A 57,671-nucleotide genomic window follows, 5' to 3' on the forward strand; every position below is an offset into this window, starting at 1 on the left:
AACTGACGGATTTTGAGGCCTTGAAGGCAGCAGGTGCGATCGGGTTTACGGATGACGGCGTTGGTGTGCAGAACGCACAGATGATGAAAGATGCCATGAACCAAGCAAAAGAGCTGGGCATGCCGGTCATTGCACATTGCGAGGATGACTCGCTGGTCAAAGGGGCTTGCGTGACTGAAGGCAAGTTCGCTCAGAAGCACGGCCTGAAAGGAATACCCAACGAGTCGGAAGCAATCCATGTCGGACGGGACATACTGCTGACAGAAGCCACCGGCGTACATTACCATGTATGCCATGTGAGCACAGAGCAGTCCGTACGCTTGATCCGCCAGGCAAAAGCGATTGGCATCTCGGTAACGGCCGAGGTATGTCCGCACCATCTGGTTCTCTCTGACGAGGATATTCCCGGCCTGGATGCCAACTGGAAGATGAACCCGCCGCTGCGCACCCCGCGTGATGTGGAGGCTTGTATAGAAGGTCTGCTGGATGGAACGCTCGATATGATCGTAACGGATCATGCGCCGCACAGCGCGGAAGAGAAAGCGAAAGGCATGGAGCTTGCACCATTCGGTATCGTGGGATTCGAAACAGCATTCCCGCTGCTGTATACCCAGTTCGTTGTCACAGGAAAATGGGATCTTAGCTTGCTGGTGAAGCGGATGACAAGCGATCCGGCAAGAGTATTCGGTCTTGAATCTGGCGTGCTGGAAGCCGGTAAAGCCGCGGACCTGACGATGATTGATCTCGAAGCCGAGAAAGAAGTGAACCCGGAAGAGTTCGCAACGAAAGGCCGCAACACGCCGTTTACTGGCTGGAAGCTGAAAGGCTGGCCCGTGATGACTTGGGTGGATGGCGAAGTGAAATGGTCTGAAAAGAGCGGGTTCTAAGTAACACTTAGGCAATTGACTAATAAAATAAATTACACATAGATGACAGGAGTGATCGGGATGCAGGCAAGATTGTTACTGGAGGACGGAACGCTGTTCAGCGGAAAATCCTTCGGCGCGGATGCTGAAATGACCGGAGAGGTTGTTTTCAATACAGGGATTACAGGATATCAAGAGGTGCTGAGCGACCCGTCTTACTGTGGACAGATCGTGACCATGACGTACCCTTTGATCGGGAACTACGGCATCACGCGGGATGACTTTGAATCCATTCGACCATTTGTCCACGGATTCGTTGTTCGTCGTCATGAGCCTGTTCCTAGCAACTGGCGTGCAGAGTACAGTGTTGACAGTTTATTAAAGGAATACGGTATCCCAGGGATCAGCGAGATTGATACGCGGATGCTGACCCGAATTATTCGTCACTACGGTACGATGAAAGGGATTCTGACCACTTCAAACAAACCGGTGGAAGAGCTCAAGGAAATGCTCGGCGATACGACGATCGCTGAACTCCGCAACCAGGTGGCAAAAACCTCTACGCCGCAAATGTTTACAAGTCCGGGCTCCAAGGAGCGGATCGTTCTGGTTGACTTCGGTGCAAAAAGCGGAATTCTGCGCGAACTGACTTCCCGCGGCTGCGATGTGATGGTGGTTCCGCATGACACGACGGCTGATGAAATCCGCAGACTTCACCCGGACGGCATTCAGTTGTCCAACGGCCCTGGGGACCCGAAAGACGTTCCGTACGCGGTCGACATGGTTAAAGAACTGCTTGGCGAATATCCGATCTTCGGCATCTGCCTTGGCCACCAATTGTTTGCGCTGGCTGCGGGCGCCGATACCGAGAAGCTGAAATTCGGCCACCGCGGCGGGAACCATCCGGTAAAAGAGCTTGCCAGCGGACGCTGCTACATCACTTCCCAAAATCATGGATATACCGTAAACGAAGAATCCATCAAAGGGACGGATCTGGAAGTTACGCATATTAACAATAACGATAAAACGATCGAAGGCTTGAAACACTCGAAATTCCCGGCCTTCTCCGTGCAATATCATCCTGAAGCTGCACCTGGTCCGCACGACAGCAGCTATCTGTTCGATCAATTCCTTGAGATGATAAGAGACCACAAACAGAATGAAATCCGGAAACCGCGCCAGGCGGTTCTGGCCGCAGCCGTGAAAGGAGCTCATTAATATGCCTAAAAATGATACATTGAAAAAAATTCTCGTCATCGGCTCCGGTCCGATTGTCATCGGGCAAGCAGCGGAATTCGACTACGCTGGAACACAGGCTTGCCAAGCATTAAAAGAAGAAGGTATCGAGGTTGTGCTGATCAACAGCAACCCGGCGACCATCATGACCGACACAAACATGGCGGATAAAGTATATATCGAGCCGATTACGCTCGACTTTGTTACACAGATCATCCGTCAAGAGCGTCCGGACGGTTTGCTCCCGACGCTTGGAGGGCAAACGGGCCTGAACATGGCAGTTGAGCTTGCACGCGCCGGTATTCTGGAGCAGGAGAATGTGAAGCTGCTCGGAACGCAGCTGGAGTCCATCGAGAAAGCCGAAGACCGCGATCTGTTCCGTGATCTGATGCGCGAACTCGATCAGCCCGTACCGGAAAGCACCATCGTAACGACTCTGGAAGAAGCGCTTGATTTCGCGAATGAGATCGGTTATCCGGTGATCGTGCGTCCGGCATACACGCTCGGAGGCACCGGCGGCGGTATTTGCGCAACCGAAGAGGAACTGCGCGAAACGGTGAGCTCCGGACTTCGCTACAGCCCGATCACACAATGTTTGATCGAGAAGAGCATCGCGGGAATGAAAGAAGTCGAGTATGAGGTTATGCGCGACGCAAACGATAACTGCATCGTGGTATGTAACATGGAGAACTTTGATCCGGTCGGCGTTCATACCGGCGACAGCATCGTCGTGGCGCCAAGCCAAACGCTGTCCGATCGCGAGTATCAAATGCTCAGATCGGCATCGCTGAAAATCATCCGTGCCCTGAACATCGAGGGCGGATGTAACGTGCAATTCGCGCTGGATCCAAACAGCTATCAATATTATGTCATCGAGGTAAACCCTCGCGTCAGCCGCTCTTCTGCCCTTGCTTCCAAGGCAACGGGTTACCCGATCGCGAAGATGGCAGCAAAAATCGCGATGGGTTACACCTTGGACGAGATCGTCAACCCGGTAACGGGACAGACCTATGCTTGCTTTGAGCCTACGCTGGACTATATCGTCAGCAAAATTCCACGCTGGCCATTCGACAAGTTCATCCATGCTAACCGGAAGCTGGGAACTCAGATGAAGGCCACCGGCGAGGTGATGGCGATTGGCCGTACTTTCGAAGAGTCGATCCATAAAGCGGTTCGCTCTCTGGAGATCGGCGTGCACCGACTCTACTTGAAAGGCGCGAACGAGCTGAGTGATGAAGTGCTCCAGCAGCGTCTGATTAAAGCCGACGATGAGCGGATGTTCTTGATCGCGGAAGCATTCCGCCGGGGGTATGGACTTCAGCAGATTCAGGACCTGACGAAGATCGACTGGTGGTTCCTGGACAAAATCGAACGCCTGATTAAGTATGAAGATCACATTCGCAGCGAAGCGGCACTGACATACGAAACGCTGTACGAAGCGAAGCGACTCGGTTTTACGGATCGCGCTATAGCTGAGCTGCGCGCGGAAGGCAATGCCAGCACGCACACAACCGAGGAGTCGATCGGATTCCTGCGTCGCGAGCATGGATTGCGCCCGGTTTACAAAATGGTCGATACTTGCGCGGCGGAGTTTGAAGCAACGACACCGTACTACTACTCGACGTACGAAACCGAGAATGAAGTGATCGAATCCGCCAAGGAGAAGGTCATCGTACTGGGCTCCGGACCGATCCGGATCGGTCAGGGGATCGAGTTCGACTACTCCACGGTGCACGCTGTATGGGCGATCCAGAAGGCGGGATACGAAGCAGTTATCATTAACAACAACCCGGAGACCGTCTCCACTGACTTTAATACGTCGGACCGACTCTACTTCGAGCCGCTTTTCCTCGAAGATGTCATGAACGTCATTGAGCAGGAGAAACCGATCGGTGTCATCGTACAGTTTGGCGGGCAGACAGCTATTAACCTCGCTGAGCCGCTGAGCAAGGCGGGCGTGAAGATTCTGGGTACCAGCTTGGAAAGCATTGACGAAGCCGAGGACCGTAAAAAATTCGAAGCGCTTCTGTCCAGACTGGAGATTGCTCAACCGAAAGGAAAAACGGTAACTTCGGTTGATGATGCTGTAGAAACCGCGCAATCGCTGGGATATCCTGTTTTGGTAAGACCATCTTATGTACTCGGTGGACGCGCCATGGAGATTGTATACTCCGACAGCGAGCTGCTGAGTTACATGAAAGAGGCGGTTAAGATCAACCCGGATCATCCGGTTCTGATCGACCGTTACATGATGGGTAAAGAAGTGGAAGTAGACGCGATCTGCGATGGCGAGACGGTGCTGATACCAGGCATCATGGAGCATGTAGAACGCGCAGGCGTTCACTCCGGCGACTCGATTGCGGTATATCCTCCTCAGTACTTGTCCCAGGATCTGAAGGACAAGATTGCGGAAATTACGATCAAGATTGCCAAAGAGCTGAATACACGCGGACTTGTTAACATCCAGTTCGTTATCTATAAAAATGAAGTGTACGTAATCGAAGTAAATCCGCGTTCTTCCCGGACGGTTCCGTTCCTGAGCAAGGTTACAGGCATCCCGATGGCCAACCTGGCAACACAGGCGATCATGGGCGGCAAGCTGAAGGAGCTTGGATACGAGGAAGGCATGTGGCCGGAAAGCGAACATGTATCGGTTAAAGTACCGGTGTTCTCCTTTGCTAAACTTCGCCGCGTTGAGCCTACCCTTGGACCGGAAATGAAGTCTACCGGTGAGGTTATGGGCCGAGACGTGAAGTATGCCAAAGCGCTGTACAAAGGTTTGATCGGTGCAGGCATGAAAATTCCTTCAACAGGAGCGATCATCGCTACCATCGCAGATAAAGATAAAGCCGAAGCTGCAGCACTGCTGAAAGGCTTCCATAAGCTTGGCTATAAAATCATCGCAACAGGCGGCACGGCAGCAGCATTGAAGGAAGCGGGCCTTGATGTGACCACCATTCATAAGCTGTCCGAGGGAACGCCGAACATTCTGGATATGATCCGCACAGGTGAAGCCAACTTCGTCTTTAACACATTGACCAAAGGTAAAACGCCGCAGCGTGACGGATTCCGAATTCGCCGTGAAGCGGTTGAAAACGGTGTGGTATGTATGACCTCGCTCGATACGGTTCGTGAGCTTCTGACGATGCTGGAGACTATCAACTTCTCCTCTGAAGCAATGCCGGTTGTTTAATCGAGAAGGAGGGGTATAGATGAGCGCCAGCTACAATGAAATGGCGGGCCGCCTGATGGTGGCCCTGGATTACCCGGATGCCCAGCGCGCAAAGGCATTGGTGCAGCAGCTGGAGGGCATTCCGTGTTATATGAAGGTCGGCATGCAGCTGTTCTACGCAGCCGGTCCGGATTTTGTCAAGGAATTGAAAGCAAAAGGTTATTCCGTATTTTTGGATGTGAAGATGCATGATATTCCGAACACGGTAAAAGGCGGGGCGAACAGCGTAACGCGGCTGGGTGTGGACATGTTTAATGTCCATGCCGGCGGCGGGGCTCTCATGATGCAGGCGGCAAAAGCCGGGGCGGAGGCCGCAGTGGCGGACACCCCGGGTCTTGCCATGCCTACCATCATTGCGGTAACCCAGTTGACTAGTACGAGTCAGGATGTCATGAATAACGAAATCGGTATCCCGGGTTTGGTAGAAGATGCGGTCGTACGATATGCGAAGCTGGCTCAGCAAGCGGGGCTGCATGGCGTCGTCGCTTCATCGCTTGAAGTGGAAGCCATAACATCCGCATGCGGACAAGCGTTTAAGACCGTTATACCTGGTATTCGTCCGGCCGGTGCGGATATCGGAGACCAGGCACGGGTTCTTACACCAGGGGAAGCCATCCGCAAGGGCAGTCATTATCTGGTTGTCGGCCGCCCGATTACGGAATCCCCGAACCCGAGACAAGCAGCAGAACAGATTATTGAGGAGATGATTCAAGCATGAGTACACTCGCGAATATTCCACATCAGATCGCATCTTATTTGCTGAAGATTGAGGCCGTTTCCCTTAGGCCCCATCAGCCGTTTACATGGACGTCGGGAATTAAGTCCCCGATCTACTGTGATAATCGCTTGACGATGTCTTTTCCCGAGATTCGCGACTACATTGCTGAATCGTTCGCAGCCGTCATCCGGGAGCAATATCCGGAGGCCGAGGCCATTGCCGGTACGGCCACAGCCGGGATTCCGCATGCGGCCTTTGTATCCCAGAAGATGAATCTGCCAATGTCTTATATTCGGGACAAAGCAAAGGGGCATGGCAAGGAAAACCTGATCGAAGGCTTGATCAAGCCCGGTCAAAAGGTGGTTGTGATCGAGGATCTGATCTCCACGGGCGGCAGCTCGCTAAAAGCGGCGCAAGCGGTCAAGGATGCAGGAGCGGAGCCGCTGGCGGTATTGGCTATTTTCAGCTACCAGCTGGATAAAGCAGTGCAAGCCTTCGCCGAAGCTGGGATTCCGCTGCAGAGCTTGTCCAACTACGGAGCGCTGATTGAAGTTGCGCTATCCGAGAATCGGATTCAGGAACAGGATGTGGAGCTTCTTCAATCCTGGAGATCGAATCCTGCTTCCTTTGGTGTGTAAACAACGTATACAAGCTAGGATAATCCGGCTGTCGCCTTTGTGAGTTATCGCAGAGCGGCAGCTTTTTTATATTCCAAAGCCAAAGATAATCCCCGGAGGATGCCGGGTTGACAGCGGATGGCTGGATCGTTACATTAGGACTGTACGCGGCTGCAGGCAGCTATCGGTGTCCTTATGCTTATATAGAAGGGATTTAGTCTAACAGATGAATGCAAAGAAAGAAGCAGTGCTTGAAGCCGGGAAGCGGTTGTTCATGGAGCAGGGGATTTTGCAGACGAGCATGGAGCAGATTGCCGAAGCGGTCCCCGTTTCCAAAATGACGATTTATAACTACTATCAGAGCAAAGAGGGCTTATTGGACCATGTGGTGGACCGGATGGTCGAGGAGCTCATGGCGCTATACCGTGATATTATGGATCAGGCAAAAGATCCGCTTGAGGCGTTAAAGGTCTTTTACAGGGATCAGGACAAATTTTCGGCGTTGGTATCCCAGAAATTTGTGTCGGATCTGGCCAAATTCCCGGAGCAGATGGACAAGCTGCTTCAATTCAACCAGAAATTCGTTGTTCCGGAATTCGAAATGCTGATCTTTAAAGGCCAGCAGCTTGGACAGATACGGAAAGATATCTCTCCCCAGGTACTGGTCGCATTCCTGACTTTCATCAAGGAATTTACGGCACGGACCGAATGGTACCATGGTTTGGGAAGCTTGAACGCGGTCAGTGAACAGCTGATGACGATTCTATATCACGGAATTATCCAGCAGGAAGATCCGACTAATCTAATATGAGTATAAGAACATTCCAGAGGTGATTTCGATCCGGGAATGTTTTTTTTTATTATGGCTTTAGCCAGTTGAGTGCGTGAAACGCGCGAAACAAAAAACCACCCGCTATGCGGGTGGAGGGATTGAGGGTTTGACCACTGAGACCATTCCAATAAAATTGAGATGTTCAGGCTCAAAGAAAGGAATGTTCTCAAATGGCAACCAAGAGCTACAGCCTAGCTCACACAAAGTGGATGTGCAAATACCACATTGTATTTACCCCGAAGTATAGACGGAAAGAGATCTATAATCAAGTAAGAAGAGACTTAATAGAAATTTTCAAACGCTTATGTAAGTACAAAGGAGTAGAAATTATAGAAGGCCACATGATGCCCGATCATGTCCATATGTTGGTGGCTATCCCGCCGAAAATTTCAGTCTCATCATTCATGGGATATCTAAAGGGGAAAAGTTCGTTAATGATCTTCGAGAAGCATGCACAACTAAAATATAAATACGGGAATCGAAAATTTTGGGCAGAAGGATATTATGTGAGTACAGTAGGTTTGAATGAAGCAACAGTAGCGAAGTACATTCGTGAACAAGAGGCACATGATCAAGCCATGGATAAGTTGAGTGTAAAAGAGTACGAAGATCCATTCAACAGCAACAGGGGCAAAAAGAAATAAACCAGTTTAACTGGTAAGTGAAAGTGACAAATAACAATGAGCCTGAACAGAGTTATGGTCAGGCTAGCGTCTTTAGGCGCAGTTTGGCAACAAGGGGTTATACCCCAAGAGCAAACCACCCGTTGGACGGGTGGTCATGATTATTTTATTGATGAATCGTTTGAAGATCGGCTGATTTGGGTATATGTTCCTATAAATTTAGGGCCACGACTTGGTAGAGGGGAAGGAGACGTCTCACCTATAATAGTAATGATAACCTCAGATTTAAACACAAAATAGGCGGGACTGACCGTAAGGAGGAGAGATCTTTGGAAGTTTCATCCAGGATCAAACTGACCGGCAAACAATTCTTTGTACTAACCGGCATCGTCGGTGCGCGGGCTGTCATTGGGTTAGAGGACCCTTTTCGCGGAACGCTGGCCGAGGAGATGCCTGTAGAGGTGGCCAAGATTGAGCAGGAGCTGCAGGAGAAAGGATTGATCGATACGGCGGGTAACGAGCCGGTTCTTGTGCAGGAACTGCTGGAATACATAGAAGTATGCAGCCGGACCCTGTTAACGATACATATGAGGGTGTCCGGTTCCGACGAAGCGCAGAAGGAGTGTTTCATTTATTACAGTTCAAGTCTGGTTGTAAAGGCTGATATTGAAAGCGGTCCTGACGGAGCGAGAGTCTATGTGCTAGAAGCGCTGGGAACCCCTTCGGAGGCTTGGCTTAAAATCATCAGTCACCTGCAGCTGGAGGATAAGAAGAACCGGGATACAGCTCCATTGGCTATGCCTAAAGGCTGGTTCCAGCAATGGATGAGTGCCGAGCAAGGGGAGCAGGAGCCACGGAAGTATTTGCTTGCACAAGGCTACCCGGAATCGGTCGTTTCCGCCTTGGCCGAAAGCGTCAGCCATCCAGAGAGATATGCAACCTTCACAGCGTACTATTGCCCGGATCTGAACTGTAGAATACAGGGAATCGAACTGTTGAGAGGACAGCATTCCAACTGGCTGATTCGCAATGAAGGCGAAGAGGATCAAATTTGGGGCGCAACGGTAACGGAAATTATTCGGGAGCTTGGCGCGGTCATTGAGCGCATTAAGTGAGAAAGGGCTGCATCATGATCCTGTACTTTCAAGTTATACCTTCTCGATCAACGATATGGAGGATTAGTTATGACTAAAATACGTGTGGTACCTGACATGCTGAACCAGCAAGGAGCAGCGGTATCTGATATTGCACGAGAAGTTCAGCAGCTTCAGGAGCGCATGCAGCAGCGTATCCAGAGCATATCCTGGGAGACGCGTCATCGTGCCCAGGTCGAACAGCGCCTGGCCCAATGCAGGGCCGCTTGCCAGTCGGTGGTTAGCCGTCTGGAGCAAAATCGAGGGCAACTGGTGAAAAAGGCGGGTGATTTTTCGCAGACGGATCAATCGCTCGGCAGCAATCTCAACTTCGGCAAGCAATCGGTTGCCCAGGTTAGTCCGCATCTGCTGCTTCAGGCGAGTCTGGCACAGAACGGGAACAAGAACACGCACCCGCCCGTGACGGCAGCGGGGGTTGAATTCAATGCGCTTGCGCCTTTCGGCGGAACGGCGGATCAATGGAAGAGTAATCCGCTAGCGGCCGCAGGGGTATTGTTCGGAACGGCAACGGCATCGGGTACGATGTACAAATACTGGGATATGTACCGGAACGGCTTTGGCGTGTGGCTTGAGAAAGACAAGCGCGGCAATATGAGAGCCAATGTGACGAACGGGATGCTGGCTAATATCCGCAAAAAATCCTATGCCGAATACAACTGGCGGAATCACCCCCGAATCCCGAAATACGTCCTACCCGGCGCGGCTGTTAAAGACTCGCTAAGCTGGAAGGGCGGTAAACTTGGTTATGCAGGCATCGCCATGCAAACGGTGGGAAATCTGGTGACGAATATCAACGAGAACAAGAGCGGGGCAAAGATAGCCGGAGATGCTGTAGTTGATGTGGGTGTCGGTGTGGGTACCGTCGTGGCATCCGCTGCGGCTGGCGCTAAGGCAGGCGCGCTGATTGGGACAGCAGTGGGCGGTCCGATTGGCACCCTTGCGGGTGCGGCCATCGGTTTCGGCGTATCGGTGGGTGCTTCCTATGTTATGGACGGCATCAAGTTTACGGATTTTGACGGGGACGGGAAGAAAGATACCGTAACCGAAGGATTGAAAATGGGGGCGGAGAAGATAGGTTCAACGATTGCCGGATGGTTCAAATAAAGGGAGTGTCATGGATGAGCGCAAAGATTTCAGAGGAAGAACAGTTTCATTTCCGGCTGATCCCCGCCGAGCAGATACGGGGCGGCATCGTTTGTTTTTTATTCATTATGCTGATCCCTGCGCTGGTCACGCTGGCAGCGCCGATGATGTCGGTATATATGTATGTGGCTGCGGCGGTGTGGGTGGTTATGCTGCTATGGGGAATTGGCCTGAGTGCAAATCCGTACCGGTCTGAAGTCGGTTTTGTGCTGTATTTGGGAATATACGGACTGGCTCTGGCGGTCACTTGTCAGATCGCTATCCTCAAAATGATGTATGACATGGCCGGAGTTGAATCGATTCTGTATGGGCTTAGTTCGGCAGCGGTGATGCTTCTGCTTCTCCTTGTGTTTTATGTGCTGCATTTTAGAGCGCTGCAGCAAGGCACCTACCAGTCTATGGAGCGCAATGGCAGCGTCGGTAAAGCGGCCTTACTGTTTGCGGCTATAGGTTATACGGCTTATTACGTCGTGGTGGCGGTAACCGGCGATCTCGGCGGATTTGTAATGGGCATGGCGGCTTTTTCCGTGTTGTTGATTCTCGGTCTGTACATGGCCGTAGTTTTCATTCAGCGGTATATGTTCATCCAGAACAACATGGATAAGCTAAAAGCTCATTATCCCGTATTGGGATTGCCGAAGGAGCAGCGGAACGCCGCGTTTCTGAATAAAATGAATCAGGGCCGTACGCCTGCGGCACCGCACCGGAAGAGCAAGAAAAGGAGAGGGTAGTTATGACGCAGCAGCTGCTGCCAAACGGATCGATTGTCATTTTGAAAGAAGGCGAGAAGAAGCTCGTGATCTATGGTCGAAAGCAAATTCTGGCGCTTGATCAGCCGCAAATGTTCGACTATTTAGCTTGTCCATATCCGGAAGGTTATGTCAGCCCGGAGTTTGCCTACGTCTTTAATCATGAGGATATCCAGGAGATTATATTTACCGGTTACCAGGACGAAGAGGAAGAACAGTTTCAGATCGTACTGGCTGAGACGAAGCCTACATAACAAACGAGAAGATATCTATAAAGGGAGGAGTGAGGTAGATCCATGTCAGGACGCATAGAGGTATCCCCCGAGGAGCTGCGCCGCGCTGCGGCAGACATTCGAAGCGGGAGTGACTACGGCGGAGAATTGGTCGCCCGATTGTCCCAGGTCATTGAAACGTTGAATGCCGAATGGGAGGGCGTTTCCCAGCAGCGGTTTCGTACGGAGGCCGAGGAGACAAAGGCGCAGCTGATGAATTTCATCCAGATGATGAATTCGATGGAGCAGGAGCTTATGAGCATTGCCGCCCGGTTTGCGGAGGCTGACGGCCAATAGGCGCGGTTTACCTAAGGTGACAATCAATCGTATCCGTATCACGATGTGGTAAGGGTATGGCTGATTGTTTTTTTATCGGGAGATCGTGAAGAAGTTTATTGATCTGTGTTTTTTTTGTGGAAGAATGGACATAATATGACAGCATTACATTATCATTCGGGTAAGGAGTCGCATAGGATGAATTGGGTATATTACGGAAAGCTGTATACAAGCAAATTTCAGGCAGGGTGCTTTGCGAAACGTTTGGAGCAGGATGGCTGGCTGTTCGGGTATCATGATCCGCGGATGGTGGAGGTTTACCGTTCCAAAAAGGGCCGTTATGGCGTGCGGTTTATGCCTTGAGGAAATTCCATTAAAACAGTACTTGACTTGATGTAGGGTTATGGTGTATATTTATTCTTGTCGCTGTTTGATACAGCATTGACGCGGGGTGGAGCAGTTCGGTAGCTCGTCGGGCTCATAACCCGAAGGCCGCAGGTTCAAATCCTGCCCCCGCAACCAATTTTTAAACGATGTATGTATGACGTCCTTATGTTTATGTGTACATGTATGTTCAGGGCCCTTAGCTCAGTTGGTTAGAGCGGTCGGCTCATAACCGACTGGTCGGGGGTTCGAGTCCCTCAGGGCCCACTTTATCGAAAACCCTTGCGATGCAAGGGTTTTTTGCTGTTTATAGGGCTGTTTAGTTGCATGAAAAACTATGGTGAAGAAGGAGAGTTTCTATAAATCTGGGCGCCCGATTGAATTCAAGACTTGCGCTAGGACTAAAGAACAAGCGCCAATTATCAGCAAGATAAGAACCATGATAATAACAAACTTCTTTCCGTTCATCATTTTCACCTCGGAAGGATTATACCAAATATTCAACACCCAATGGAACAAGATCCAGGACTACTACACCCTTATTTCTACAGACGAGTGCAAGATACAGCAAGCAGGAGATTTTTCTCTCCAATTTATCGGACAACTGATTTTATTAGTAGCTGACATGCTGTTCCTCCTCTTATTCGTTTGTCTTGACTAATCAAATTACTTTACTATATGGTCGAGATAATTTTGAATTCAACGATTTGCCTCCGGGAGATTGATGATTCGGCCAAGCGAGATTTGTAATCGGGGGCGACTTACGGTACATTTTAATGGAGTCGTAGGGGAACAGACTTATTTATACGGCTGCTGCTGGTTGGATGCAGCTCATTTTAGCATATAGGATGGGGGATGAAGGTGTCAGAGTGGGTATTAAATCAATCCTGGGGACTTCCGGTGTTGCTCGCCTTCTTGGTGATCGTATTTGTATTTGAATCAAGGAAGGCTTTCAAGGCATATAAAGAAAAAAGACGGTTTGAATTGGGATGGTCTCTATTGTTTGCCCTGGTGGCTTTATTGGCGATGATTGTCCTGGTGGCCTATTAAAAATACATAATCAAAAACAGGACCCCGCCAGAAGCTACCGGCGGGGTCTTGTTCAATGATTAGCTGTAAACGGTCAGGAAGTCGTTACCTTTCGTCACCGTTCATTCATGACGGCCTCTGTAGCGGTCCAGGCTCTGCCTGCACGCATGGCCAGGAAGAAGCAGAGGATGAGAACGATGGACGCGGAGATATAAGGAAAGTTGATGTCCAAATCAAACAGATATCCTGCAACCAGCGGCCCCGCAATATTTCCCAGACTGGTGTACGCCGAGTTCAGGCCGGCCACGTAGCCTTGCTGATCCTTCGCCAGCTTAGACATTTGCGTTCCGATAGCGGGACGCAAGATGTCGATCGACAGGAATACCAAGAAGGTTACAAGGAATATGAGCCAGTATTTATGCACGAACAGGGTTAACAGGATACAGATTCCCGCGGTAAGCAAACTGAGCGTAATGACTCGTTTCTCACCGAAGCGGTTCAGGATCCAACCGAATATCGTTGCTTGGACGACGGCACCCGCAATCGACCCAAACGTGATGATCATGGCAATATCTTTAGGGGTGAACCCGAATTTATGATCCACAAACAGGCCGAACACCGTTTCATAATTGGCAAGCCCGAACGAGAGCACAAATACAATGATCAAACTTAGGAAGTACGGTTCCTTGAAAGATCGCACCAGCTGAACGGCCAGGCTCTCCTTCTTCCGTCCCAGCACGGTAGGTGCTTCCTGCTTGGCGGATGATTCCGGTAGCAGCAGCAGCGTTACCAGCGCGGCAATACCTCCCGCAACGGCCGCGGCGTAGAAAGGCACGCGAATGCCAAACTCGGCGATAAATCCTCCGATACCCGGTCCGATGATGAAGCCTGTCGTAATCGCAGCATTAATGAACCCCATGCCTCTGGCGCGTTCCTCATTCGAGGTCACGTCAGCCGTGTAGGCCATAACAGCGGGCATAATGAGTGCAGCGCCGATACCGCCCAGCATTCTTGAGGCAAACAGGAGCGGCGGTGTGCTGGCAGCTCCGAACAACCATTCCGATACGGCGAACACCATCATGCCGGAGATTATGATTTTTTTACGACCCATGGTGTCTGACAATCTTCCCGCAAGTGGGGAGAATAACAGCTGTGTTAATGAAAAAGCGGCAACGAGCATACCGACCGTGCTGCCGCTGATATGCAGTTCCGTCATATAGGTTGGCATAATAGGTATGACAAGCCCGATCCCGGTGAAGACTAGAAATATATTGAACATGAGGAGCAGAATGGCTCCATTGTTTCGCATGAGTAATGACATGATGATTCCTCCAAAAATAAAAGACGATTTAATAAAGACATATGATGAAATGATTGTAATTCGGTTACTTATATACTGAACGTTCGGTTTGTGATAGTGCATGAAAAAAAGTATTTATTTTTCATGATTTCTTCTCAATGCCATGCAGAAATACTTTGATGGCGGCATGATAAAGGGCAAGCGCATTTTCAACCTTCGTTATACGCGACATCTGGCTTAAGCCAACAATGAGGCTCTCAAAGATAACGGACAGCTGCTCCACATTATGATTCTCAAACTCCCCGCGATCCATCCCTTGCTGCAGCACTTTCTGATTGAATTCCAAATGGCTCCTAATAATCTGGACGACTCTTTGTTCTACTTCTTCGCTAACATCACCATTGCTGTTTATAAATTCATCAAGCGCCTTAGAGAAGGGGTGGTTCAGATCATCAAACACCAATTGATCGGCTATTCCATACAGCTTGTCAACGGTGGTGGTGTAATGCTGCTCTTTGCTGTTCCATTTCTGTTCCCACTCGAGGTCCCATTCCTCAACCAGATACAGAAACAGCCCTTCCTTGCTCTTGAAATGATAATAGATATTCCCTTTGCTGCTGCCTGTGGCTTCAACGATTTCCTCTATTGACGTTGATTTGTAACCCTTCTGCATAAAAAGAGCCTTGGCGGCTTCCGCTATTCGTCGCTTGGTATCTTCGGTTTGTTGTTGTTTTTTATTCACGCATGCACCCCCTTATAGCCTTGAAAGCTATTCGAAATTTATATACTGAACGTTCGTTCTGTATCTTATCAAATGGAATTGATATATTCAAGAGGAAATTAGACTCTGTGTTTTTCCGATCCAACCGCTTCGAAAAAATAACCGTTACCATCAGAAGGCAGCGGTTATTCTAGAACGTTGTAGGTCATCCATTCCCTTAATGGTTTACTTCAATGAACTTACGCGTTTTCTCGTGATAGGAGAGCAGCTCCGAAACGGTCACAAACTCGTAGCCTCTCTTTTGCAGCTCCGGTAAAATCACTTTGAGAGCCTCTACCGTCTGTGTACTGCTTGGCACAAAGTCGTGCATAAGTACGATGTCTCCATTATGGGCATTATCCAGCACTTTTTTAACGATCCGGTTAACGCCGGGCTTTCGCCAGTCGAGCGTATCTTGATGCCATGACCATAATACGGTCAGCATACCGAAATCCTTGCTCGTGCGGACAATTGCTTCATTATAGCTGCCTCCCGGTGGACGAAACAGGACGGTTCGAATGCCGGTTGCCTGAAAGATCGCATCTTGCGTCTGGTTTAACTCGTTTGTTAACTTGCTGACATTAATATTGTGAAAAGGAGGATGGGAGTAAGAGTGATTGCCGATTTCATGGCCTTCCTGCAGCTCCCGCGCTACGATCTCGGGGTGCTTCTCCACCCGGCTGCCAACAACGAAGAAGGTGGCTTTTGCGTCATATTGCTTTAGCAGATCCAGAATTTGAACGGTGTTCTGCGCGTCCGGACCATCGTCAAAGGTAAGAGCAATTACTTTATTGTGAGTGGGGACTTCCCATACTATCTCGCCTCGTTCCTCATAATAACCCCTGCCCTTGGAAGCGGATGGCGCATGGCTGGCGTTGACAACATGTTGATGGCAAAGGGAGATGGAGAGAGCGATCCATATGACGGTTGAGAGTTTTTTCATGGTGAGCGGTATCCTTTTCTCTGTTGTTCTAGTCTTCGCAAATGACAGTGCAAGCATATTTATCATTTGGTGATTACGGTAAAATTATTCTTTACGGAAAGCGGAAGGATTCGAACGGATGGGTTAGCGCGGAGGCTTGAAGCTATCGAGCATGAGGCTTTGGATAGGGTGATGCGAAAAATTATGAGTTTCATATATTGACATCATATGGTTGGACATGGTATTATCAATTTTGTCGCTAAGACGAAATGTGCACACCTAGATATCGGAATGAGATCGCAAAATATTGCGAATTCCACGCGTACCTTCGGTTATGTAAGTGAACGTGAACGACGCTAGGAACATGCGCGGATAAATATGCCGGGGTGGCGGAATTGGCAGACGCACAGGACTTAAAATCCTGCGGTAGGTGACTACCGTACGGGTTCGACCCCCGTCCTCGGCATTATAACAGCGTCTGGTAAGATGCAAAATAAGTCGGCCCCCGTATGGGTGCCGGCTTATTTTTTAAATCGACACAAGGTCAACTCATGATGCGTGTTGTTATTTGATTCAAATTGAACGGAAGATGTTGGTGTTCCGATTATAGAAATCGCATTCTTTTATGATTCCATGCTGGCCTGTGTGAGGAGGAGAGAGGAGACATGCGGATGTTTAACAATGATTGGGACCTTATTCTGCAGGGAGAAATGGATAAGCCTTATTTTCAAGCGTTGATGGAACGGGTGGACGAGGAATACCGGCGCTGCACGGTGTATCCCCCCAAGGAAGATATATTTCGGGCTCTTCAGCAAACATCGTACCAATCGACGAAAGTCGTTATTTTGGGACAAGACCCTTATCACGGTCGAAGACAGGCGCAGGGGCTGAGCTTTTCCGTCTCGCCCGGGGTTGCGATTCCTCCGTCTTTACGAAATATACATAAGGAGCTTGCTTCGGATCTGGGAATCTCGATTCCCAATCACGGTTCCTTGCAATCGTGGGCGGATCAAGGGGTGCTGCTGCTTAACGCCGTGCTTACGGTTCGCGAAGGCGAGCCGAACTCACACAAAGGGATCGGGTGGGAGAAATTCACCGATACGGTCATTACGAAACTGAATGAACGCGATCAGCCGATGGTTTTTATATTATGGGGAAGTTACGCACAGAAGAAAGGCTCCTTCATAGACCGAAGCCGGCATAAGGTGCTTGAGTCCAGTCATCCGAGTCCGTTTGCAGCGCATAAAGGATTCTTCGGTAGTCGTCCATTTTCAGCATCTAATGCTTTTTTAATGCAAAAGGGTATGGATCCGGTGAATTGGGACATTCCGAACACGCCGGGCGATGGAGATGAATAATCCGCGAGAGGTGACCTTCATGAAACATTGGATTGGTCGTCATGTTGTCATTCAGCGTTTAGACGGGGCAAAAAGCACGGTTGAAGGTGTGTTGAAAGGATGGGACCCCGTTCAGGAAAAAGTGATTCTTGGCCCGGGTGAGCTTGTTATACCGTTTCGTGCCATTCATAGAATTATGCCGAGAAACGCATACCCGGCCTTGAACTCCATCGGTTATGTCGTGAACCATACCATTCAATTCGATAATGCCGTCTATTTCGGATCTTCCGTCATGATATGGAGGGGCAACCGACTGGTGTCATCACAGGCCATCCTGACTTCTCACGATGAGGATACCGTTACCCTGTCAAATGGCATGATATTGCGCAAGGACGAGCATTATTTTGTGGTTCGATCCTTGCGCGGCAATGCGTGATTCTTTAAATAAAGGATGTCCCCAGCAGCCATCGTGAAGTTGGCGGGGACGTCCTTTTTTGTGCAAATGGAAATGTATGTCTCCAGTAAGGCGAGTTCATGATGCGTCTTCTACTTTTTCGGCAAGGAACAGTTCGTAAATCCGTACCACGATAATTTTGATGATCATGTAAGCCGGAATGGCGAGCAGGATGCCCAGCAGCCCGAAGAAATCGCCGCCTACAAGGATGAGGGCAATCGTGGTCAACGGGTGAATATCAAGCTGTTTCCCGTAGATGACCGGTGTCAGAATATTATCTTGGATCTGCTGTGCGATGACAATAACGACAACGGACCATATCGCAATGGAAGGAGATTCGATAAATCCGATAATGACGGCGGGAATGGTCGCCAGCAGCGCTCCGATATACGGGATGAAATTCAAGAAGAAGGAAATGACCGTCAAGAGCAAAGAATAGGGAAGCCCGATGATCAGAAATCCGATATAAATCATCATGCTAAGTATAAGATTCAGGATCACTTTGCCGATAATAAAATTGCTGAGTGCCGTATCGATCTCACCCAGCACCTCCTGGCCATCGCGGCGGTATCGTCTTGGCAGGACACTGAGCAGCCTGGGCGGAAGCTTGCCGCCTTCCTTCAGCATGTAGTACAGAATGATCGGAATCGTAGCAATAATAACGACAACGCTCGATACAACGGTAATCAGGTTGTTGATGGAGTTGCTGATCCAGGTAATGATCCGATTCATATACTCCGTCAGTGAGGTGGACAGCTCGGATTCCGTTGGTATATAGCGTGACCAGAATCGATTCTGCTGCAGCTGGTCAATCTGTTCCTGCACGCCCTCTACCAAAAAGGGGGTATTGCTGATAAAATTTTCGATTTGTTCGCGCAGTGTCGGCCACACCACAATGCCGAAGATGGCGCAGAGACCGGCAAACACGAAATACAGCATCAGGACGCCAATGGATCGTTTGATTTTCCGCCGCTCCAGGTAGTCTACGATCGGCCTGAGCAGATAATAGAAGAAGCCGGCCATCGCGACGGGAACGATCAGCATATTGAACATGGAGACGATTGGCCGGAACAAAAAGCTGATTTCGGAACCGAGATAAATGATCAAGAGCAGTGCGATTATGCCAAAGCATGTCCTGAAATATTTGCTCTGCATCATGGGCAAATCCCTCCATACAACGATTAGTAAATACATAGGTACTATGTAACATTTGTATTTAACCAATTTGGAGGGATTTGAAATCACCAGTTTATGTTATCAGTTTCGTATGGTGACCCGGGTATGGATGGGCACGAGGGAAGCCAGCTCCGTCACATCCTCGTTGTACATCCGAATACATCCAAGGGAAACGGAGCGTCCGATGGATGAAGGGTCGTTCGTTCCATGGATGCCGTAATGGGGTTTGGACAACCCTAACCAATAGGCTCCGAACGGTCCCCCGGGATTTGGCTGCTTGTTTATGATGGTGTAATTGCCTGGCGGCGTCTGTGTAGCCATTTTGCCGATGGCAACCGGGAACGTACGTACCACGAGGTGCCATCCAGCAGGTGCAGCTGATAATCGGATAAATCGACAATAATGCGGTATTGGGGCATTGTAAACCCTCTCCTTCCTGATTCATGCTATGAACCAGGGGGAATACCGGCCCCTAAATTGATCTAAAATAGGCAAATTACACCTTCATAACTTGGTAGAAATTTCATCCAATGGTGACGGTCTGCCGATGTTATATTTAATATGTTACGCAGTAACAACGTTTGCATCAGGAAGGGGAAACCGATGTCTCCTGCTAGGTTTTATCAAAAATATATCAAAAATAATATGTTTACCAAGATGCTGCTGTTAATCTCCCTGATTGCGGTGGTTACCATTGTCACCTTATCTTTTCTTATGTATTATTTCTTGTTTCAATCGGCCGTTCGCAGTGAACTGGACATTCAGCGAAGCGCGGTTGAGCGGGTGGAACGGCATGTGAATCAAAAATATGTGAATGCGCAGTCCTATGTGAATGAGCTGTATCGCAACACCTCTCTAGGCATTGACACTTCCTATTTTCTCATGAACTCGTTTAATGAGTACATGGCGAAGCGAATGAACCGGATTGCGGGCGGAGGGCAGTCCAATTCAGATAGCGTGGTCGCTTACTTTAAGCAGAGGCTGGACGATGATCCGGATATCGAGAATATTATGCTGTACAGTGCCGAGAAGCAGTATGTGTATGTTTACAAGCAGGGCAGCATGACAAGGCTCTACCAGGCGAATGCGACGCATTCTTACATCCCCGACGTGATGGCCCTCGAAAGCCAGAGTGTCACATTGCCGAATCTATGGGTGCGTAAGCTGGCCGGAGACGTGACATTACCGTTATTCTCGATCCGGAGCCCGATTAATGATATGACCACCTACAAGAATCTGGGGCAGCTGGTTATTTTATATCGAACGGAAGCACTGGATGCCGTCCTGAACAGTGGCGAAGATCCATTGAAGGGATCCGTAATGGTTTTATCCGGCGACGGCCGCGTAATGTTTGATTCCTCAGGCAAATATTACGGCGAGAAATATCCGTATGCCGACCGGCTGCTGAATTCCAAGGAAACCGTGAACCTCGATGAAGAATCGTATATTACAACGGCAGCGCACAATCAGGCAGGTTATACGGTGGTTGGCATTACGCCTAAACGTGAGATCGCTGAATCTTTCCATGGCGTGCAGAGCACCATCATGATTGCTGCCCTGCTGTGCATCGTGATTGCTGTGTCCATTCCTTCGCTGATGATCGTGAATTACTCCAAGCGGACAGATAACATTATCCGTTTTATGCGTAAGGTTGAGAAGGGAGAGTTCGTGGCGCGGATGCAGGATACCAAGGATGATCAGCTGGGGCAAATTGCGGGCAGCTTTAATGAAATGCTGGACGAGCTTTCCCGGTATATCGACAAGGTGTACAAGGCGGAAATTAACCAGAAGAACGCGGAGCTGTCTGCATTGCAAGCCAGAATTAATCCGCATTTTCTTTATAATACGCTCGAAGTGATTCGAATGAGAGCTCTCTCGCAAGGGGCGCAGGATGTTGGCGATATGATCTACAGCTTATCGATGCTGTTCAAGAATATCGTTCAGCACAAGTCCCACTATACGCTGAAGGATGAGCTGGAGGCGTGTAGGCTCTATCTGGAACTGTTTCGCATTCGCTATAAGGACAAGTATATTTACAAAATGCACTGTGAGGAACAAATCAAGCATGTGCCGATGATGAAAATGTCACTGCAGCCACTGATTGAGAATTACATCGTTCATGGGCTGCGCAGCGACCAGGATGATAACTGGCTGACGATAAACGCGGCGCAGCAGGATGGGGATGTCGTGATCGAGATTAAGGATAACGGGAAAGGGATCGAGCCGGAGCAGCTAGAGGAGATCAAATCCCGGCTGGAGATGGCCGAGTCGAGTGAAGAATCGTTTGGTCTGCGGAGTGTGAATGAGCGGTTAAAGCTGACGTTTGGAAGTTCGTACGGAATGGACATCCAGAGTGAGCCGGGTAACGGTACGACGGTGACAGTCAAATTTCCGGTGGCAGAAGGGAAGCTGAATAACGATGTATAAAGTGTTTATCGTGGACGATGAGCCGTTCATTATAGAGGGATTATATGACGTCGTGGATTGGTCGAAGTATGGCATCGAGGTGGTCGGTCATGCGGAGAATGGGCGCAAGGCGCTGGAGAAGATGGCGGTCATTCCTGTTGATATTCTCATTACGGATATATCGATGCCTGTCATGACGGGACTTGAATTGATTGAAGGCGCACGTAAATTAAACCGTAATCTGAAGGTGATCATCCTGAGCGGTTTCGACGATTTTGCCTATTTGAAGGAAGGCATGCGTCTGGGGATCGAGAATTACTTGCTCAAGCCAATCAATCTGAAGGAACTGGAAGAAACGATTGCCAGCACAACGGATAAAATGAACAAATCCAGAAGGGAAATGAGACTGGACGAGTACGACATCAACATTTTGCGGAGCAATATTCTGTATCGCTGGATCACGGACCGGATTGAGCCGGAGGAGCTGGAGGAGCGGGCGACCCTTCTGGGGCTGAATCTGAATTTGCCTTACGTCATGGCGTCTATTCTGAGAGCCGATTTCACGCCGCTGGAGAGCTGTCTGTATCAATTAATGGATCAGGAGCCGGGTGTTCTGTATTTCCGGGACAACGACGGCGATCACGTGGTGATTTTTATGATGAAAGACCCGGACACGGAAAAAGCGAGAGCCATCCGGCTCCTGCAGCAGGTGCGCGAGTACTGCTATGAAGAAGAGTTGTCCATCTCGCTTGGCAGCGTGGAAAGCCTCGGCGGTAATTATAAGGACAGTTATCTTCACGCCAAGGAGGCACAGGAATACTATCTCGTTCTGGAGCAGCCCTCCTACGTGGATTATGTTGATGTTCAGGCCAAGAAGGGAGAAGCGGCGGAATCCTATTCCGTACAGTGGCCCGAATATGCCAAAGGCATCGCCGGAAGGGATAAACAGGTGCTGTTTGATTTGATTGACAGTGATTTTGATCGGCTTCGTCATACGCAGGGGATGATCCCAACGACACTCAAGAGCATCGCGGTCGAGATGGTCATTCGCCTGAAGCTGGAGCTGAACGATATCCAATACACGGCAGCCCCTGATTTTGTGAAAAATACGATTACCGATATTATGGATTCCGTATCGATCGACGATCTGATTACGGCCGTGAAGGAAGGAGTTGGCGGGCTGGTCGATTCGCTCAACAATGACGTGAAGAGTCCTGTCATCCAGCAGATTCTGCATCATATCCAGCACCATTATAACGAGGATTTGTCACTGAAGGTGTTAGGCGCCCAATATCATATTCATCCCGTCTACCTGGGGCATCTGTTCCATAAAGAGACAGGAGAGAACTTTACGGAGTATATTAACCGATACCGGATTGAACGTGCCAAGGAGCTGCTCCGAAACACTTCGACGAAAGTGCAGGATATTGCGAAAAATGTAGGTTATTGGGAAACTGGTTATTTCTATAAACAGTTCAAAAAATTCGTCGGCGTATCGCCGAGGGAATTTCGAGGAATGCTCTGATTAATTTAATCAGAGTTTTTTTCTTTATTTTCACCATAATACCTTTAATTTTTCGCCTATGTGAAACTGCTTTCATGGGATAACCTTATAAGTGTAGAGACACAAAGGATTCAAAAGGGAGGATAAACATGAGTAAATCGAAAAAGAAATGGCTCCTGCCGCTAACGCTGCTATTGTCTGCATCCATGCTGTTGTCGGCATGCGGAGGCAACAAAGAAGAGAGTGCAGGATCCGGCGGGGGAACTGCCGAGAAACCGGTTGAGCTGATCTGGTACACCATCGGAACACCTCAAAAGGATGTCGACAAGGTTGAAGAAGAAATCAATAAATACACTGCTGAGAAGATTGGTGTAACCGTTGACATGAAAATGATCGACTTCGGTGATTACAACCAGAAGATGCAAGTTATGGCAGCTTCCGGCGAACCGATGGATATCCTGTTCACCAGCTCATGGGCGTTTGACTATGTGCAAAATGCACGTAAAGGCGCATTCATGGAATTGGACGAGCTGATTGAAAGCCATGGAAAAGGCATTAAAGACGCGATTGACCCTGCGTTCCTGGAAGGTTCCAAGGTTGACGGTCACAACTATGCAATTCCGGCAAACAAAGAGCTTCCTGCTCAAGAAGCATGGCGCTTTAACAAAACGCTGCTTGATAAATACAACCTCGATATTTCGAACGTGAAATCGATGGAAAGTTTGGAGCCACTGCTTAAAACGATTAAGGAAAAAGAACCGAATGTCGTTCCTTTGGCTATCAGCAAAGACTTCGGTCCGTTGCTTCCATTTGACTACATCATCGAAAAAATGCCAATGGCCGTTTACCTGGATGACAAGGAAGAGCTGAAAGTTGTGAACTTCCTCGAAATGCCGGAAACGATGGACATGCTTAAATTGATGAACAAGTACTACAAAGCGGGATACATTTCCCCAGAAGCAGCGACAACAACTTCGACGCAAGATTTGATGACATCCGGCAACTGGTTCACGGACCGTGCGGCAACGCAGCCGTTCGCAGACAATCTGTGGAGCCAAAGTTACGGCTATCCGGTCGTTTCCACTCCGGCTGGCGACGCAACGATCTTCAACTGGTCGGTAATGGGTTCGATGCAAGCGATTTCTGCTAACTCGAAATACCCTGAGAAAGCCATGGAGTTCTTGAATCTCCTGAACACTGACGTATATCTTCGTAACCTGGTTGACTCCGGTATCGAAGGCGTGCACTACAAAAAGCTTAGCGAGAACGTAATGGAAAACTTGCCTGAATCGAAAAACTACGACATGCCTACCTTCGCGCTTGGTAATGTCATGCTGACTTACTTGAACCCTGAGGATCCTGAGAACAAATGGGAAGAGTTCAAGAAGTTTAACGAGTCCGGCCAGCCTGCTCCGCTTCTCGGTTTCAACTTCGATCCAACCAAAGTATCCACAGAGCTCGCAGCAGTCAACAACGTAAAAGAAGAGTTCTGGGCGCCGCTGATGACAGGTACCGTGAATCCTGAGGAGTTCCTGCCAAAAGCGAATGAAAAGCTGAAAGCTGCTGGTCTGGACAAGATCATCGCTGAAGCACAAAGCCAAATTGATGCTTGGAAAGCAAGCAAGTAATAACAATGCATGAAGCGGCCTGCCTGTCCTAAGGGACAGCAGTACCGCTGCAGCATGAACAAGGACGGGGCGGCGGATGTTCACCCGCCCTTCTTTTGTTCATTTCATGCACATCACGAGGAGGGGTAAGCGTGAGAGCGATCGGACAGTTTTTCAAAAATATTATGACGAATAAGGCCATGCTGTTCATGGTTTTGCCGGGGACCCTATGGTTTCTCTTATTCTCATATTTGCCCATGTTCGGGACCATTATTGCATTCAAGGAATACCGCTTTAGCCGTGACGGGTTCTGGGCAAGTATCGTTAATAGTGAATGGGTAGGATTCCAGAACTTTAAGTTCCTGTTCAGTACCAACGATGCTTACATCATTACACGCAACACCGTTCTATATAATTTCGTGTTCATTATTCTAGGTCTCATTCTATCCGTAGCACTGGCTATCGTATTGTCTGAAATCGTGAACAAGAAATTGGCGAAAGTCTATCAAACCGGTATGTTCCTGCCGTATTTCCTGTCCTGGGTTATCGTAGGTTACTTCGCATTCAGTTTCCTGAGCATGGATAAAGGGATGCTGAATCAGATTCTGGGCTGGTTTGGCATGGAGCCGGTTCAATGGTACTCCGAGGCCAAGTATTGGCCAATATTCCTGACGTTTATCAGTTTGTGGAAATCCGTTGGTTATAACAGCGTCGTTTATTTGGCGGCGATCATGGGGATCGATAAATCCTTGTACGAAGCGGCCATGATTGACGGAGCGAACAAATGGCAGCAGATTAAAGCCATTACGCTTCCGATGCTCAAACCGCTGATGACTATTTTGACTCTTCTTGCGATCGGTAAAATCTTCTACGCTGACTTTGGTCTCTTCTATCAAGTGCCAAGGGATTCGGGAACCTTGTATTCCGTAACGAACGTCATTGATACCTATGTATATCGTGGTCTGAAGACAACGGGCGAGATCGGAATGAGTACCGCTGCGGGTCTGTACCAGTCGGTAGTCGGATTTATTCTGGTCATGGTATCGAACTATATCGTTCGTAAATATGACAAGGATAATGCATTGTTCTAATCGATCAATCTACCAAGAAGGGGGTATGTGATGTGTTCAAATCTAAAAGCAAGATGAAAGATTTTCATCAGCTTTCATCCGGGTGGAATGTCGTATTCAACCTGATTGCCGGTATTTTCTCGTTCTTATGTGTATTTCCGTTCCTGTTCGTTATGATCATTTCATTTACAGATGAAGGCTCACTGGCCCGCAACGGTTACCAAATCTGGCCGGAGAAATGGAGTCTTGAAGCTTACAAATATGTATTCCAGACAGGCGATACGCTACTTCGTTCTTATGGTGTTACGATCTTTGTAACGGTAGTGGGAACGTTGATCAGTTTGTTTATCATCTCGTTATATGCCTATGCAATCTCTCGAAAGGGTTTCAGATATCGGAATTTCTTCGCGTTCTTTGCATTTTTCACGATGCTGTTTAACGGGGGTCTGGTACCGACTTATATCGTTGCTACGCAATTGCTTGGTCTGAAAGATTCCATCTGGGCATTGATCCTGCCATTGGCGCTCAACGCCTTCTATATTATGATTCTTCGAACGTTCTACAGCACCAGCGTTCCGGATGCCATCATTGAATCCGGTAAAATCGACGGTGCAAGCGAGTTTAAAATTTTCTACAAGCTGGTATTGCCGCTATCCCTGCCGGGTCTGGCAACCATCGGGTTATTCAGCACCCTGGGATATTGGAACGACTGGTTCAACGCATTGCTCTACATTGATGATCCGAACCTGGTTCCGCTGCAATCCATGCTCATGCGGATTGAGACCAGCATGCAGTTCATCCTGCAGAACTCTCAGAATTCATCCCTTAGCATGGCCGCTCTGCAGAGCATGCCACAGGATACGTCGCGGATGGCGATGGTCGTTCTGGCAACGGGGCCGATTATTCTGGCTTATCCGTTCTTCCAGCGCTATTTCATTCAAGGTCTGACCATCGGCGCGGTTAAAGAATAAATTCTTCATGTACCGGAGGGTATGAGATGACTTATAAAGATTCCAGTAAACCCATTACGGAAAGAGTTGAACATCTTCTTGGCCTGATGAACCTGAAGGAAAAGGTTGGGCAGCTAACCCAGCCGTTCGGCTGGAAGACCTATGAAGTAAATGAAGGTCGGGTTTCATTAACGGATTCATTTAAAGAGCAAGTGAAAAATGGCGGCGTCGGATCCCTTTACGGGACCCTTCGCGCCGATCCATGGACCGGTGTAACACTTGAGACCGGTCTTTCTCCGCGTGAAGGAGCAGAAGCCGTTAACTATATCCAGCGCTACGCCATTGAGGAATCGCGTCTGGGCATCCCGATCCTGATCGGGGAGGAATGCTCGCATGGGCATATGGCTATCGGCGGGACGGTCTTTCCGGTGCCGCTGTCCATCGGGAGCACATGGAACGTGGATTTGTACCGGGATATGTGCCGTGCCGTGGCGCTCGAAACGCGCAGCCAAGGCGGTGCCGTCACTTATTCCCCAGTTCTAGACGTCGTGCGCGACCCAAGATGGGGCCGTACCGAGGAATGCTTTGGCGAAGATCCATACCTGATCAGCGAATATGCGGTTGCATCGGTAGAGGGCCTTCAAGGTGATTCATTGGACAGCCCGAGCAGTGTTGCGGCGACGTTGAAGCATTTTGTAGGTTATGGCAGTTCCGAGGGCGGGAGAAATGCGGGGCCCGTGCATATGGGAACACGTGAATTGATGGAAGTGGACATGCTGCCGTTCAAGAAAGCCGTGGAGGCAGGAGCTGCATCCATTATGCCGGCTTATAACGAGATTGACGGCGTGCCGTGCACCGTTAATACGGAGCTGCTTGACGGGATTCTTCGCAAGGAGTGGGGCTTTGACGGCATGGTAATCACCGACTGCGGCGCCATTGATATGCTGGCCAGCGGCCATGATACCGCTGAAGACGGGATGGACGCCGCTGTTCAGGCACTTCGTGCCGGTATCGATATGGAGATGTCGGGCGAGATGTTCGGTAAGCATCTTGTGAAGGCTGTCGAGTCTAACAAGCTGGAAGTCTCCGTATTGGACGAGGCCGTACGCCGTGTATTGACGTTAAAATTCAAGCTTGGATTGTTCGAGAATCCTTACGTGGATCCCCAGGTAGCCGAGGAGGTTATCGGCAGCCAGCATCACGTCGAACTTGCCAGACAGCTTGCGGCGGAAGGCATCGTTCTGCTCAAAAATGAAAACAAGGCCCTGCCGTTATCCAAAGAAAGCGGCGTGATTGCCGTCATTGGACCTAACGCCGATCAGGGCTACAATCAGCTTGGGGATTATACGTCTCCTCAGCCGCCTGCAAGCGTGACCACCGTACTGGATGGAGTCCGCGCAAAACTGGGTGATGAAGCGAATCGTGTATTGTATGCACCGGGCTGTCGCATTAAGGACGAATCCAGGGAAGGTTTTGAATTCGCGTTAACTTGCGCGAATCAGGCCGATACCGTGGTCATGGTACTTGGCGGTTCCAGCGCACGCGACTTTGGCGAAGGCACGATCGATCTGCGGACAGGGGCATCGAAGGTCACGGATGACGCTTTAAGCGACATGGATTGCGGCGAGGGCATCGACCGGATGACGCTGCAGTTATCCGGCGTTCAATTGGAATTGGCCCAGGAGATTCATAAGCTTGGCAAACGGATGATCGTTGTGTATATCAACGGCCGGCCGATTGCGGAGCCGTGGATCGACGAGCATGCCGATGCCATTCTGGAAGCATGGTATCCGGGTCAGGAGGGCGGACATGCGGTAGCGGACATTTTGTTCGGCGATGTGAATCCGTCCGGCAAGCTGACGATGTCGATACCGAAGCATGTCGGACAGCTTCCGGTTTACTATAACGGCAAGCGGTCGCGCGGTAAGCGTTACCTCGAAGAGGATTCTCAGCCGCGTTATCCGTTTGGATACGGGCTTAGCTATACCGAGTTCCGTTATTCGGATATTCAAGTTACGCCAGAAGTGATCGGAACAGGCGAATCCGCCGTTGTCTCTGTGAATGTTACAAATAGTGGAGACCGGGAAGGGTCCGAGGTTGTACAATTGTATGTGAGCGATGTGGCCAGCAAATATACAAGACCGGCCCGTGAGCTGAAGGGCTTCCGCAAGATCTCTCTGCAGCCTGGAGAGCAGTGCAAGGTGGAATTTACCGTCGGACCGGAACAGCTTCAATATATCGGTCAAGATTACAAGCAGGTGGTTGAGCCTGGCTTGTTCCGTGTGATGGTAGGCAGACATGTGAACGATACGCTGAGTGCAGATTTGACTGTACAGGAGGGTTAATGAATGGAACGCATTCGACGCTTTATACGCGAACTGTCGGAGCGGCAGTGGCTCGAGTCGACGGAGCTTAGAGAGTGGGACATTACCCGAACCACTTACATGGTTCCGGGCGTGTATGAGGATACGGCTCCTTATACAGAGGGGCATGACTTCAACAGGTTTCCGAGCACGCAGGGAACAACCTATTTCTTTCGGAGGAACCTTGAATTGCCCACCCACTGGGTGGATGGAGCGATCGGACTTGTATTCCACTCCGGGGGCGAGGGATTATTGCGCATAAACGGAGTATCTTATCAGGGCTTGGACCGCAATCATACTTTCGTCAAGCTTGATCCGAAACGCACCGGCTTGAACATGGAGCTTGAGATCGAGTTGTACGATCCGATTCCGGAGCCGGTAGACCCGCTGAATCAGCAGGCTGTCATCCAGCCTCCGATTACTAGGGTGCAAAGCTTGCTAGTCAACGTGAACGTACCCGTTCAGAGCCTGATGTACACCGCGACCGTGATCAGCGATTCGCTTATCCTGTTGCCGGATAGCGATATGCGGCGAATTCGCTTAATGGAGGCGCTGTATCAGGCGATGGACCGCTTTGTCAGCCTGGAGGATGCCGCCATTCGGGATGGCGCTCAGGTAACCGGGATTGAGCATGATCTGAAACAGGCGGTTACTGCCATTGGCGGCCACGCTGAGGGCACCGAGCATATGGTAGGCCAATCGCATATCGATATCGCCTGGCTGTGGCCCGTCAGGGAAACCGTGCGAAAAACAAGCCGGACCTTCTCCACCATGGATGCGCTAATGAATGAATATCCCGAATTTAAGTACGCGCAGAGCCAGCCTTTGTTGTACCAATTCCTGAAGGATCACGATCCTGAGCTGTACGAGAGAGTGAAGGCCAGAATCAAGGAAGGACGATGGGAGCTGGTCGGCGGGATGTGGGTCGAACCGGACCTGAACATCCCGAGCGGGGAGTCCCTCATGCGTCAAATGCTGTACGGGCAGCGCTTCTATCAAGAAGAGTTTGGTCTGACATCTCATATTGAGTGGCTGCCGGATACATTCGGTTATTGTGCATCGCTGCCTCAGATCCTGAAGCATGGCGGCATTCGTTATTTCATGACAACAAAACTTGGCTGGAACGATACGAATGTGTTCCCTTACGACCTGTTCCATTGGGTCGGGATCGATGGAACCCCGATGTTATCCTATCTCAATCACGGCGTGAATGAGAACACGCTGCCCAAAGATGTTCATGAGCACTGGCAGTCATACCGCCAAAGAGCCGTTCATCCGGAGCAGATGCTGCTGTATGGACATGGTGACGGCGGAGGCGGCGTAACCCGCGAAATGTTGGAATATATCGACCGCGCCGGGCTTATGGTGGGGCAACCGGCCAGCAAGTACAGTACGGCTGCCGAGTTTTTCAGCGGGATCGAGGAAACACAGCCGAAGCTGCCGAAATGGCGCGGGGATTTGTATCTTGAGCTTCATCGCGGCACCTATACAACGCATGCGCGGAACAAGCGTCATAACCGGAAGGCGGAAATTCTGTACCGCGAGGCGGAGCTCTGGAATTCGGTGGCATTTTCGTCGATGGACAACGAGCAGAAGCAGGCAATTACGAGCGAGCTGCATGACGGCTGGAAGTTGATTTTGCTGAATCAATTTCATGATATTATTCCGGGGTCTGCCATTACGGAGTCTTACGTCACCTCCGAGAAGGAATACGAAGAGGTATTCGAAAAAGGAAATCACAGCCTCCGTCTTGGACTTCAGGTATTGGCGGATCAGGCCGATACAGAAGGGGAAGGCATTCCGTATGTCATCTTCAACGGACTTGGATGGAGCAGAGATGCGGTCATTTCGATTGAAGGAGAGCAGGGCCTTGCGCCGTATGATTCGGATGGAGCGCTGCTGCAATACGATGTCCAAACCGATGAGAACGGTAAAACCTCTCACCGCTTGAATGTTCATGTTCAAGGCATCCCGGCTTTGGGATACAAGACCATTTGGTTGAAGCCGCCAGCAGGAAACCAGGTGGTGGCGGAGAAATCTACTACAGTGTTCGCAGATTCATGGGAAACGGATCATTATAAGGTCAGCTTTAATGAGCGCGGCGAAATCACGAGCCTGTGGGATAAAGAGGCTCAACGGGAAGTGGTCAAGCCGGGCGAAGCCGCGAACCTCTTCCACTTCTTCCATGACCGTCCGACGCTGTGGGACGCATGGGATATCGATACCCGTTACGAGGAGCAATTAGCCGGAGAGGCGGAGCTGATCGAGAAGAAGCTGGTGCATGCGGGTGAGGTACAGGATGTGCTGCGTTTCCGCTGGCGCATCCATAACTCGGAGATCATGCAGGACATGATTTTTTATCATCATGACCGGCGGATCGACTTCAAGACGTTTGTCAGTTGGAATGAATCACATAAACTGCTGAAAGTCGGCTTCCCGATCGGGGTCGTTGCCGATAAGGCTACTTATGAGATTCCGTTCGGAACCATCGAGAGACCGACCCATCGCAATACAAGCTGGGAGCAGGCGCAATATGAAGTCTGCGGCCACCGTTTTGCGGATGTGTCGGAGCATGGATACGGCGTCAGCCTCATCAACGACTGCAAGTACGGGTATGACATTCAGGATAGCACCATCCGGTTGTCCCTGCTGCGCGCGCCGAAGTGGCCCGATGTCACGGCAGACTTGGGTGAGCATGAGTTCACATATTCCCTATACCCGCATGAAGGAGACTGGAGAAGCGCTGGAATCGTCCGCAAAGCTGCCGAGCTCAATCATGAGCTTCCATACGTAAGAACAAGCTCGAACAAGGGGCCTCGGGCTGCTGTTCATTCGTTTATTCCATTCGAGAGCGATCATGTGATCCTGGATACTGTTAAACCAGCAGAAGACGGTTCAGGGTATATTCTTCGGATGTATGAATCCGCGGGAGGCCGAGACGAAGCAGTGCTGAGCTGGCCTTATCCTTATGAAAGCGTCCATGTATCCAACGCCCTGGAAGAAGAACTCGAACTACTGGATACTGCGGAAGGAAGGTTAGCCCTTCAATTCTTGCCGTATGAGATCAAAACCATCAAATTGACTACACATCATACTTAATCAAAGGAGCCAGAACAACCATGGAACAATTCAGACTCCCCAAAATACCAATGCCGGAGCTTGAGCTGCCGCAATCGATTCAGGCGGTTCTGCAAGAGGCTGAAGAAAAGCTTGCGCACCGTCCAAAGCTGCTTCAGCTGTTCAAGAACACTTTCCCGAACACGCTGGAGACAACAACCAAACTGATGGAGGATGGCACGACATTTGTGATTACCGGTGATATTCCGGCCATGTGGCTGCGCGATTCGGTAGAACAGGTGATCCATTACATTCCGTTTGCGAAGAATGATCCGCAGCTGCAGCGGATTTTAAGCGGATTGATCAAACGCCATTTTCAATATATTCATATCGATCCTTATGCCAATGCCTTTAATGAATCGGCGAATGACTGGCATTGGAATACAACCGACGAAACCGAAATGTCCCCATGGGTATGGGAGCGCAAGTTTGAGATTGATTCGCTATGCTTCTCCGTTCGTTTGGCCTACCTGTACTGGAAGGAAACCGGACTTACGGATGTGTTCGACGCCAACTTCAAGTCGGCTATGATCAAGATCATCGAGCTGTTTAAAACCGAGCAGCACCATTTCGAGAAATCGCCTTACCGTTTCACGCGGGATAACGGAATTCCAACGGATTCGTTGCGCAATAACGGGCTCGGCATGCCGGTGAATTATACGGGCATGATCTGGTCCGGCTTCCGTTCAAGCGATGACGCTTGCGACTTCCACTACAATATTCCGGGCAACATGTTCGCCGTTGTCGCCTTGCGTCAAATGCAGGAATTCGCGGAATGGGTATTCCGGGACATGAAGCTGCTCGATGAGCTGAAACGACTCGAAGCCGACGTGGATCACGGGATTCAGTTGTACGGCATCTACCGCCATCCGGAGTTTGGACCCATCTACGCCTATGAAACAGACGGTTACGGGAATTACTGCTTGATGGATGATGCGGGAACCCCTGGACTCATGTCCATCCCTTATCTGGGGTATTGCTCTGCAGATGATCCGATCTATCAAAATACCAGACGGTTTGCGCTCAGCAAAGAGAATCCTTTCTACTACGAGGGCGCTGTTGCCAAAGGAATCGGCAGTCCGCATACACCGCCGGATTACATCTGGCATATGGCCTTGTCCATGCAGGGAATAACGGCACAGACGGCCGAAGAGAAGCTGGAGATGATTGCGCTGCTGGAAGCGACCGATGCCGATACCGGCTTTATGCATGAAGGCTTCCATGCCGACGATCCAAAAGTCTTTACTAGATCTTGGTTTGCCTGGTCCAACAGCCTCTTCTCGCAATTGGTGTATCAGGCGATGAAAGCAGGTATTCTATGAGCGGGCGTCTGATTGTATTCTACGATCCGTCCTTTCCGGCAGCAGAAGCTGCCGGTTTGCCGGCTAGCGCGGCGGCCCTGCATGCATTCGATGTCGTGTGTCGTGCTGAGGATTTGGCTGAAGCGCTGGAATCTGCAGGTGGACAGGGCGCAAGCTTTGTCAATTTGCATGCGCCTTACTTCCCGAAAAGCGCCTGGAGAGCGATCCTGGGCTTTCTGAGAAATGGCGGCGGTCTTGTCAGCGTAGGCGGTGCCCCCTTCAAACGCCCTGTCCGTATGGAGGATGGCGCTTGGGTGGTGGAGCATGAACAGACGGCATACCACCAGCAGCTCCACATTCACGAGGTGCTGCCAGTAGACAGCGGACGCGTCGACCATTTAACTGCAAGTGATGTTATTCCGGTTATGGAGAACTGCCGTGAGCGGTTATCCGTCCGCGATACGTGGAACCTGGTTCCGCATGTCACCAAAAGCAGTGACCTGCCGCATCAGATGGGATCGGCCGGGCCGATGGATACACGGATTTATCCGCTCCTTAAGGGGACCACGGCGAAGGGACGAGAAGTCGCGGCTCCTGCCGTTCTGTGGGAAAACGTCGGCGGACCTTTCTTGGGCGGACGCTGGATGTTTGTGAATCAGCCTCTCTCAACCTCTTTCTGGGAACAGGATGGAGGAGATGAGGTACGGCGCTGGGCGGCATTCTGCGCAAAGGGCATCACCGAGCTGTGGATCAAGCCGAATTATGCGGCTTACGAGTCCGGCGAGCGCGCGATTCTGACCCTGCAGGCACAACGTCTTGGCCGGAGCTTACCCGTACAAGAGCCGCAGAGCTGGACATTCCGCATCTCCGTCAAGCACGACCAAGATGAGTCCTTATCATGGCATCATTCCGAGACGGTGGATGTGACCGGACAATTTCATGTGCAGCGCATTCCGGTTATGCTGGATATCAAGCCTGGATCCTATCGGGTCGTATGTGAAGCTGAAGGACCGGATGGAGAAATCCGCGTGCTGAGACAAGGGTTCTGGGGAACAGATTCCGAGCTTTTGCAGGTGGGAACGCCTGTAACCTGCAATCGGGATTACTTCATCAAGGATGGCCGCCCGCTGCCTGTTGTCGGGATGACTTACATGACCTCCGATGTAGCGCGTAAGTTCCTGTTTCTTCCGAACACGGATGTATGGGACCGCGATATGGCACAGATGCGTAATGCGGGCATCAACTGGATTCGTACCGGGATCTGGACCGCATACCGCAATATTATGCAGGTGGACGGTCATGCATCCGAAGAGGTTTTGCGTTCGATTGACGCCTTCCTGTTAACGGCGAAGAAGCATGATTTGCAGGTGACATTCACGTTCTTCTCCTTCACCCCGGAGACTTGGGAAGGTCAAAATCCTTACCTTGATCCGCGAAGTGTGGAAGCGCAGAAGCGTTTCATACGTTCCATCATTAGTAGACATAAAGATACGAAGAATGTGGACTGGGATCTGATTAACGAGCCATCCATGTTTGATCCGCCGCAGATTTTCTCGGACGGACCGCGTTCCGCAAAGGATCCATTCGAGAAACAAGCTTATATCGACTGGCTGAAGAAGCGCCATGGTTCGATTGAACGTCTGCAGGAACGCTGGAATATGACAGCCGATCAGCTGCCGGGTTTTGACTCCGTGGTTCCGCCGGAACCTCAAGTCATCAATTTTGACGTTCAAGACATGCATCAAGGGAAAAAAGGCACCCAATGGCTTGATTACGCACTGTTCTCCATGGACATGCATAACCGCTGGGCCAAGGAATTATATGACGATATCAAAGAAGTATGTCCGGATCATATGGTTACCGTTGGACAGGACGAGGCGCTTGGCGCACAGCGTCCATCTCCGTTCTTCTATGCCGAAGCCGTAGACTATACGACGGTCCACTCCTGGTGGTTCAACGACTATTTGATCTGGGACGGCATCTTTGCCAAAACGCCGGATAAACCGAACCTGATTCAGGAAACGGGCATCATGTACGTGGAGACACCGGATGGCCGGGCGAAGCGAAGCGAAGCCGAGCTGCGGAATTTGCTGGAGCGCAAGTATGCTTACGCCTTCTCAACAGGGGGCGCAGGAGCCATTCATTGGATCTGGAACACGAATTTCTACATGGACAATGCCAATGAATCGCATATTGGAGCTGTCCGAGCTGACGGCACGGAGAAACCGGAAGCGGATGTGTCGTATGATTTCGGCGCTTTCATGGAAGGCATCCGGGATATGTTTAAAGGCCGGAAGCTGGAAGAGACCGCGGTCATCTTCCCTTATTCGAACGATTTCTCGAACCGTAAGCTCGCTTTTGAAGCAACGACCAAGGCGACGCGCGCACTTGCTTACGAGCTGAACGTGCCATTCCGCGCTGTCGGGGAATATGATTTAAGCTCGCTGCGTAACCATCCAGTGAAGTTCGTCATTCTGCCGAGCGCGCACAATGTAGATGACCAGGCGTTTGCCGAGTTGATGGATATCGTGAAGGAAACGGGAGCTACGCTGCTTCTGACAGGTCCTATCAGTCTGGATGCATATTGGCATCAGGTCGATCGAATGACCGAGGAGCTGGGCGAGAGAAAGCTGGCGAATGTGCGCCGGGAAGAAAGCTTGCGCATTGGGGATACTACATGGTCTGCATCGTATGGCCATCGGAAGATTGCCGAGCTGAGCAAAGAAATTCCGGCAGGCAGCGGGGCGAAACCGGCTGATCTGGCCGGCGACTCTATCGTGGACGTGAAGCTTGGAGCAGGGCGTCTTCTCTGGAGCCCGCTTCCCGTAGAAATGAATGATCGAATCGACACCATTTCGGCTTTATATCGGTATGCATTGGAGCTGTCCGCTGCCGACACTGGACTGATCTGGCATCAAGGCGGAGAACATTCCGGCGTATATGGACGCAAGGTAACGTTCGAAGAAGGAGCTCTCTTCGTATTCGGCTCGGAGCAATCGTGGGACACGAACGTTGAGGTAAAGGATCCTTCCACAGGCCTCATCTATTCATTCGTGCTGGAAGCGGATCGTTCGGTCTTGTTTGCAGTTGATGCGAGCGGTGACCTGTTATCGGTGTACCGTCCGGATGAGGTCGAAATCACGGTATCGAAGGGCTAACATAAGGGGGACTAAGCAAACGATGGATCAATCCAGAAAAGCACATATTATTTCGCATACTCACTGGGACCGCGAGTGGTATTTACCGTATGAAAAGCACCATGTGCGGCTGATCGAGCTCATGGACAGCTTGCTTGAGACGATGGAGAAGGACTCGGAGTACCGCAGCTTTTTCCTTGATGGCCAGACGATTATTATCGAAGATTATTTGCAGGTGAGACCCGAGAAGAAGGAGCAGTTGGAGAAGCTGATCACGGATGGTCGCATTATGATCGGTCCATGGTACATTCTGCAGGATGCCTACCTGACAAGCAGTGAAGCCAACGTGAGAAATATGCAGATCGGACACCAGGATGCCGAGCGATACGGCACAGTTGCCAAAATCGGTTATTTTCCCGATACATTTGGACTTACAAGCCAAATACCGCAGTTGATGCTGCAGTCCGGCATCGATAATGCCTTTTTCGGCCGGGGCGTGAAGCCAACGGGCTTTAACAATACCGTCTCCGACAGCGGCTATGAGTCCTCATTCTCAGAGCTGATGTGGGAAGGTCCGGACGGCTCCAAGGTGCTGGGCATCCTGTTTGCCAACTGGTACAGTAACGGTAACGAGGTTCCCGTTGATGAAGCGGAAGCGAAGGCATTCTGGGACCGCAAGCTGGCGGATGCCGAGAAGTATGCTTCCACGCCTGAGCTGCTCTATATGAACGGGTGTGACCATCAGCCGATACAGACTGATCTTCCGGAAGGCATCCGTACAGCGAAGAAGCTGTATCCAGATACGGAGTTTATTCATTCCAATTTTGACGATTATCTGACAGCCGTGCGGGAGAAGCTGCCGCAGGATCTTTCCTCCGTAAAAGGAGAGCTGCGCAGTCAGCGTACCGATGGATGGGGAACGCTCGTGAATACCGCTTCGGCACGTGTGTACCTGAAGCAGATGAACCAGCGCGGCCAGACCTTACTCGAAAAAGTGGCCGAACCGCTTGCATCCTACGCGAGCCTGCTGGGCAAGGAGTATCCGCATCATCTGTTCACCTACGCATGGAAGACCTTGATGCAGAATCATCCGCATGACAGCATCTGCGGCTGCAGCGTGGACGAAGTTCACCGCGAAATGGTTACCCGCTTTGAGAAAAGCGCACATGTGGCTGAAAATATCGTGGACGACAGTGTTCGCGTCATTGCAGATGCCGTTGACACGAGCGCCTTCGAGCAATGGGGATCCGATCCGCTGCCGCTTGTTGTTTTCAATACGACGGGTTGGAGCCGCAGCGGTACGGTCAGCATCGAGCTGGACGCGAAACGGCTCTATTTCCGGGAAGGTTACTCCTTGGAGGAAACCAGCCGCCGGATGAAGGAAATCGACTTGTCCGGCCGCGTGCTGGTTAACGCTCAAGGACAAGCTGTGCCTTGCACCGTTGAGGATCTGGGTCTTCAGTTCGGGTACGATCTGCCGGACGACCGTTTCCGCCAGCCGTATATGTGTCGTCGTGTGAGACTCACCTTCGAGGCAAGCGCAATTCCGGCAATGGGATTGACTGCTTATGCTTGGGTGAAGAGTGAAGTGAAGCCTGCCGAGGTTGAATCCTTAATCAGCAATACCAATGTGATGGAGAATGAGTTGATCAAGGTTGAGATCCAAGGGGACGGTTCCTTCGCCTTGACGGATAAAAAGAACGGACAAGTCTACCGCGATCTGGGCGTCTATGAAAATACCGGAGATATCGGTAACGAATATATGTACAAACAGCCGGATGGCGAAGCGGCATTGACCACGAAAGGCCAAACCGCCCAAATTTCGGTTCTGGAAGATACGCCTTACCGCGCATCCATTGAAATCGTTCATAACTGGTCCATTCCGGCTATGGCCGACAGCAAGCTGGATGAAGAGCAGCATGAGCTTGTATATTATCCAAACCGCAAAGCGCAAAGATCGAGCGAGATGGTGCCCATGCGCATTCGTACCGTGGTTAGTCTGAACCGCAGCGGCAAAGGCGTGGAGATTGAAGCGACGATGGATAATCAGGCGAAGGATCATCGGGTGCGTGCATTGTTCCCAACGGATCTGCAGGCATCGTCACACAACGTGGATTCCATGTTTGAGGTGGCAACGCGGGATAACGAACCTGCTGCCGAATGGGAGAACCCGAGTTATACGGCTCACCAACAGGCTTTCGTTGACGTTACGACGGCTACTGCAGGGTTAACGGTAGCTAACCAAGGCTTGAATGAATATGAAGTCCTGCGTGACGGCCGGAATACCATTGCCGTTACATTGCTTCGTTCCGTAGGTGAGCTCGGTGATTGGGGTTACTTCCCTACACCTGAGGCTCAGTGCATCGGCGTTCATACCGTACGTATGGAGGTCATTCCGCATCAGGGAGACGGCATGAAGTCAGGCGCATACGCTGAGGCTTACCAGTTCCAAATTCCATGGACGGTTGCACAGACCGGAGTCCATGCCGGCGTCGTAGCAACGACTTCCGCACCGCTTGAATGGAGCCATGAAGAGCTTGCGTTCTCTTCCCTGAAAGTGAATCCGAAGACCGGGGATCTGATGCTGCGCTGGTTCAATATGGCGGGCACGGATACAGAGCTGAAGCTGAAATCTTCTCTACCTTCCCAGGGCGTTTATAAGAGCTCTATTCTGGAAGTAGAGGGAACGGTTCAAAGCTTTGATGATCAAGAAAGCTTCACGCTGCCGGTTAAGCCTCACGAAATCGTGACACTCGGCGTTAAAGTTTCGGTCAAGTAAACATTTATTAGTTACGGCTGGGAACATCACATCCCGGTCCAGCAAGGCCCGATTCCGAGTTACAAGGATCGGGCCTTGCTGTCTTGCATAATGAAAAGAAAAAGCTGCTCTTCCTAGGCCTTAATGGGGGTCAGTCCCCATGGACGGTTGGAGGGCAGCTCTTTATTTTACTCGGCTTGATTATTGATTCTTCTCTTGGGTATGGTCTTTCTCGTAAGCAATCAGGGTGATATCTTTGCCCGTAAGCTCGGCAATTTTGGTCTCAGCTTCTTCAATCGCTTTCAAGGTACCTTCATTCCCATTGAGTGAGGCAATTTTATATTCCTCCGAATGGATGTCCATGGTTAACTCCCCCCTTAGATGGTTGATTCAAATATAATGTATAAGTTATCCTATACAAGATGGTTACATACCTTTATTCAAAGAAATGGAAGGAGAGTCTTGGAATGAAATACTTTTTGATGATTGTCACTGCAATGGTCGTTTCGATGACTTTGAATTCCACAGCAGTCGTGGAGAAGAGTGAGGTTAATGTAACTGGCTCATCGGAACAAATACAACCCGAGGAAAAAGCAGCAAATAGTAAGCCTGCGCAATGGAACGAGGGATTTGTTGTATGGAGTGGTGGAAACTCTTACAAAGTATTGAAGCATGCCGTGCTTCCTTCTTTTAAAGCCGGAACCAAGCTTGGAGAAGTGAGCCGCGAGATCGATCATGCGGACGTTGCGGATCATCGTGCTCCAGAGGGAGTACGGTTGGAAGATGGAGATAGCAGTTTACCTGTCGGAACGGCCATCTATCAGTTGGCTGGGGCGCCTGCTGACAAGGTGCTCTTGGTTGAAATGGATGGACAATATTATAAAGCTGTCAGACAATATGAACGATGATCGATTCCGTTTATGGGTGGGTGTGAATCATGATTCAATTTGAAAGACTGCACCATGTCAGCTTGGCCGTACGAAATTTGGAGACAGCGAAGGTGTTTTACTCGGAGGTGCTGAGGTTTCAGGAGCTGCCGCGACCGCCGTTTGCCTCCAAGGGTGTCTGGTACGCTCTCGGAGACCAGCAGCTTCATCTGCTGGAGCATCCCATCAGTGATACGCTGCGGGAGCGCGGAATCGATACGACGGACGGGCATTTCTCGATCTGGGTGAAAAGCTACCGCGAGACGAAGGAATGGCTGGACCGAATGAATGTCGAGTATGTGGCTAATCCCGACAGCGTTGCCGGCTTTGCCCAGATTTTCGTGCTGGATCCAGACCGCAATATCATTGAATTCGGAGCGGAGTATGGATCGTAAACGCTAAATTTTAAAAAAGCCAGACACATGAATGTGTTTGGCTTTTTTGCGCTCTTATTTTTGGATGAGGACGGGGGTATTCATTTTCACTTTGTCGTAGAGCCAGCGTACGTCTTTATTATGCATCCGTATACAACCTGCCGATACGTATTTTCCGATCGAGTTGGCGTTGTTGTTTCCATGAATGGCATAAGCGTAGCTGACTCTGCCGTTTACTTTCACATTAATGCCGAGCCAGCGATCCCCTAGCGGATTGCGGGGGTCTCCTCCCTTGATGCCTTCCTTGTAGTAAGGTCTGTTTTTCACTTTTTCGTGGATTTTGAACAGGCCTTCTGGCGTATAGGAGGGCTTTTTGCCTGTAGCGACGGGAAACGTTTTAATGACCTTGCCTTTTTCATAATACGTCAGTTTGTTGGTGGATTTATCAATAACGATAAACTGTGCGTACTTGCTGTACTTACTGTCCAGCTTCTGTCCGGAAGCGCCATGGGATACGACGGGGAAAAAGAAAACCAGCAGTAAGGTGAAGATCAGTATGCGGCTGATGCCCTTAATGATGTCCGATCACCTCTTTTCGTTCTCCCCCATATATATGCAGCTATTCGCGAATGTTGACGGAAATGTGCATAAGCGGAAAAATAGAACAAGTTGTTTTCAAAGAGAAATATAAGGAGGAGAGGGGATTTCTTCAAGAGGCTTTTCGTGTTGAACACAGATGCCGCTTGAAAACGACACCAGTGTCGTTTATGATAAAATAAGTTTAAAACGACACTGATGTCGTTTATGCAAAGGTGAAGTTCGTGGAATCGCTATTCATGTTAAAGGGCGGGAGAGTGATGACTCATGTGTCCACGGGTTAGTGAGGAATACAAACAGGAGAAGAAGCATGAAATATTGAGGGCGGCCAGGCGCGTTTTTATCAGAAAGGGCTATGCCCGCACCGTGATGCAGGACATTATGGATGAAGCGGGCATGTCCCGCGGAGCCGTGTATGCGTATTTTGATAATGTGGAGCATGTATTTATAGAGGTCCTGCGTTTTGACGACCAAGAGACGCTCCGTTTTTTTGAACCGGATCCGCAATATCCGATATGGAATCAGTTGATGGACTGGGTTCAGAAACAGCAGGGTGATCTATCGCTAATCCGGCATTCGCTTGTATTGGCCAGGGCAGAATTTTTCCTGTCTTCCTCTTATGTTCATGCCAGGAAGGATTATCCCTATATAACCGAACGATATCAACTGACTGTTGAGGCCATGGGACGGGTCTTTCGGAAAGGTCAGGAGCAAGGGGAGTTTCGGCCCCGATTGGAACCGGAAGCCATAGCGCGATATATGATCTCGTTTCTGAACGGACTTATGCTGGATACCTTCCAGCTCGGACCGACGATGACTTGCGTACCGGAGCAGCTGGAAACGTTCATCCAATCTCTCTGCGTAATGTTAGATCCGATATCAATAGAAACATGATTATGGAAAGGGTGCTTGTTGATGCTATTTAATTCTGCTAGATTGACATGTCGAAAAATGACGATGAATGACGCGGAGCTTTATCATACCTGGCGTAATAATCTCGAAGTGATGCAATCCACCAGTCCTTGCCTGGATGCTTATCAACTGGAGGAAACAAAGGACTTCGTTCAGCATGTGATCCTGGGCTCTTCCTCCTCGAAGAGCTATCTGATCCTGTTGAAGGATACCGGCAGACCGATCGGCATCATGTCATTGGTTCATATCGATACCAAGAACCGGAATGCGGAGTGCATCATCGACATTGGCGAAAAGACTTTTTGGGGCAAAGGGTACGGCTTTGAAGCGATGACGCTTTTGCTCGATTATGCTTTTTTGGAACTGAATCTGCACAGGGTAAGCTTGCGAGTATTTTCCTTCAACCATAAAGCGATCAAGCTGTATGAAAAAATCGGATTTGTCCACGAGGGCAGCTCCAGGCAGAGCTTGTACCGGAATGGCGTCTGGCATGACATCGTGCATATGGGGATACTGCAGAGTGAGTATGCGTCAAAAGGTTGATTTTCCCCTACTTCCATAATAAGGTAGGTATGTGAAGTCAATGAGGGAATGGAGAATCATATCATGTCCGAAAATGAAGTGTTATGGATTCAAGACCTGCGCATGAAATATGATAATCGTTATGTGCTGAACGGTATCGACTTGGAGGTACGCCGCGGCGAGATGATTGGATATATCGGTCCGAACGGAGCGGGGAAAAGCACGACGGTCAAGATCATGCTCGGGCTGGTTGAGGGGTACACGGGGACAGTCCGCATATTCGGTCAGGATATTTCCGATGGGAATATCGATTACAAACGGAGAATCGGATATGTCCCCGAGGTGGCCGAATTGTACGATCAGTTAACGGCTGCCGAGTATTTGACCTTTATAGGCGAGTTGTACGGACTTACATATGATGCAGCGGATGATAAGGCGAAGCAATTGATGGAATGTTTGGACATGGAAAAGGCCTATCACTCGCGGATCGCTACGTTTTCAAAAGGAATGCGGCAAAAGGTGCTGCTGATCTCGAGCCTGCTGCATGACCCTGATCTATTGTTTCTGGATGAGCCCTTAAGCGGGCTGGATGCGAACAGCGTGATGGTGGTCAAGGAAGTTTTGGCTCAACTCTCGGCCCAGGGCAAGACGATTTTTTATTCCTCACATATTATGGACGTCGTTGAGAAAATCAGCAGCCGGATCATCCTGCTTGCTGACAGCCGGGTAGTGGCAGACGGAACGTTCAAAGAATTACAACAGCATTCCCATGAGGGGTCCCTGGAAGAAGTGTTTAATCAGCTGACGGGGTTCCATGACCATGCCCGTATTGCGGAACGGTTCGTATCGATCGTTCGGGAGGGAAGTTGATATGGGGGGATTGGAATCATCGTTTCGAATGCTGAAGATACTGGATCGCTTTCAGGGAATTATTTCGAGAATGGGTGTCGACTATGCAACCCTGCGCAGGATCCTCCATGTCAAATTGCTGATGGATTCGAGGCGTGCACCTGTCATATTATCTTCAAGCAACAGGAAGAAAGAAGAAGAGCAGGACAAGAACCTGTTTGTCAGCTCCCTCTGGCTGTACGGCTTAATCGGGCTTGTCCTGACGCCGTTTGTGTTCTGGAGCGATCCGGAATATTTAATGCCGATGAGCATCCTGTCTGCGATCCTAATGTTCTTGATCATGAGCTCCATGATTTCAGATTTCTCTTCCGTGCTGCTTGATGTGCGCGACCGCAGCATTTTGATGACAAAGCCGATCGACGGTCGTACGGTCGGGTTGGCGAGATCGATTCATGCTGGAATTTACTTGCTGCTGCTTACCGGGGCACTCTCAGCAGGCTCTCTGGTCGTGGGATTGATCAAGCATGGCGTGCTGTTCTTTCTGATCTATATCCTGGAGTTAATTCTGATGAATATGCTCATTCTGGTGAGCACTTCCTTGGTTTATCTGTTGCTGCTTAAGTATTGGGATGGAGAGAAACTGAAGGATCTGATCAATTATGTACAGATTGGGCTTTCCGCCGCGCTGGCCATTGGCTATCAGTTTGTGATCCGTTCCTTTGATCTGATTGATTTCAATTTGGTATTTACGCCGGCCTGGTGGCAGATTCTGCTTCCGCCGGTGTGGTTTGCGGCTCCGTATGAGTGGCTGTTTGGCGAGGGGAGCGGATGGCTGACTGTTCTCTCGTTGCTGGCTGTATTGGTACCGATTGTGCTTATGATCGTTTATGTCCGTTATATTCCTTCTTTCGAGCAGCATCTGGAGAAGCTGGCTTACAGCGAAGCGGGAAAAGGGCGGGAGCGCGGGCGATTGGACAGATTCTTGGCCAAATTGGTATGCCGGTCGCGCACGGAGCAGGCTTGTTTCCGATTATCTGCCAGCATGCTGAAGAATGAGAGAGAATTTAAGCTTAAAGTGTATCCAACACTCGGATTGTCCGTGTTACTGCCTTATTTATTTTTTGTCTCCACAATCCGCAACTCCTCATTGACCGAAATCAGCCAGGGATCGTCGTACTATGTACTGCACACGATGCTTATTATGATTGTAACGGTCGTTATGATGCTGAAATTCTCAGGCAAGCCCAAAGCCTTCTGGCTGTTTGGCGCAGCCCCGATGCCAAGCATGAATCCATTATACCAAGGGGCGTTAAAGGCTTTTGCGGTCAAAATGTTCCTGCCGCTCTTCACTGTGAACGCGGTCATATTCCTGATTCTGTTCGGAAGCCGGATTATCCCGGATGTTCTCATCGTATTCCTTACCGGCTTGGTGTTGATTCCTTTATCAGCCAAGGCAGTTCTGCGCACTCCGCCGTTCTCTCAGGCGTTTAATATGGCTCAGCAGAAAGACGGCTGGTGGGTGCTGCTTTTCTTCATTGTAGTGGGCGGATTATGCGGTTTCCATTATGCAAGCAGCACGCTTCCCTATGGCATGTTAGCATATATCCTCGTGCTGCTCGTTGCGAATGGTTTGGCATGGACCAAGCTGTATAAGTGAATCGGGGAATGACAGGAAGAGGAGGGGAAGATGAAGCGGATTACGCTAAGAGGATAAAATACGGACCAGCTGCCGGGTAAAGAACCATACCGGGTGCAGGGTTATGTGAATTAGATCGGGCAGAGAGGAAGGATCAAGACTAATTCCCCAGTCTCCTTCGCTCCACCCGGATAGCATGGATGGAGGCCCGGGTGCTTCCAAATTATAGGTTTCCCGTAATCGATTTATTGTTTCTTGGTTGAGCGAGCTGTTGTCTTCCCCGTAGGTTGTATGTGGTCCGAATGTTAGTAAAAGAACGATTAGGCATAATAAAGTCTTGTTTCGCAATGTTATATTCTCCTTAGGAAGGGCACCAGAGATGGATGCCTCTTCTTTCATTTTTTAGATTGTAAATGCTTGAACAGGAACGTAGGTTCGTATATAATAGAGATATAGCAAATTAACTTCCTAATTCACTCTTCACTTCATAGATCCATGATGGATTCCCCCACTTATGTATTTAATTACCTGTTGTTATGCCTTCCGGGCCTTATATAATCAACTTAGATGATGTCAGGATGTTAATATAGAGGAACTGAGTATTCTGGCTTAGTCATTTTCGCAAGGTCGTGGATTCTTGATAACTAGTGCTTGATTTTCGTTTGGTATATGGATTGGACGGTGCAGCGATTTAATTTCGTATTGGTGTATAAGAAGTTCTAAGCTGTTCTTTTTTAGAATTTTTGGGCCAATCCGGAGACATACACGACGTTAATGTTTTTGCATTTTCCATCACAGTTTCCAGACATATAAGAAGTGGCAGGCGCCATCGGAATTGACCTCAAGAACACGCATCATTTAGGACGACTCGATAGAAACTGAGGGTCTGTTGTCGGTATACCGTTTATTTATGGACGTTATAACCATCAATGTAATCAGGATAAATCGAGAATTGGCGTAGTACACATTTTAACCATTTCTTATGGTGTAGGGAGGAAATCTTTGAATGGAAGTTATTTGGTTTATGTTGTTTTCAACATTTGAAACACTGGCTATTTATTCGCTAATCATGACATTGCTTAGATTCAAGACGACAGAGTACATATGGCAGGCGTTGATTGTCATGATCCTTGCCAACTTACAAAGTTTCATCATGCGCAACGAACTTCAATTGGATTTTCTAGCCCCTCTCATTACCGTGTTAATCTTCGTTTTCTTATTCTCAGCCATTATTAAGATCCCGGTTATCTGGTCGGCGATCTGCACCATTCTGGGTTATATGTTTTATGCGTTAATTCAAACGGCATATCTGACAACGATATTCGGATCGATCGACTCCATTCAGACCGATCATGCCAATGGTTATATTCTTCAAATCCTCTCAGGTGCGACAGGACTATTGATATCCTGGATTATGTACAGATTTGGTATTGGGTTTAAGTACGATCTGGAAAAGCTGCGCATTAAATTTGAACATGTTCTATTGATCACGTTGATTATCGTGGTGTTGATATTAATTGCAATTCTATTTTACCTTAATCGTTTATGGCTGCACCTTCTCTTCTTTGGAATAACATTTGGAATCTTCTTGTATTATGCCATCAATACAGAGGAGCGGGAATCTTATGATCATAGAAGGCTTGTCAAAGCGGATAGCGGAGGGGATCAAACGCCAGGTACCCGACCATAAGTCCTCTGTTTCTGTTCTGAAACATGCGATCACCATCATTTTAAACGTATTGTGTATTGTGGTCTTCACGCTGCTTATCTCCATATTTACGGGTAACGTGAAGCAGGCGGTTATTGCCTTGACAGGTTTTGCGGTACTACGGCAATTTTCGGGAGGATATCATCTTAAGACGGGGGCAGGCTGTATTGCATTCACGACAGCGCTATTCACTCTGGTGTCTTTTGCGGATATGGGGAATGCAAGCATTCTCGTAATTACTGCTCTCAGTCTGTTGCTGGTGATGCTGTTCGCTCCCAGCCGAATTGAGAAGCAGTCCCGTATACCGAGGAAACATTACGTAAAACTTCGCTTGATTAGCTGTTTCATCGTTATGTTTAACTTTGGACTCCAGTCCCCAACATTGGCTGTCATATTTTTGGTCCAGGCTATCAGTTTAATACGCTGGAAAGGAGGACAAGCTCATGTTATGGATCCATAGGATTAGACATCGGTTGTTTTCGTTTATCGCATCTGCTCTGACGTTGGTAGCTGTTTTTGTAGTTAATACTGCAAGTCCCGTTTTTGTATATAGCGGAGAGACGCCGGAAGAACTGTTAAAGTAAGTCTTGATCCTTCGAAAGGGGACTGGGGTACTTAAAAATGATGGTATAAATAAAGATGAATATGTAGGTTATGGTTTCCGGTGAAATTCAGCTAGCTAGTCTAGAGAAGGAAAAAAGAAAAAACCCTTGATGCCAATGGCATCAAGGGTTTTCGGTTATGATCTGTAGTGGGCTCGAACCACTGACCCCTACCCTGTCAAGATAGTGCTCTCCCAGCTGAGCTAACAGATCATGAAATATTTAAAAAGGTAATTCATATATTACCAGCAGACAATGAGACTGTCAATGGTTTTCTCGTTATAAAAAATCACATTCCGGTTCAGACTAAATACAGCATGATTTTGCTAGTGGAGGAGCGTGAATGGTATGGCAGGTGGGAAATCCCATCATTTCAAACGAGCCGGACTGGTGCTCTCGTTGCTGGGGGTAACTGTACTGGGCAGCGGTTGCAGTATCCCGGAGAGAACGTCGGTGCAGCTGGAGCCGCTCCATGGATCAGCAGCGCCCGTAATGCTCGATGTTTACGGCCGTTCTGTAGATCAGGACGTGTATTCCAAGCAGGGAAGCGGGGCACTGGAGCCGGTTCCGCCGATGGATTCGGTGGACACATTACGTGATCTCCAACCATAAAGGGGTGCAGCAACGATCCGTATCAGATCGGTCGTAAGAATGTCTGTATCCACTGCTCGAACAACGAGCAGAGCAAACCGTCGGCTGGCAGGCTGGCGGTTTGCTGTAAAACGGCCGATGTTATTCCTCATCCCATTTGCGGGAATAACCTTTTTTAATCGCCCAAAAGATAGGGTAGATGATAACGGCTGAGATGATTACAGCCCAAAATATCGTGGCTCCCATGCCCATAAAGGCCATGCTCCTTTCAAGAAAACGTTAGCTTATACTATACAGGAAAACGATTATTTTGTATAATATCTCGATCTGCGATATCACTTAGGAATTGATTCTACATAAAGAGGTGTTGAAATGGCAGCAGAAATCATAAATGTATCAACCGAAGAGCAACTGCAGCAGGCGTTGGATATCCGGAAGGATGTTTTCGTGCTTGAGCAGAAGGTGCCGATTGACCTGGAGATTGATGAGTACGATCGTCTGGACTCCGATGCGTTTCATGTCCTGATCAAATCGGAGGGACAGTACGCGGCAACCGGACGTATCACCTATTACAATAAAGATTCCGCCAAAATGCAGCGAATTGCGGTTCGTAAGCCCTTCCGTTCCAAAGGGATTGGCCGCGTGCTGATGATGGCATTGGAAGCGCAGGCGCGTGAATTGAAGCTGCAGTATTCTGTACTGGATGCACAGGTGCAAGCGGAGGCATTTTACCGCAAGCTTGGGTATGAGACCATTTCGGACGAGCCGTTTGATGATGCGGGTATTCCCCACGTTCGTATGAAAAAGGAACTGTAGGCTTCTTACCATATTAAGGTGCTAATGATCCTCACTGTTTAAAAAGAAAAGACCTCGAGTATAAACTCGAGGTCTTTTTAGTCATGATTTTAAAAGTTTGGCAAATTGTCCAGGTTGTTGCTGGGATCGCCATCCGCATTGGAGCGAAGATGTTCGTCACCGTCACGCCCACGGAATACGTTCAGGTTTTTGATCTCTTTATTCTTGGCCATTTGTTGTGCTGTCTTGTAGTCAACGACACTGCCGTTATCCAGCTTAAGTTCGATGATGTCGCCATCTCCGTTTTTACGGACGCCTACGACTTCTTGTTGTGTATTATCCATATGAATCGCCTCCCGGCATTAGTGTTCCCGGGAAACCTCATAAACTATTCATCTATACTGAACTACAATTCGTATACCCGCTGCTGCTCCACAAATTCCATGATGCCGGTCTTGCCAATAAAAGCTTCGACCTCATCGCTGTAATGCATGAGATAGGTGCGCTCCTGAATTTCTTGTGGTAGGCTAAGCAGCTCATCCAGTGTCGTATGAACCTCGCCGGGACCTTGCAGCTGACATTCATGCAGAATCACTTCACAATCCCGCTCATTCACTAATTGGTTGAGCAGTATAGGGTCGAATACCATGTCAGCACTGTAAAAAATCCGATCATTTAGATAAAGCGAATAGCTGTCCTTGCCGGGAATATGCTGCGTATGAATCAGTTCTACCGAGATGCCGGATGAAATATTGGTCTTCACTCCCGGTTTCAGAGGGTGTACGTCAAATACATCATGCAGGGAGGAGATATGTCCCTGTTGATATAAGCCGCCTTTGAGGGTGTGCTCCCATATCGGTTCCACCAGCGTCTCGGCAATATAGAGTGGGAGCTTACGGTTGTATTTCATTTTCATAATAAAAGCTAGCTCCTCAAGTCCGCCTACATGGTCAGCATGAATGTGAGTGATAAGCACAGCATCCATATCGTTAAACGTCTTATTCAGCTGATGAAGCGCCAGAGGAGCTGTAATGCCGCAGTCGATGAGAAGTGTGAAATTTCCGTCATGGATCAGTGCGTTATTGTTATAGTAGTTCTTGGCAAACGCACTGCCGGTGCCAAGCATTTGCAATTTTAGTGTCAATGGATGAAACCTCCTGATGATATGATGTGTAGTCCCCGTATGCTAATGTATATTTTAACGAATTCCACGTCGATTTACACGGATTATATGATCGAATCGGGGCTGGAATGCAGTATAATTCGTGATAAGCCCAGCTTAAAGCAAGAGGAAAAAATTTTACCACAAAGTGCAAAATTGTCCGCAACTTGTTTTTTGACATGTAGTATACACATATAACAACAAGATGAGCCAATGGAGGGAAATGATTATTATGAAATGGAAAAAAGTGATGGCATGTATGCTAGTGCTCTCTTTAATGGGTGGCAGCACCCTTTTGTTTGCAGATTCCGTCAATGAGCGTGTCCGTGTTTGGCTGAACGGTCATGAATTGAAGGATGGCGGATATTTAATTGATGGCAAAACGTATGTACCGGTTCGGGAATTTGATGGGGCTGTGGATTGGAATCCCGCGAATGGACAAGTTCAAGTCATCAAGCCGAACGTGCATATTTTTCTGTTTAAAGGAGATACTGTATTCGGCAACGTGAACAAGGGGAAGCTGAAATTCAATGTTTTTAGCCAGGTCGACAGCTTAAACACCGAAATTCATTCAGTGAAAGTAGCGATTGAGGATCCCTCGGGCAATATCAAGGATATTCAATCCGAGGTTGTGAAGGACCGTAAGGATAATTTTTGGTTCCGAACCTATGATTTCACGTACGATTTTAAAACAACAGGTAAGTATTCGGTTGGTTTTTACGTGAAAGTAAAAGCGGATTCGGATTTTGTGAAAATTGCCGAAAAGGTCATTACAACGCTCAATTGACAGGCCTTTTGGCGCCCTGGTAGAAATTGACCTGAGGAAGCTATCCGTGATACGATACGAAAGTATGATAATTTAACCGAAGTGAGGTTTTTTCAATGAGTGAACACAAACATGAACACGGAGATGCTTGCGGCTGCGGTCACGATCATGACCACGACCACGAACACGAAGAGTTTGTGCTGACATTGACGGATGAAGAAGGAAAAGAAGTAGAGATGGTTCTTGTGGAGACATTTGATGTCGGCGAGAAACTTTACGCGCTTTTGCTTGAACGTGAAAATCCGGAAGCGGACGGCGTCATTCTACGTATGGAAGAAGAGAACGAGGAAATGGTTCTTTACAATATTGAGGACGAAGAAGAATGGAATGAAGTAGAGGCGGTTTACAACGAACTGGTCGCTGCTGCAAACCAGGAATAAGACTCCAAAGCAATAAACCCGGTGCGAACCTCTCGCACCGGGTTTATTGTGTTTACAGCTGACATTTTAGAATATAGGGTCCGTTTCCACGATGACTTTAACATTTTGGATGCTGCGATCCTCGGGGCCTTTAACCGGAAGGCCTACTTCGACATGATCGATAATGTAATCGATGTTTTCCTGGGAAATGACTTCGCCCGGAAGCAGGATCGGAATCCCTGGCGGGTAGACATAAATGAATTCGGCAATAATGCGTCCTGCCGATTCCTTGAAAGGCACAACTTCCGTATCTCCGTAAAATGCATCGCGAGGGATCAGCGACAACTGCGGAATTTCCGGAGTTTTCACAACCAGCTCGTTAATCTCATTCACATGCATGTATTGATTGGAAAGCTCCCGGAGCGCTGTCAGCAAAATATCGATGGTCTCCCGATTGTCCCCCGGTGTAATGAGGCACAGAATATTGTACATATCACTGAGCTCCACCTCAATATTGTAGTGATCCCGCAGCCAGTTCTCGGTTTCATATCCCGTAATGCCGAGGTGGCGCACATGGATCGTCAATTTGGTTGGATCATAGGAGTGCGTCGCTTCCCCGCCTAATATTTCTTTTCCAAAGCTGTACAAACCTTCGATTTTGTTGACTTCATCACGTGCATATTGCGCCAACTCAATCGTCCTTGCAGCCATTTCGCGTCCATGGAGCGCCAAACTGCGGCGTGAAGTATCAAGCGATGCCAGCAGGATGTAAGAGGTGGAGGTTGTGGTCAGCATGCTGATAATCGTCTGTACGCGATAAGGATTGATGTATCCGTTCTTGGTATTCACGTTCAGCACGGAGCTCTGCGTCATCGAGCCGCCGAGCTTGTGGACGCTGGTCGCAGCCATATCGGCCCCCGCTTCCATGGCCGACATCGGGAGCTCTTCATGAAAATGGATCAATACACCGTGCGCCTCATCCACGAGAACGGGCACATTGTAGCTGTGAGCCAAATCCACGATTTCCTTCAGATTGGCGCTTACCCCGAAATATGTCGGGTTAATGACCAGTACGGCTTTGGCGTCAGGGTGACGTTTTAATGCTTTCCGAACCGAGCTGATGGTGATTCCGTGATCGATTCCCACATTGGAATCCTGGGCAGGCGATACGAATACAGGCTTGGCCCCGGTGAAAATGATGGCGGAGAGCACGGATTTATGGACGTTGCGCGGTACGATGATTTTATCGCCAGGCGAACATACCGACATGATCATGGTCATGATCGCTCCGCTTGTCCCTTGGACACTGAAGTAGGTGTGATCGGCACCGAATGCGTCGGCGGCCAGCTTTTGGGCTTCCTCGATGACGCCTGTAGGCTGATGCAAATCATCCAGCGGCGCAATATTAATCAAATCTATAGAAAAGGCGTTATCCCCTATAAATTCCCGAAATTCGGCGTCGGTGCCGAGGCCCTTCTTATGTCCCGGAATGTGAAATTGCACGGGGTTTTTGGCCGCATGTTCTTTAAGTGCGGTGAAGAGCGGTGTACGACTATGGTCCATGGACGTTGTCACAACCTTTCCTTATGTTTATTTTGTTATGATTTGTTGATTTCTGTTTTTATATAAACAAAATTGAGTATAGCAAAATAGGGGGGGAATGCAAGGAGATTAAACGGCTTTTTTTGCTATGTCCCATAACGCTTCAAACTTTAGACATATTAAGGAGGAGCAACAAAGATCTTCATCGTTCCTTCATTAAATTATCATCCATAAAAAAAACGTCTATCGACGTACTTTCTTAGAAGACAGATCGCGGTTAAAGGAAGTTTTTCTTGCGATTATGGAATTGTTCAGCTTCGCTGAAAATTTATAAATTCTATAATCTTAAAAAAGAGCTGCAACAGCAGCCCTTTACATCAATATATCATGCTCATTAAAACGCCATTTTATAAAGCGGCAGCAGCGCCTCAAACGTCTCCTGCACCTTTTGCACCAGCTTGTCCCCTTCAAGCTTGACGGCTTCCTCGCGCGGGATGCGCAGTCCGCACATGACCTCAGCCTTTTTCACCTGCTTCAGCTTCTCAATCAGGCGCGTGAAATCCTCCTCGCTCATATCCTGATGAGAGGTGCCAGACGGGTTCATGTGATCCATGGACCAGTAAAAATTTTTAGGCAGTGCTTTTGCTGTTTTCTTCAGCTTGGCTTCCAAGTTGCCGGCAAACACGGTCTTGTTGGGGCTTTCGTAAATAATCGCGAAGATGACAAACAGATGGGTTCCGAACATGCCCACCTCAAAATGAGGCAGTGCTTTGTAGCCGCGTTTGCTGGCAGCCCAAGCGACCCAGGTGTCAATGGGAGGATTGACAGTGCGTCTTGCATGCTTCGCCACATGCACAAACATTTCTTCCCCAGCCAATGCCGATACATAAGGTGCCAACTCAGCCCCTAACGCCTCCAGCTTGGGTCTTACCCGTTCAATGAGAACCTCCATACGGGCTTCAAGCCCGGGAACGGAGAATACGTCGAAGTCTTGATCTGTAAATCCGGTAACCGTCATGGATGTGATGGCCTCCCTGTTGTTGATGATATATTTACTAAACTCGGTTTTTGGATAACTTATTATACCATAAGGCGAATGGACATCACGCATTGCCCAGAAAAGCTTCACCGTATGTTCATGCGGGTTAAAAATAGTCAATAAACCAAGTTACCGTTACATAAGATGGAGTATAAGATATAGATAAGACAACATCAAAAGCAGCCATGGGGGAAATCTTCACCGCCGTTTAATGATCGGTAGTAAACCGGAGGAGGGAGTGCCGTGAATAAGAGCGAGGAAGTGGAGTATTGCAACCTGGAGCTCCGGTTTGATCGCCGGCATATCCAGGACCTAATCAAGGAATTGATCCAGGAAGGATATTCGCTTTATTGGAGCGAGAATGATACGCAGTTTGTCATTTCAATCCGAACAGGTCGCAAGCTGGTAAAGCTGCGGTTTCAACGAACAGGAAGCGGTTTTAAACTGGTAGGCGATTATATGATTCGTGATCCCAAACTCGCGGAATGGATGGAGAAATTGATCGAGAATACCCGTGGCCATGCTGTCGTCAAACGTTTCAAGGACCGGCAAATTTTGATCGAGAATATTTTGTTTGGTGAGGTCATAAGGCTCGTGGAAATATCCGGTTACCGGCAGCGGGTGCTGTTTCAGAAGGGGACGCCGATGACGGAGCAGGAAATGCTGCGGCTGTTTGAATCGGATGTAGGGGAACAGCGATTGCTGCTGTCGAGACTGGAAACCGATGATGAGCTTGAGAAGCTCCATGCGGCGCTGCAAGAGGGGGACGAAGACAAAATTTCGGCTTGCAAGCAAAGACTCCGTGAGCTTTCCTTGGAGCTGATGAGGCTGGAGTGGTAATGACTTCAACCCGGATACAAGTTTAAAGCACGAACAACACTCCGAAACAGAAGGGGTGTTTTCGCGCGTGTTCTGATTTTGTGACAGGGGTTCACTTGTCAAATGAAAAACGTTAATATAAGATTATTGCAAATCATCTCGGATAGGGATGGGTTGTTTAAAAATATATTGGAGCAAAGGATGGAGAACCAGATGTCAAAACAACAAATCGGTGTGATTGGCCTTGCTGTAATGGGAAAAAACCTGGCCCTGAACATCGAAAGCAAAGGCTTCACCGTTTCCGTATATAACCGCTCTCCGCAAAAAACGGAAGATATGCTGAAGGAAACCGAAGGCAAGCAAGTGAAGGGGACGTTCTCGATCGAAGAATTCGTGGATTCCCTTGAAACTCCTCGTAAAATCCTGATCATGGTACAAGCGGGACAAGCTACGGATGCTACGATTGAACAGCTGATTCCACATTTGGACAAAGGCGATATCATCATCGACGGCGGTAACGCTTATTTCCCTGATACACAGCGCCGCAGCAAAGAACTGGCTGAAAAAGGCTTTAATTTTATCGGTGCTGGGGTTTCCGGCGGCGAAGAAGGCGCATTGAAAGGTCCATCGATCATGCCTGGCGGACAAGAAAGTGCCTACAAGCTGGTTGAGCCTATTTTGACGGCTATTTCCGCTAAAGTTAACGAAGAGCCTTGCTGTACATATATCGGACCAGACGGTGCCGGCCATTATGTAAAAATGGTTCACAACGGTATCGAGTATGGCGATATGCAGCTTATTTGCGAAGCTTACCAATTGCTGAAGGACGTACTCGGCCTCGATGCGAAGGATCTGCACGGAATCTTCACAGAGTGGAACCAAGGCGAACTCGATAGCTACTTGATCGAGATTACGGCTGACATTTTCTCCAAATATGACGAAGAAACCGGCAAGCCGATGGTTGACGTGATTCTGGATACGGCGGGCCAAAAAGGAACAGGTAAATGGACAAGCCAAAGCTCCCTGGATCTGGGCGTGCCGCTGTCCATGATCACCGAATCCGTATTCTCCCGTTTCTTGTCCGCAATGAAAGAAGAGCGTGTGGCAGCAAGCAAAATCCTGAATGGTCCAAAAGCAGCTGCATTTGACGGCGACAAAGCCGAATTCATTGAAAATGTGCGCAAAGCGCTGTTTGCAAGCAAAATCGTATCCTATGCCCAAGGCTTTGCACAGCTTCGCGTAGCATCCGACGAGTACGGCTGGAACCTGCAATACGGCAACCTCGCTAAAATTTGGCGCGGCGGCTGCATTATCCGATCCCGTTTCTTGCAGAACATCACGGATGCTTATGAGAACAATCCTGAGCTGAAGAACCTGCTGCTGGATCCGTTCTTTACCGATATTATTGAATCCTATCAAGATGCATGGCGTAAGGTTGTTGCTTCCGCGGTATCCTTGGGCATCCCGGTTCCTGGGTTCTCCAGCGCGCTTGCATACTACGATAGCTATCGCACCGCAAACCTGCCGGCAAACCTGCTGCAGGCTCAGCGTGACTACTTTGGAGCTCACACGTTTAAACGCGTGGACAAAGAAGGCACCTTCCACTATAACTGGATGGATTAATTCTGCCTCTATGGCAGCATGAATGCCATCCTCCCTGGATGGATTAATTCTGCTTTTTCTAGCAGCATAAATGCCATCCTCCCTGGATGGATTAATTCTGCTCTCTATGGCAGCATGAATGCCATCCCTGATGGAGCCATTTCACTCTGGGGAGCTAGAATGATTTCCGTTCGCCGGGGGAGAGATCAGAGATTCAACCGTACGGGCTTGAGAAGGGGAGTGCGCCTCCGCCAGCTCAGGAAGTCCGTGCATGGCTTCTAAGAGACAGGTGCGGATGTCGTGGTTCTTTGTATGGATGTGGTTTCCGCTTCCGAGCAAGAGCAGCGCGGCTTCGCAGTAACTGTTGAAATTTTGCAGCAAACGTGGCTTTGAAAGATCCAGCAGTGCAGGATCCTTCAGAGCCACTTTTTTTTGGACAAAATGAAGCACCCAGATCACATCTTCGCGGCATAACGGGTAGGCGGGGTCGAGAATCCGGCGGATGCGCTTGGCAGCGGAAGAGAGACCGGTTGGACGAAAAGACATAATATATTCACTCCTTTCTTCTAATCTTGTATTCTTGTAATTAGTATATGACAATAGGGAACCAGATAGACTCGATAAAATTGGAGCTTTACTTGGGGGTTACTCGCATAAGAACAATTTAGAGAGTCAGGTCCATTGTCGAAAGATTTGGGGCTGTGGTATGATATGAGCAACCTTTACAGTGAAGCAGCAAATGGGGTGTCAAATTGGATAAGATAGGTAGGAACATCATTCTGATCGGGATGATGGGTACGGGCAAGTCAACCGTAGGGCGTCTCCTGGCAGACACGCTCGGCTACACCCTGATCGATCTGGATGCGGAAATTGAGAGGATGGAAGGCAGAACGATTTCCGAGATGTTTGAAGCGGATGGAGAGCCGTATTTCCGTGAGGCAGAATCTGTTGCACTGCGCAGCGTTTTGCAGCGGAAAGGCATTGTCGTAGCGTCCGGCGGAGGAGCCGTGCTTCGTTCCGAGAACTGTGATGTAATGAAACGTGGTGGCTGGGTCGTTGCTCTTACAGCGGATGCTGCCAGCATTGTTGAACGGGTACGTGGTGATGCCAATCGGCCGCTGCTTGCGGGGGATGTCGAAGATAGAGTTCGGCGTATCCTGGATGAACGAAAGGACAAATACCTGTTTGCGGATGTCATAGTGGATACGGTTGGCCGATCCGCGGGGGAAGTAGCGACTGACATTTTAACGCATTACCGCGGCTAAGATGGTCAGCGAACGACCTGAGGCGATGAGCATGAATCAGTTTCTATGGGTGAATCTGTAATTGTACTTGGGTCGGATCATGTAAAAAAAGGCGGGGATCACGATCATCCCGCACCTTCTTCATGGCCTGTCTATTCTTCATCGTCATGCCACTGAAGCATGCCGCCTTTCATGTTGATTACATTAGTCAAGCCCTGGTGATTCAAAAATTCGCATACGTGTTGACTGCGACCACCGCTGCGGCAGATGAAG

55 protein-coding genes, 4 tRNA genes and 1 pseudogene (2 of these 60 cut by a window edge) are annotated in these 57,671 nt (G+C 49.2%); 46 read left to right on the forward strand and 14 right to left on the reverse strand.

Going from position 1 to position 57,671, the window contains the following annotated elements; all coding sequences use genetic code 11:
• The 16 genes from MKX98_RS09910 to MKX98_RS09985 all read left to right on the forward strand — a co-directional run.
• Window positions 1-887 carry the 3' portion of a dihydroorotase gene (locus tag MKX98_RS09910; protein WP_339222825.1) on the forward strand. It extends 415 nt beyond the left edge of the window, so 887 of the gene's 1,302 nt are visible here — the last part of the coding sequence; its start codon lies beyond the left edge, outside the window; it ends in the stop codon at window positions 885-887.
• Window positions 888-947: 60 nt separating this feature from the next.
• A complete protein-coding gene (carA, locus tag MKX98_RS09915) occupies window positions 948-2,084 on the forward strand; it encodes a glutamine-hydrolyzing carbamoyl-phosphate synthase small subunit (protein ID WP_339222826.1) in 1,137 nt (378 codons plus the stop codon).
• Window position 2,085: 1 nt separating this feature from the next.
• A complete protein-coding gene (gene carB / locus MKX98_RS09920; RefSeq protein ID WP_339222828.1) occupies window positions 2,086-5,295 on the forward strand; it encodes a carbamoyl-phosphate synthase large subunit in 3,210 nt (1,069 codons plus the stop codon).
• 19 nt (window positions 5,296-5,314) lie between these two features.
• Window positions 5,315-6,052, forward strand: a complete 738-nt coding sequence (gene pyrF, locus MKX98_RS09925) for an orotidine-5'-phosphate decarboxylase (RefSeq protein ID WP_194541686.1) — start codon at window positions 5,315-5,317, stop codon at window positions 6,050-6,052.
• A complete protein-coding gene (pyrE, locus tag MKX98_RS09930) occupies window positions 6,049-6,690 on the forward strand; it encodes an orotate phosphoribosyltransferase (RefSeq protein ID WP_194541687.1) in 642 nt (213 codons plus the stop codon). The genes pyrF and pyrE overlap by 4 nt, the downstream gene beginning before the upstream one ends.
• Window positions 6,691-6,895: 205 nt before the next feature.
• Window positions 6,896-7,480 (forward strand): TetR/AcrR family transcriptional regulator, encoded by a 585-nt coding sequence (locus MKX98_RS09935; RefSeq protein ID WP_339222831.1) that lies wholly within the window; start codon window positions 6,896-6,898, stop codon window positions 7,478-7,480.
• 191 nt (window positions 7,481-7,671) lie between these two features.
• The gene (tnpA, locus tag MKX98_RS09940) at window positions 7,672-8,145 is read left to right on the forward strand and encodes an IS200/IS605 family transposase (protein WP_339217207.1); all 474 of its coding nucleotides are present in this window, start codon (window positions 7,672-7,674) and stop codon (window positions 8,143-8,145) included.
• Window positions 8,146-8,453: 308 nt separating this feature from the next.
• Window positions 8,454-9,239 carry a hypothetical protein gene (locus tag MKX98_RS09945; RefSeq protein WP_339222833.1) on the forward strand — a complete coding sequence of 262 codons (786 nt, stop codon included), beginning with the start codon at window positions 8,454-8,456 and terminating at the stop codon, window positions 9,237-9,239.
• 69 nt (window positions 9,240-9,308) lie between these two features.
• Entirely contained in the window at window positions 9,309-10,382 is a 1,074-nt protein-coding gene (locus tag MKX98_RS09950; RefSeq protein WP_339222835.1) for a WXG100 family type VII secretion target, read from the forward strand.
• A 14-nt stretch (window positions 10,383-10,396) separates the two neighbouring features.
• A complete protein-coding gene (locus MKX98_RS09955) occupies window positions 10,397-11,152 on the forward strand; it encodes a hypothetical protein (protein ID WP_339222837.1) in 756 nt (251 codons plus the stop codon).
• Window positions 11,153-11,154: 2 nt separating this feature from the next.
• The gene (locus MKX98_RS09960) at window positions 11,155-11,424 is read left to right on the forward strand and encodes a DUF4176 domain-containing protein (protein ID WP_194541692.1); all 270 of its coding nucleotides are present in this window, start codon (window positions 11,155-11,157) and stop codon (window positions 11,422-11,424) included.
• Between the two features lie 42 nt (window positions 11,425-11,466).
• Entirely contained in the window at window positions 11,467-11,739 is a 273-nt protein-coding gene (locus tag MKX98_RS09965; RefSeq protein WP_071223018.1) for a WXG100 family type VII secretion target, read from the forward strand.
• Window positions 11,740-11,916: 177 nt separating this feature from the next.
• Entirely contained in the window at window positions 11,917-12,081 is a 165-nt protein-coding gene (locus MKX98_RS09970; protein ID WP_164817394.1) for a hypothetical protein, read from the forward strand.
• Between the two features lie 82 nt (window positions 12,082-12,163).
• Window positions 12,164-12,240, forward strand: a tRNA-Met gene (locus MKX98_RS09975).
• Between the two features lie 55 nt (window positions 12,241-12,295).
• Window positions 12,296-12,369: transfer RNA gene (locus tag MKX98_RS09980), tRNA-Ile, on the forward strand.
• 588 nt (window positions 12,370-12,957) lie between these two features.
• Complete coding sequence (locus MKX98_RS09985; protein ID WP_162487659.1) at window positions 12,958-13,152, forward strand: hypothetical protein; 195 nt, start codon at window positions 12,958-12,960, stop codon at window positions 13,150-13,152.
• Window positions 13,153-13,246: 94 nt separating this feature from the next.
• On the opposite strand, the gene MKX98_RS09990 is transcribed toward MKX98_RS09985, so the two are convergent.
• From MKX98_RS09990 to MKX98_RS10000, 3 genes are all read right to left on the reverse strand, one after another.
• The gene (locus MKX98_RS09990; RefSeq protein ID WP_194541695.1) at window positions 13,247-14,452 is read right to left on the reverse strand and encodes an MFS transporter; all 1,206 of its coding nucleotides are present in this window, start codon (window positions 14,450-14,452) and stop codon (window positions 13,247-13,249) included.
• 121 nt (window positions 14,453-14,573) lie between these two features.
• A complete protein-coding gene (locus tag MKX98_RS09995) occupies window positions 14,574-15,173 on the reverse strand; it encodes a TetR/AcrR family transcriptional regulator (protein WP_194541696.1) in 600 nt (199 codons plus the stop codon).
• 196 nt (window positions 15,174-15,369) lie between these two features.
• Complete coding sequence (locus tag MKX98_RS10000; RefSeq protein ID WP_339222842.1) at window positions 15,370-16,134, reverse strand: polysaccharide deacetylase family protein; 765 nt, start codon at window positions 16,132-16,134, stop codon at window positions 15,370-15,372.
• 359 nt (window positions 16,135-16,493) lie between these two features.
• On the opposite strand from MKX98_RS10000, the gene MKX98_RS10005 reads away from it, so the two are divergent.
• The 3 genes from MKX98_RS10005 to MKX98_RS10015 all read left to right on the forward strand — a co-directional run bounded on the left by MKX98_RS10005 (window position 16,494) and on the right by MKX98_RS10015 (window position 17,886).
• Window positions 16,494-16,579 (forward strand) — tRNA-Leu (locus tag MKX98_RS10005).
• Between the two features lie 205 nt (window positions 16,580-16,784).
• The gene (locus MKX98_RS10010) at window positions 16,785-17,471 is read left to right on the forward strand and encodes a uracil-DNA glycosylase (RefSeq protein WP_339222844.1); all 687 of its coding nucleotides are present in this window, start codon (window positions 16,785-16,787) and stop codon (window positions 17,469-17,471) included.
• Window positions 17,472-17,490: 19 nt separating this feature from the next.
• A complete protein-coding gene (locus MKX98_RS10015; RefSeq protein ID WP_194545109.1) occupies window positions 17,491-17,886 on the forward strand; it encodes a hypothetical protein in 396 nt (131 codons plus the stop codon).
• A gap of 96 nt (window positions 17,887-17,982) precedes the next feature.
• Here MKX98_RS10015 and MKX98_RS10020 read toward each other — a convergent pair whose 3' ends face one another.
• Window positions 17,983-19,062 carry an AI-2E family transporter gene (locus MKX98_RS10020; protein ID WP_220686017.1) on the reverse strand — a complete coding sequence of 360 codons (1,080 nt, stop codon included), beginning with the start codon at window positions 19,060-19,062 and terminating at the stop codon, window positions 17,983-17,985.
• Window positions 19,063-19,161: 99 nt separating this feature from the next.
• Window positions 19,162-19,499, reverse strand: a pseudogene (locus tag MKX98_RS10025) (L,D-transpeptidase).
• Between the two features lie 226 nt (window positions 19,500-19,725).
• On the opposite strand from MKX98_RS10025, the gene MKX98_RS10030 reads away from it, so the two are divergent.
• The 10 genes from MKX98_RS10030 to MKX98_RS10075 all read left to right on the forward strand — a co-directional run bounded on the left by MKX98_RS10030 (window position 19,726) and on the right by MKX98_RS10075 (window position 39,314).
• Entirely contained in the window at window positions 19,726-21,507 is a 1,782-nt protein-coding gene (locus MKX98_RS10030) for a sensor histidine kinase (protein ID WP_308116312.1), read from the forward strand.
• Window positions 21,500-23,011: a response regulator transcription factor gene (locus MKX98_RS10035; protein WP_220686016.1), complete on the forward strand. Its 1,512-nt coding sequence runs from the start codon at window positions 21,500-21,502 to the stop codon at window positions 23,009-23,011. Before MKX98_RS10030 ends, MKX98_RS10035 begins: the two co-directional genes overlap by 8 nt.
• A 128-nt stretch (window positions 23,012-23,139) precedes the next feature.
• A complete protein-coding gene (locus MKX98_RS10040) occupies window positions 23,140-24,618 on the forward strand; it encodes an ABC transporter substrate-binding protein (protein WP_220686015.1) in 1,479 nt (492 codons plus the stop codon).
• Between the two features lie 140 nt (window positions 24,619-24,758).
• Window positions 24,759-25,688 carry an ABC transporter permease subunit gene (locus MKX98_RS10045; protein ID WP_220687483.1) on the forward strand — a complete coding sequence of 310 codons (930 nt, stop codon included), beginning with the start codon at window positions 24,759-24,761 and terminating at the stop codon, window positions 25,686-25,688.
• A 53-nt stretch (window positions 25,689-25,741) separates the two neighbouring features.
• The gene (locus MKX98_RS10050; RefSeq protein WP_071223071.1) at window positions 25,742-26,638 is read left to right on the forward strand and encodes a carbohydrate ABC transporter permease; all 897 of its coding nucleotides are present in this window, start codon (window positions 25,742-25,744) and stop codon (window positions 26,636-26,638) included.
• 26 nt (window positions 26,639-26,664) lie between these two features.
• A complete protein-coding gene (locus MKX98_RS10055) occupies window positions 26,665-28,962 on the forward strand; it encodes a glycoside hydrolase family 3 N-terminal domain-containing protein (protein ID WP_220686014.1) in 2,298 nt (765 codons plus the stop codon).
• A 3-nt stretch (window positions 28,963-28,965) separates the two neighbouring features.
• A complete protein-coding gene (locus MKX98_RS10060) occupies window positions 28,966-32,079 on the forward strand; it encodes an alpha-mannosidase (protein WP_339222848.1) in 3,114 nt (1,037 codons plus the stop codon).
• Window positions 32,080-32,099: 20 nt separating this feature from the next.
• Window positions 32,100-33,419, forward strand: coding sequence for a glycoside hydrolase family 125 protein (locus MKX98_RS10065; protein ID WP_194541705.1), 1,320 nt, complete (start codon window positions 32,100-32,102; stop codon window positions 33,417-33,419).
• Entirely contained in the window at window positions 33,416-36,556 is a 3,141-nt protein-coding gene (locus MKX98_RS10070; RefSeq protein WP_339222850.1) for an alpha-amylase family protein, read from the forward strand. The genes MKX98_RS10065 and MKX98_RS10070 overlap by 4 nt, the downstream gene beginning before the upstream one ends.
• Before the next feature lie 22 nt (window positions 36,557-36,578).
• Window positions 36,579-39,314 carry an alpha-mannosidase gene (locus tag MKX98_RS10075; RefSeq protein WP_339222852.1) on the forward strand — a complete coding sequence of 912 codons (2,736 nt, stop codon included), beginning with the start codon at window positions 36,579-36,581 and terminating at the stop codon, window positions 39,312-39,314.
• A 180-nt stretch (window positions 39,315-39,494) separates the two neighbouring features.
• On the opposite strand, the gene MKX98_RS10080 is transcribed toward MKX98_RS10075, so the two are convergent.
• On the reverse strand, window positions 39,495-39,656 hold the full coding sequence (locus MKX98_RS10080) for a hypothetical protein (RefSeq protein WP_220686011.1): 162 nt from the start codon (window positions 39,654-39,656) through the stop codon (window positions 39,495-39,497).
• A gap of 104 nt (window positions 39,657-39,760) precedes the next feature.
• Here MKX98_RS10080 and MKX98_RS10085 point away from each other — a divergent pair, with 104 nt between their 5' ends.
• Window positions 39,761-40,201 carry a hypothetical protein gene (locus tag MKX98_RS10085; RefSeq protein WP_220686010.1) on the forward strand — a complete coding sequence of 147 codons (441 nt, stop codon included), beginning with the start codon at window positions 39,761-39,763 and terminating at the stop codon, window positions 40,199-40,201.
• 29 nt (window positions 40,202-40,230) lie between these two features.
• Window positions 40,231-40,614: a VOC family protein gene (locus MKX98_RS10090; RefSeq protein ID WP_220686009.1), complete on the forward strand. Its 384-nt coding sequence runs from the start codon at window positions 40,231-40,233 to the stop codon at window positions 40,612-40,614.
• Window positions 40,615-40,668: 54 nt separating this feature from the next.
• Here MKX98_RS10090 and MKX98_RS10095 read toward each other — a convergent pair whose 3' ends face one another.
• The gene (locus MKX98_RS10095) at window positions 40,669-41,022 is read right to left on the reverse strand and encodes a L,D-transpeptidase (RefSeq protein ID WP_253300999.1); all 354 of its coding nucleotides are present in this window, start codon (window positions 41,020-41,022) and stop codon (window positions 40,669-40,671) included.
• Between MKX98_RS10095 and MKX98_RS10100 the strand changes: the two genes are divergently transcribed.
• From MKX98_RS10100 to MKX98_RS10135, 8 genes are all read left to right on the forward strand, one after another.
• Window positions 40,927-41,136: a hypothetical protein gene (locus MKX98_RS10100; RefSeq protein WP_233354802.1), complete on the forward strand. Its 210-nt coding sequence runs from the start codon at window positions 40,927-40,929 to the stop codon at window positions 41,134-41,136. The two genes, MKX98_RS10095 and MKX98_RS10100, sit on opposite strands and share 96 nt — an antisense overlap.
• A 321-nt stretch (window positions 41,137-41,457) precedes the next feature.
• Complete coding sequence (locus MKX98_RS10105) at window positions 41,458-42,084, forward strand: TetR family transcriptional regulator (RefSeq protein ID WP_194541711.1); 627 nt, start codon at window positions 41,458-41,460, stop codon at window positions 42,082-42,084.
• 21 nt (window positions 42,085-42,105) lie between these two features.
• The gene (locus tag MKX98_RS10110) at window positions 42,106-42,645 is read left to right on the forward strand and encodes a GNAT family protein (RefSeq protein ID WP_339222857.1); all 540 of its coding nucleotides are present in this window, start codon (window positions 42,106-42,108) and stop codon (window positions 42,643-42,645) included.
• 63 nt (window positions 42,646-42,708) lie between these two features.
• Window positions 42,709-43,494, forward strand: coding sequence for an ABC transporter ATP-binding protein (locus MKX98_RS10115; protein WP_220686008.1), 786 nt, complete (start codon window positions 42,709-42,711; stop codon window positions 43,492-43,494).
• A 1-nt stretch (window position 43,495) separates the two neighbouring features.
• Window positions 43,496-45,130, forward strand: a complete 1,635-nt coding sequence (locus MKX98_RS10120) for a hypothetical protein (RefSeq protein ID WP_339222859.1) — start codon at window positions 43,496-43,498, stop codon at window positions 45,128-45,130.
• Window positions 45,131-46,115: 985 nt separating this feature from the next.
• Window positions 46,116-46,799, forward strand: a complete 684-nt coding sequence (locus MKX98_RS10125; RefSeq protein WP_220686006.1) for a hypothetical protein — start codon at window positions 46,116-46,118, stop codon at window positions 46,797-46,799.
• A complete protein-coding gene (locus MKX98_RS10130; protein ID WP_220686005.1) occupies window positions 46,735-47,277 on the forward strand; it encodes an accessory gene regulator B family protein in 543 nt (180 codons plus the stop codon). Before MKX98_RS10125 ends, MKX98_RS10130 begins: the two co-directional genes overlap by 65 nt.
• Window positions 47,261-47,401 (forward strand): cyclic lactone autoinducer peptide, encoded by a 141-nt coding sequence (locus MKX98_RS10135; RefSeq protein ID WP_074961962.1) that lies wholly within the window; start codon window positions 47,261-47,263, stop codon window positions 47,399-47,401. The genes MKX98_RS10130 and MKX98_RS10135 overlap by 17 nt, the downstream gene beginning before the upstream one ends.
• Before the next feature lie 158 nt (window positions 47,402-47,559).
• Here the strand turns inward: MKX98_RS10135 and MKX98_RS10140 are convergent.
• Window positions 47,560-47,632 (reverse strand) — tRNA-Val (locus MKX98_RS10140).
• A gap of 135 nt (window positions 47,633-47,767) precedes the next feature.
• Here MKX98_RS10140 and MKX98_RS10145 point away from each other — a divergent pair.
• The gene (locus tag MKX98_RS10145; RefSeq protein WP_071223045.1) at window positions 47,768-48,031 is read left to right on the forward strand and encodes a hypothetical protein; all 264 of its coding nucleotides are present in this window, start codon (window positions 47,768-47,770) and stop codon (window positions 48,029-48,031) included.
• A 351-nt stretch (window positions 48,032-48,382) separates the two neighbouring features.
• Window positions 48,383-48,826, forward strand: a complete 444-nt coding sequence (locus MKX98_RS10150) for a GNAT family N-acetyltransferase (RefSeq protein WP_194541718.1) — start codon at window positions 48,383-48,385, stop codon at window positions 48,824-48,826.
• A gap of 89 nt (window positions 48,827-48,915) precedes the next feature.
• On the opposite strand, the gene MKX98_RS10155 is transcribed toward MKX98_RS10150, so the two are convergent.
• Together MKX98_RS10155 and MKX98_RS10160 are read right to left on the reverse strand one after the other, a co-directional pair.
• On the reverse strand, window positions 48,916-49,149 hold the full coding sequence (locus tag MKX98_RS10155) for a DUF3892 domain-containing protein (protein WP_071223047.1): 234 nt from the start codon (window positions 49,147-49,149) through the stop codon (window positions 48,916-48,918).
• A gap of 62 nt (window positions 49,150-49,211) precedes the next feature.
• The gene (locus MKX98_RS10160) at window positions 49,212-49,949 is read right to left on the reverse strand and encodes an MBL fold metallo-hydrolase (protein WP_194541720.1); all 738 of its coding nucleotides are present in this window, start codon (window positions 49,947-49,949) and stop codon (window positions 49,212-49,214) included.
• 250 nt (window positions 49,950-50,199) lie between these two features.
• Between MKX98_RS10160 and MKX98_RS10165 the strand changes: the two genes are divergently transcribed.
• Entirely contained in the window at window positions 50,200-50,754 is a 555-nt protein-coding gene (locus tag MKX98_RS10165) for a copper amine oxidase (protein ID WP_194541721.1), read from the forward strand.
• A 95-nt stretch (window positions 50,755-50,849) separates the two neighbouring features.
• Window positions 50,850-51,173, forward strand: coding sequence for a DUF1292 domain-containing protein (locus MKX98_RS10170; RefSeq protein WP_071223049.1), 324 nt, complete (start codon window positions 50,850-50,852; stop codon window positions 51,171-51,173).
• Between the two features lie 66 nt (window positions 51,174-51,239).
• Here MKX98_RS10170 and MKX98_RS10175 read toward each other — a convergent pair whose 3' ends face one another.
• Window positions 51,240-52,715 carry an aminotransferase class I/II-fold pyridoxal phosphate-dependent enzyme gene (locus MKX98_RS10175; protein WP_194541722.1) on the reverse strand — a complete coding sequence of 492 codons (1,476 nt, stop codon included), beginning with the start codon at window positions 52,713-52,715 and terminating at the stop codon, window positions 51,240-51,242.
• 373 nt (window positions 52,716-53,088) lie between these two features.
• Window positions 53,089-53,712, reverse strand: a complete 624-nt coding sequence (locus MKX98_RS10180; protein WP_220686003.1) for a DUF1054 domain-containing protein — start codon at window positions 53,710-53,712, stop codon at window positions 53,089-53,091.
• 264 nt (window positions 53,713-53,976) lie between these two features.
• Here MKX98_RS10180 and MKX98_RS10185 point away from each other — a divergent pair, with 264 nt between their 5' ends.
• Both MKX98_RS10185 and gndA read left to right on the forward strand, forming a co-directional pair.
• Complete coding sequence (locus MKX98_RS10185) at window positions 53,977-54,573, forward strand: hypothetical protein (RefSeq protein ID WP_100536070.1); 597 nt, start codon at window positions 53,977-53,979, stop codon at window positions 54,571-54,573.
• A gap of 192 nt (window positions 54,574-54,765) precedes the next feature.
• Window positions 54,766-56,175 (forward strand): NADP-dependent phosphogluconate dehydrogenase, encoded by a 1,410-nt coding sequence (gene gndA / locus MKX98_RS10190; RefSeq protein ID WP_181469719.1) that lies wholly within the window; start codon window positions 54,766-54,768, stop codon window positions 56,173-56,175.
• Between the two features lie 141 nt (window positions 56,176-56,316).
• On the opposite strand, the gene MKX98_RS10195 is transcribed toward gndA, so the two are convergent.
• Complete coding sequence (locus MKX98_RS10195; RefSeq protein ID WP_201259450.1) at window positions 56,317-56,700, reverse strand: hypothetical protein; 384 nt, start codon at window positions 56,698-56,700, stop codon at window positions 56,317-56,319.
• Between the two features lie 242 nt (window positions 56,701-56,942).
• Here MKX98_RS10195 and MKX98_RS10200 point away from each other — a divergent pair, with 242 nt between their 5' ends.
• Entirely contained in the window at window positions 56,943-57,419 is a 477-nt protein-coding gene (locus MKX98_RS10200) for a shikimate kinase (protein WP_339224392.1), read from the forward strand.
• Window positions 57,420-57,550: 131 nt separating this feature from the next.
• Here MKX98_RS10200 and MKX98_RS10205 read toward each other — a convergent pair whose 3' ends face one another.
• A protein-coding gene (locus tag MKX98_RS10205) for a rhodanese-like domain-containing protein (protein ID WP_174819205.1) crosses the window boundary here: on the reverse strand, window positions 57,551-57,671 show its end. The gene runs 188 nt beyond the window's last position; only the last 121 of its 309 coding nucleotides appear in the window; its start codon lies beyond the right edge, outside the window; it ends in the stop codon at window positions 57,551-57,553.

The sequence above is a fragment of the Paenibacillus sp. FSL W7-1332 genome (assembly GCF_037969785.1).
Taxonomy (GTDB): Bacteria; Bacillota; Bacilli; order Paenibacillales; family Paenibacillaceae; genus Paenibacillus_AQ.

What these genes read in the sequence shown, in the direction of transcription:
- carA (WP_339222826.1), top strand. Translation starts at nt 948, where the DNA reads ATGCAGGCAAGATTGTTACTGGAGGACGGAACGCTGTTCAGCGGAAAA.
- carB (WP_339222828.1), top strand. Translation starts at nt 2,086, where the DNA reads ATGCCTAAAAATGATACATTGAAAAAAATTCTCGTCATCGGCTCCGGT.
- pyrF (WP_194541686.1), top strand. Translation starts at nt 5,315, where the DNA reads ATGAGCGCCAGCTACAATGAAATGGCGGGCCGCCTGATGGTGGCCCTG.
- pyrE (WP_194541687.1), top strand. Translation starts at nt 6,049, where the DNA reads ATGAGTACACTCGCGAATATTCCACATCAGATCGCATCTTATTTGCTG.
- MKX98_RS09935 (WP_339222831.1), top strand. Translation starts at nt 6,896, where the DNA reads ATGAATGCAAAGAAAGAAGCAGTGCTTGAAGCCGGGAAGCGGTTGTTC.
- tnpA (WP_339217207.1), top strand. Translation starts at nt 7,672, where the DNA reads ATGGCAACCAAGAGCTACAGCCTAGCTCACACAAAGTGGATGTGCAAA.
- MKX98_RS09950 (WP_339222835.1), top strand. Translation starts at nt 9,309, where the DNA reads ATGACTAAAATACGTGTGGTACCTGACATGCTGAACCAGCAAGGAGCA.
- MKX98_RS09955 (WP_339222837.1), top strand. Translation starts at nt 10,397, where the DNA reads ATGAGCGCAAAGATTTCAGAGGAAGAACAGTTTCATTTCCGGCTGATC.
- MKX98_RS09960 (WP_194541692.1), top strand. Translation starts at nt 11,155, where the DNA reads ATGACGCAGCAGCTGCTGCCAAACGGATCGATTGTCATTTTGAAAGAA.
- MKX98_RS09965 (WP_071223018.1), top strand. Translation starts at nt 11,467, where the DNA reads ATGTCAGGACGCATAGAGGTATCCCCCGAGGAGCTGCGCCGCGCTGCG.
- MKX98_RS09970 (WP_164817394.1), top strand. Translation starts at nt 11,917, where the DNA reads ATGAATTGGGTATATTACGGAAAGCTGTATACAAGCAAATTTCAGGCA.
- MKX98_RS09985 (WP_162487659.1), top strand. Translation starts at nt 12,958, where the DNA reads ATGAAGGTGTCAGAGTGGGTATTAAATCAATCCTGGGGACTTCCGGTG.
- MKX98_RS09990 (WP_194541695.1), bottom strand. Translation starts at nt 14,452, where the DNA reads ATGTCATTACTCATGCGAAACAATGGAGCCATTCTGCTCCTCATGTTC.
- MKX98_RS10000 (WP_339222842.1), bottom strand. Translation starts at nt 16,134, where the DNA reads ATGAAAAAACTCTCAACCGTCATATGGATCGCTCTCTCCATCTCCCTT.
- MKX98_RS10010 (WP_339222844.1), top strand. Translation starts at nt 16,785, where the DNA reads ATGTTTAACAATGATTGGGACCTTATTCTGCAGGGAGAAATGGATAAG.
- MKX98_RS10015 (WP_194545109.1), top strand. Translation starts at nt 17,491, where the DNA reads ATGAAACATTGGATTGGTCGTCATGTTGTCATTCAGCGTTTAGACGGG.
- MKX98_RS10020 (WP_220686017.1), bottom strand. Translation starts at nt 19,062, where the DNA reads ATGATGCAGAGCAAATATTTCAGGACATGCTTTGGCATAATCGCACTG.
- MKX98_RS10030 (WP_308116312.1), top strand. Translation starts at nt 19,726, where the DNA reads ATGTTTACCAAGATGCTGCTGTTAATCTCCCTGATTGCGGTGGTTACC.
- MKX98_RS10035 (WP_220686016.1), top strand. Translation starts at nt 21,500, where the DNA reads ATGTATAAAGTGTTTATCGTGGACGATGAGCCGTTCATTATAGAGGGA.
- MKX98_RS10040 (WP_220686015.1), top strand. Translation starts at nt 23,140, where the DNA reads ATGAGTAAATCGAAAAAGAAATGGCTCCTGCCGCTAACGCTGCTATTG.
- MKX98_RS10050 (WP_071223071.1), top strand. Translation starts at nt 25,742, where the DNA reads ATGAAAGATTTTCATCAGCTTTCATCCGGGTGGAATGTCGTATTCAAC.
- MKX98_RS10055 (WP_220686014.1), top strand. Translation starts at nt 26,665, where the DNA reads ATGACTTATAAAGATTCCAGTAAACCCATTACGGAAAGAGTTGAACAT.
- MKX98_RS10060 (WP_339222848.1), top strand. Translation starts at nt 28,966, where the DNA reads ATGGAACGCATTCGACGCTTTATACGCGAACTGTCGGAGCGGCAGTGG.
- MKX98_RS10065 (WP_194541705.1), top strand. Translation starts at nt 32,100, where the DNA reads ATGGAACAATTCAGACTCCCCAAAATACCAATGCCGGAGCTTGAGCTG.
- MKX98_RS10070 (WP_339222850.1), top strand. Translation starts at nt 33,416, where the DNA reads ATGAGCGGGCGTCTGATTGTATTCTACGATCCGTCCTTTCCGGCAGCA.
- MKX98_RS10075 (WP_339222852.1), top strand. Translation starts at nt 36,579, where the DNA reads ATGGATCAATCCAGAAAAGCACATATTATTTCGCATACTCACTGGGAC.
- MKX98_RS10080 (WP_220686011.1), bottom strand. Translation starts at nt 39,656, where the DNA reads ATGGACATCCATTCGGAGGAATATAAAATTGCCTCACTCAATGGGAAT.
- MKX98_RS10085 (WP_220686010.1), top strand. Translation starts at nt 39,761, where the DNA reads ATGAAATACTTTTTGATGATTGTCACTGCAATGGTCGTTTCGATGACT.
- MKX98_RS10090 (WP_220686009.1), top strand. Translation starts at nt 40,231, where the DNA reads ATGATTCAATTTGAAAGACTGCACCATGTCAGCTTGGCCGTACGAAAT.
- MKX98_RS10105 (WP_194541711.1), top strand. Translation starts at nt 41,458, where the DNA reads ATGTGTCCACGGGTTAGTGAGGAATACAAACAGGAGAAGAAGCATGAA.
- MKX98_RS10110 (WP_339222857.1), top strand. Translation starts at nt 42,106, where the DNA reads ATGCTATTTAATTCTGCTAGATTGACATGTCGAAAAATGACGATGAAT.
- MKX98_RS10115 (WP_220686008.1), top strand. Translation starts at nt 42,709, where the DNA reads ATGTCCGAAAATGAAGTGTTATGGATTCAAGACCTGCGCATGAAATAT.
- MKX98_RS10120 (WP_339222859.1), top strand. Translation starts at nt 43,496, where the DNA reads ATGGGGGGATTGGAATCATCGTTTCGAATGCTGAAGATACTGGATCGC.
- MKX98_RS10125 (WP_220686006.1), top strand. Translation starts at nt 46,116, where the DNA reads ATGGAAGTTATTTGGTTTATGTTGTTTTCAACATTTGAAACACTGGCT.
- MKX98_RS10130 (WP_220686005.1), top strand. Translation starts at nt 46,735, where the DNA reads ATGATCATAGAAGGCTTGTCAAAGCGGATAGCGGAGGGGATCAAACGC.
- MKX98_RS10135 (WP_074961962.1), top strand. Translation starts at nt 47,261, where the DNA reads ATGTTATGGATCCATAGGATTAGACATCGGTTGTTTTCGTTTATCGCA.
- MKX98_RS10145 (WP_071223045.1), top strand. Translation starts at nt 47,768, where the DNA reads ATGGCAGGTGGGAAATCCCATCATTTCAAACGAGCCGGACTGGTGCTC.
- MKX98_RS10150 (WP_194541718.1), top strand. Translation starts at nt 48,383, where the DNA reads ATGGCAGCAGAAATCATAAATGTATCAACCGAAGAGCAACTGCAGCAG.
- MKX98_RS10155 (WP_071223047.1), bottom strand. Translation starts at nt 49,149, where the DNA reads ATGGATAATACACAACAAGAAGTCGTAGGCGTCCGTAAAAACGGAGAT.
- MKX98_RS10165 (WP_194541721.1), top strand. Translation starts at nt 50,200, where the DNA reads ATGAAATGGAAAAAAGTGATGGCATGTATGCTAGTGCTCTCTTTAATG.
- MKX98_RS10170 (WP_071223049.1), top strand. Translation starts at nt 50,850, where the DNA reads ATGAGTGAACACAAACATGAACACGGAGATGCTTGCGGCTGCGGTCAC.
- MKX98_RS10175 (WP_194541722.1), bottom strand. Translation starts at nt 52,715, where the DNA reads ATGGACCATAGTCGTACACCGCTCTTCACCGCACTTAAAGAACATGCG.
- MKX98_RS10180 (WP_220686003.1), bottom strand. Translation starts at nt 53,712, where the DNA reads ATGACGGTTACCGGATTTACAGATCAAGACTTCGACGTATTCTCCGTT.
- gndA (WP_181469719.1), top strand. Translation starts at nt 54,766, where the DNA reads ATGTCAAAACAACAAATCGGTGTGATTGGCCTTGCTGTAATGGGAAAA.
- MKX98_RS10195 (WP_201259450.1), bottom strand. Translation starts at nt 56,700, where the DNA reads ATGTCTTTTCGTCCAACCGGTCTCTCTTCCGCTGCCAAGCGCATCCGC.
- MKX98_RS10200 (WP_339224392.1), top strand. Translation starts at nt 56,943, where the DNA reads ATGATGGGTACGGGCAAGTCAACCGTAGGGCGTCTCCTGGCAGACACG.